Source organism: Demequina maris, from assembly GCF_000971155.1.
Classification (GTDB): Bacteria; Actinomycetota; Actinomycetes; order Actinomycetales; family Demequinaceae; genus Demequina; species Demequina maris.
This window is the reverse complement of sequence record NZ_BBLX01000006.1, coordinates 1-55,865: the sequence shown is the minus strand read 5'-3', so window position 1 is coordinate 55,865 and position 55,865 is coordinate 1. Positions and strand designations below refer to the sequence as shown.

53 protein-coding genes and 2 tRNA genes (1 of these 55 running past the window's edge) are annotated in these 55,865 nt (G+C 71.8%); 21 read left to right on the top strand and 34 right to left on the bottom strand.

All coding sequences use genetic code 11. The features are described from left to right. The 3 genes in view from AOM02_RS08510 to AOM02_RS08500 are tightly spaced (at most 44 nt apart) and all read left to right on the top strand, a layout consistent with a single transcriptional unit that may run on beyond the window. On the top strand, nt 1–37 hold the final stretch of the coding sequence (locus AOM02_RS08510) for an amidohydrolase family protein (RefSeq protein ID WP_062298732.1). It extends 848 nt beyond the left edge of the window; only the last 37 of its 885 coding nucleotides appear in the window; its start codon lies off the left edge, out of view; its stop codon occupies nt 35–37. 28 nt (nt 38–65) lie between these two features. Next, complete coding sequence (locus AOM02_RS08505) at nt 66–521, top strand: MaoC family dehydratase (RefSeq protein WP_062298731.1); 456 nt, start codon at nt 66–68, stop codon at nt 519–521. Nucleotides 522–565: 44 nt separating this feature from the next. Further along, nucleotides 566–2,116 carry an acyl-CoA synthetase gene (locus AOM02_RS08500; protein ID WP_062298730.1) on the top strand — a complete coding sequence of 517 codons (1,551 nt, stop codon included), beginning with the start codon at nt 566–568 and terminating at the stop codon, nt 2,114–2,116. Between the two features lie 40 nt (nt 2,117–2,156). Here AOM02_RS08500 and AOM02_RS08495 read toward each other — a convergent pair whose 3' ends face one another. The 6 genes from AOM02_RS08495 to AOM02_RS08470 are packed head-to-tail and all read right to left on the bottom strand — an operon-like array spanning nt 2,157 to nt 9,227. After that, on the bottom strand, nt 2,157–2,615 hold the full coding sequence (locus tag AOM02_RS08495) for a DUF3237 domain-containing protein (RefSeq protein ID WP_062298729.1): 459 nt from the start codon (nt 2,613–2,615) through the stop codon (nt 2,157–2,159). Nucleotides 2,616–2,617: 2 nt separating this feature from the next. Then, nucleotides 2,618–4,048 carry an amidase gene (locus AOM02_RS08490; RefSeq protein ID WP_062298728.1) on the bottom strand — a complete coding sequence of 477 codons (1,431 nt, stop codon included), beginning with the start codon at nt 4,046–4,048 and terminating at the stop codon, nt 2,618–2,620. Continuing rightward, a complete protein-coding gene (locus AOM02_RS08485) occupies nt 4,045–5,733 on the bottom strand; it encodes an ABC transporter ATP-binding protein (RefSeq protein WP_062298727.1) in 1,689 nt (562 codons plus the stop codon). Before AOM02_RS08485 ends, AOM02_RS08490 begins: the two co-directional genes overlap by 4 nt. Then, nucleotides 5,730–6,593 (bottom strand): ABC transporter permease, encoded by an 864-nt coding sequence (locus tag AOM02_RS08480; protein WP_062298726.1) that lies wholly within the window; start codon nt 6,591–6,593, stop codon nt 5,730–5,732. The genes AOM02_RS08485 and AOM02_RS08480 overlap by 4 nt, the downstream gene beginning before the upstream one ends. After that, a complete protein-coding gene (locus tag AOM02_RS08475; RefSeq protein WP_062298725.1) occupies nt 6,590–7,549 on the bottom strand; it encodes an ABC transporter permease in 960 nt (319 codons plus the stop codon). The genes AOM02_RS08480 and AOM02_RS08475 overlap by 4 nt, the downstream gene beginning before the upstream one ends. Before the next feature lie 31 nt (nt 7,550–7,580). Then, entirely contained in the window at nt 7,581–9,227 is a 1,647-nt protein-coding gene (locus AOM02_RS08470) for an ABC transporter substrate-binding protein (protein ID WP_062298724.1), read from the bottom strand. 131 nt (nt 9,228–9,358) lie between these two features. Between AOM02_RS08470 and AOM02_RS08465 the strand changes: the two genes are divergently transcribed. Further along, nucleotides 9,359–9,931 carry a TetR/AcrR family transcriptional regulator gene (locus AOM02_RS08465; RefSeq protein WP_062298723.1) on the top strand — a complete coding sequence of 191 codons (573 nt, stop codon included), beginning with the start codon at nt 9,359–9,361 and terminating at the stop codon, nt 9,929–9,931. 17 nt (nt 9,932–9,948) lie between these two features. Here the strand turns inward: AOM02_RS08465 and AOM02_RS08460 are convergent, their stop codons facing one another. Together AOM02_RS08460 and AOM02_RS08455 are read right to left on the bottom strand one after the other, a co-directional pair. Next, nucleotides 9,949–10,404: a DUF3237 domain-containing protein gene (locus AOM02_RS08460; protein ID WP_062298722.1), complete on the bottom strand. Its 456-nt coding sequence runs from the start codon at nt 10,402–10,404 to the stop codon at nt 9,949–9,951. Further along, entirely contained in the window at nt 10,401–12,080 is a 1,680-nt protein-coding gene (locus tag AOM02_RS08455) for a CocE/NonD family hydrolase (RefSeq protein ID WP_062298721.1), read from the bottom strand. Before AOM02_RS08455 ends, AOM02_RS08460 begins: the two co-directional genes overlap by 4 nt. A gap of 119 nt (nt 12,081–12,199) precedes the next feature. On the opposite strand from AOM02_RS08455, the gene AOM02_RS08450 reads away from it, so the two are divergent. Next, the gene (locus AOM02_RS08450) at nt 12,200–12,781 is read left to right on the top strand and encodes a TetR family transcriptional regulator (RefSeq protein ID WP_062298720.1); all 582 of its coding nucleotides are present in this window, start codon (nt 12,200–12,202) and stop codon (nt 12,779–12,781) included. Between the two features lie 71 nt (nt 12,782–12,852). On the opposite strand, the gene AOM02_RS08445 is transcribed toward AOM02_RS08450, so the two are convergent. The 3 genes from AOM02_RS08445 to AOM02_RS08435 form a co-directional block, all read right to left on the bottom strand. Beyond that, nucleotides 12,853–13,707 carry an aldo/keto reductase gene (locus AOM02_RS08445; RefSeq protein WP_062298719.1) on the bottom strand — a complete coding sequence of 285 codons (855 nt, stop codon included), beginning with the start codon at nt 13,705–13,707 and terminating at the stop codon, nt 12,853–12,855. A gap of 204 nt (nt 13,708–13,911) precedes the next feature. After that, on the bottom strand, nt 13,912–14,961 hold the full coding sequence (locus AOM02_RS08440; RefSeq protein WP_062298718.1) for an NAD(P)-dependent alcohol dehydrogenase: 1,050 nt from the start codon (nt 14,959–14,961) through the stop codon (nt 13,912–13,914). A 77-nt stretch (nt 14,962–15,038) separates the two neighbouring features. Further along, complete coding sequence (locus AOM02_RS08435) at nt 15,039–16,043, bottom strand: LacI family DNA-binding transcriptional regulator (protein WP_082104984.1); 1,005 nt, start codon at nt 16,041–16,043, stop codon at nt 15,039–15,041. A 138-nt stretch (nt 16,044–16,181) separates the two neighbouring features. On the opposite strand from AOM02_RS08435, the gene AOM02_RS08430 reads away from it, so the two are divergent. From AOM02_RS08430 to AOM02_RS08410, 5 genes are read left to right on the top strand one after another with little or no spacing between them, the layout of a single operon-like run. Continuing rightward, nucleotides 16,182–17,486: an MFS transporter gene (locus tag AOM02_RS08430; RefSeq protein ID WP_062298716.1), complete on the top strand. Its 1,305-nt coding sequence runs from the start codon at nt 16,182–16,184 to the stop codon at nt 17,484–17,486. Nucleotides 17,487–17,490: 4 nt separating this feature from the next. After that, nucleotides 17,491–20,271, top strand: a complete 2,781-nt coding sequence (locus AOM02_RS08425; protein WP_062298715.1) for an alpha-L-rhamnosidase — start codon at nt 17,491–17,493, stop codon at nt 20,269–20,271. Nucleotides 20,272–20,279: 8 nt separating this feature from the next. After that, entirely contained in the window at nt 20,280–21,116 is an 837-nt protein-coding gene (locus AOM02_RS08420; protein ID WP_062298714.1) for an alpha/beta hydrolase, read from the top strand. A gap of 27 nt (nt 21,117–21,143) precedes the next feature. Beyond that, the gene (locus AOM02_RS08415) at nt 21,144–21,638 is read left to right on the top strand and encodes a phenolic acid decarboxylase (RefSeq protein WP_062298713.1); all 495 of its coding nucleotides are present in this window, start codon (nt 21,144–21,146) and stop codon (nt 21,636–21,638) included. 28 nt (nt 21,639–21,666) lie between these two features. Continuing rightward, nucleotides 21,667–22,272 carry a sugar O-acetyltransferase gene (locus AOM02_RS08410; RefSeq protein WP_062298712.1) on the top strand — a complete coding sequence of 202 codons (606 nt, stop codon included), beginning with the start codon at nt 21,667–21,669 and terminating at the stop codon, nt 22,270–22,272. 7 nt (nt 22,273–22,279) lie between these two features. On the opposite strand, the gene AOM02_RS08405 is transcribed toward AOM02_RS08410, so the two are convergent. From AOM02_RS08405 to AOM02_RS08390, 4 genes are all read right to left on the bottom strand, one after another. Continuing rightward, the gene (locus AOM02_RS08405; protein ID WP_062298711.1) at nt 22,280–23,422 is read right to left on the bottom strand and encodes a serine hydrolase domain-containing protein; all 1,143 of its coding nucleotides are present in this window, start codon (nt 23,420–23,422) and stop codon (nt 22,280–22,282) included. Next, nucleotides 23,419–24,648 carry a glycoside hydrolase family 1 protein gene (locus AOM02_RS08400; protein WP_062298872.1) on the bottom strand — a complete coding sequence of 410 codons (1,230 nt, stop codon included), beginning with the start codon at nt 24,646–24,648 and terminating at the stop codon, nt 23,419–23,421. Before AOM02_RS08400 ends, AOM02_RS08405 begins: the two co-directional genes overlap by 4 nt. Continuing rightward, entirely contained in the window at nt 24,645–27,242 is a 2,598-nt protein-coding gene (locus AOM02_RS08395) for an alpha-L-rhamnosidase (protein WP_062298710.1), read from the bottom strand. The genes AOM02_RS08400 and AOM02_RS08395 overlap by 4 nt, the downstream gene beginning before the upstream one ends. Before the next feature lie 87 nt (nt 27,243–27,329). Continuing rightward, entirely contained in the window at nt 27,330–27,905 is a 576-nt protein-coding gene (locus tag AOM02_RS08390; RefSeq protein WP_062298709.1) for a TetR/AcrR family transcriptional regulator, read from the bottom strand. A gap of 82 nt (nt 27,906–27,987) precedes the next feature. Here AOM02_RS08390 and AOM02_RS08385 point away from each other — a divergent pair, with 82 nt between their 5' ends. Beyond that, entirely contained in the window at nt 27,988–30,444 is a 2,457-nt protein-coding gene (locus tag AOM02_RS08385; protein ID WP_062298708.1) for a beta-glucosidase family protein, read from the top strand. Between the two features lie 166 nt (nt 30,445–30,610). On the opposite strand, the gene AOM02_RS08380 is transcribed toward AOM02_RS08385, so the two are convergent. From AOM02_RS08380 to AOM02_RS08365, 4 genes are all read right to left on the bottom strand, one after another. Continuing rightward, nucleotides 30,611–31,468 carry a carbohydrate ABC transporter permease gene (locus tag AOM02_RS08380; protein WP_062298707.1) on the bottom strand — a complete coding sequence of 286 codons (858 nt, stop codon included), beginning with the start codon at nt 31,466–31,468 and terminating at the stop codon, nt 30,611–30,613. Continuing rightward, complete coding sequence (locus tag AOM02_RS08375) at nt 31,465–32,397, bottom strand: carbohydrate ABC transporter permease (protein ID WP_062298706.1); 933 nt, start codon at nt 32,395–32,397, stop codon at nt 31,465–31,467. Before AOM02_RS08375 ends, AOM02_RS08380 begins: the two co-directional genes overlap by 4 nt. 81 nt (nt 32,398–32,478) lie before the next feature. After that, nucleotides 32,479–33,831, bottom strand: a complete 1,353-nt coding sequence (locus AOM02_RS08370; RefSeq protein ID WP_062298705.1) for an ABC transporter substrate-binding protein — start codon at nt 33,829–33,831, stop codon at nt 32,479–32,481. A 206-nt stretch (nt 33,832–34,037) separates the two neighbouring features. Then, the gene (locus tag AOM02_RS08365) at nt 34,038–34,661 is read right to left on the bottom strand and encodes an FMN-dependent NADH-azoreductase (protein WP_062298704.1); all 624 of its coding nucleotides are present in this window, start codon (nt 34,659–34,661) and stop codon (nt 34,038–34,040) included. A gap of 330 nt (nt 34,662–34,991) precedes the next feature. Between AOM02_RS08365 and AOM02_RS08360 the strand changes: the two genes are divergently transcribed. Further along, nucleotides 34,992–35,897 (top strand): aldo/keto reductase, encoded by a 906-nt coding sequence (locus AOM02_RS08360; RefSeq protein ID WP_062298703.1) that lies wholly within the window; start codon nt 34,992–34,994, stop codon nt 35,895–35,897. 56 nt (nt 35,898–35,953) lie between these two features. Here AOM02_RS08360 and AOM02_RS08355 read toward each other — a convergent pair whose 3' ends face one another. From AOM02_RS08355 to AOM02_RS08340, 4 genes are all read right to left on the bottom strand, one after another. Continuing rightward, nucleotides 35,954–36,307, bottom strand: coding sequence for a cyclophilin-like fold protein (locus tag AOM02_RS08355; RefSeq protein WP_062298702.1), 354 nt, complete (start codon nt 36,305–36,307; stop codon nt 35,954–35,956). A 125-nt stretch (nt 36,308–36,432) separates the two neighbouring features. Then, a complete protein-coding gene (locus AOM02_RS08350; RefSeq protein ID WP_062298701.1) occupies nt 36,433–36,807 on the bottom strand; it encodes a DUF2255 family protein in 375 nt (124 codons plus the stop codon). Next, nucleotides 36,807–37,202: a cupin domain-containing protein gene (locus AOM02_RS08345; protein WP_062298700.1), complete on the bottom strand. Its 396-nt coding sequence runs from the start codon at nt 37,200–37,202 to the stop codon at nt 36,807–36,809. The genes AOM02_RS08350 and AOM02_RS08345 overlap by 1 nt, the downstream gene beginning before the upstream one ends. A gap of 1 nt (nt 37,203) precedes the next feature. Continuing rightward, nucleotides 37,204–37,536: a carboxymuconolactone decarboxylase family protein gene (locus AOM02_RS08340; RefSeq protein WP_062298699.1), complete on the bottom strand. Its 333-nt coding sequence runs from the start codon at nt 37,534–37,536 to the stop codon at nt 37,204–37,206. 153 nt (nt 37,537–37,689) lie between these two features. On the opposite strand from AOM02_RS08340, the gene AOM02_RS08335 reads away from it, so the two are divergent. The 3 genes from AOM02_RS08335 to AOM02_RS08325 are packed head-to-tail and all read left to right on the top strand — an operon-like array spanning nt 37,690 to nt 42,743. After that, on the top strand, nt 37,690–38,574 hold the full coding sequence (locus AOM02_RS08335) for a helix-turn-helix transcriptional regulator (protein WP_062298698.1): 885 nt from the start codon (nt 37,690–37,692) through the stop codon (nt 38,572–38,574). A 37-nt stretch (nt 38,575–38,611) separates the two neighbouring features. Then, nucleotides 38,612–40,237, top strand: a complete 1,626-nt coding sequence (locus tag AOM02_RS08330) for an MDR family MFS transporter (protein WP_062298697.1) — start codon at nt 38,612–38,614, stop codon at nt 40,235–40,237. Between the two features lie 43 nt (nt 40,238–40,280). Beyond that, complete coding sequence (locus tag AOM02_RS08325) at nt 40,281–42,743, top strand: lysylphosphatidylglycerol synthase transmembrane domain-containing protein (protein WP_062298696.1); 2,463 nt, start codon at nt 40,281–40,283, stop codon at nt 42,741–42,743. A gap of 6 nt (nt 42,744–42,749) precedes the next feature. Here the strand turns inward: AOM02_RS08325 and AOM02_RS08320 are convergent. Further along, a tRNA-Ile gene (locus AOM02_RS08320) sits at nt 42,750–42,823 on the bottom strand. Nucleotides 42,824–42,999: 176 nt separating this feature from the next. Between AOM02_RS08320 and AOM02_RS08315 the strand changes: the two genes are divergently transcribed. Beyond that, nucleotides 43,000–43,194, top strand: a complete 195-nt coding sequence (locus AOM02_RS08315; protein ID WP_369344588.1) for a CsbD family protein — start codon at nt 43,000–43,002, stop codon at nt 43,192–43,194. Between the two features lie 77 nt (nt 43,195–43,271). Beyond that, nucleotides 43,272–43,347 (top strand) — tRNA-Asn (locus tag AOM02_RS08310). 71 nt (nt 43,348–43,418) lie between these two features. Here the strand turns inward: AOM02_RS08310 and AOM02_RS08305 are convergent. The 7 genes from AOM02_RS08305 to dnaG all read right to left on the bottom strand — a co-directional run bounded on the left by AOM02_RS08305 (nt 43,419) and on the right by dnaG (nt 50,155). Continuing rightward, nucleotides 43,419–43,859: a hypothetical protein gene (locus AOM02_RS08305; protein WP_062298694.1), complete on the bottom strand. Its 441-nt coding sequence runs from the start codon at nt 43,857–43,859 to the stop codon at nt 43,419–43,421. A gap of 72 nt (nt 43,860–43,931) precedes the next feature. Further along, on the bottom strand, nt 43,932–44,357 hold the full coding sequence (locus tag AOM02_RS08300; RefSeq protein ID WP_062298693.1) for a VOC family protein: 426 nt from the start codon (nt 44,355–44,357) through the stop codon (nt 43,932–43,934). 99 nt (nt 44,358–44,456) lie between these two features. Further along, nucleotides 44,457–45,341 carry a phosphonate ABC transporter, permease protein PhnE gene (phnE, locus tag AOM02_RS14305; protein ID WP_062298692.1) on the bottom strand — a complete coding sequence of 295 codons (885 nt, stop codon included), beginning with the start codon at nt 45,339–45,341 and terminating at the stop codon, nt 44,457–44,459. Then, nucleotides 45,338–46,141: a phosphonate ABC transporter, permease protein PhnE gene (gene phnE, locus AOM02_RS14300; RefSeq protein WP_062298691.1), complete on the bottom strand. Its 804-nt coding sequence runs from the start codon at nt 46,139–46,141 to the stop codon at nt 45,338–45,340. Before phnE (AOM02_RS14300) ends, phnE (AOM02_RS14305) begins: the two co-directional genes overlap by 4 nt. Then, complete coding sequence (phnC, locus tag AOM02_RS08285; protein WP_062298690.1) at nt 46,138–46,908, bottom strand: phosphonate ABC transporter ATP-binding protein; 771 nt, start codon at nt 46,906–46,908, stop codon at nt 46,138–46,140. Before phnC ends, phnE (AOM02_RS14300) begins: the two co-directional genes overlap by 4 nt. 83 nt (nt 46,909–46,991) lie before the next feature. Continuing rightward, on the bottom strand, nt 46,992–48,017 hold the full coding sequence (gene phnD / locus AOM02_RS08280; RefSeq protein ID WP_169746615.1) for a phosphate/phosphite/phosphonate ABC transporter substrate-binding protein: 1,026 nt from the start codon (nt 48,015–48,017) through the stop codon (nt 46,992–46,994). Nucleotides 48,018–48,193: 176 nt separating this feature from the next. Continuing rightward, nucleotides 48,194–50,155 carry a DNA primase gene (gene dnaG, locus AOM02_RS08275; protein ID WP_062298689.1) on the bottom strand — a complete coding sequence of 654 codons (1,962 nt, stop codon included), beginning with the start codon at nt 50,153–50,155 and terminating at the stop codon, nt 48,194–48,196. Nucleotides 50,156–50,269: 114 nt separating this feature from the next. On the opposite strand from dnaG, the gene AOM02_RS08270 reads away from it, so the two are divergent. The 4 genes from AOM02_RS08270 to AOM02_RS08255 are packed head-to-tail and all read left to right on the top strand — an operon-like array spanning nt 50,270 to nt 52,555. Beyond that, entirely contained in the window at nt 50,270–50,725 is a 456-nt protein-coding gene (locus AOM02_RS08270) for a DUF6941 family protein (RefSeq protein WP_156156153.1), read from the top strand. Then, on the top strand, nt 50,725–51,147 hold the full coding sequence (locus tag AOM02_RS08265) for a hypothetical protein (RefSeq protein WP_062298687.1): 423 nt from the start codon (nt 50,725–50,727) through the stop codon (nt 51,145–51,147). The genes AOM02_RS08270 and AOM02_RS08265 overlap by 1 nt, the downstream gene beginning before the upstream one ends. Further along, entirely contained in the window at nt 51,144–51,560 is a 417-nt protein-coding gene (locus tag AOM02_RS08260; protein ID WP_062298686.1) for a hypothetical protein, read from the top strand. Before AOM02_RS08265 ends, AOM02_RS08260 begins: the two co-directional genes overlap by 4 nt. Next, a complete protein-coding gene (locus AOM02_RS08255) occupies nt 51,557–52,555 on the top strand; it encodes a DUF368 domain-containing protein (protein ID WP_082104982.1) in 999 nt (332 codons plus the stop codon). Before AOM02_RS08260 ends, AOM02_RS08255 begins: the two co-directional genes overlap by 4 nt. Before the next feature lies 1 nt (nt 52,556). On the opposite strand, the gene AOM02_RS08250 is transcribed toward AOM02_RS08255, so the two are convergent. The 3 genes from AOM02_RS08250 to dusB form a co-directional block, all read right to left on the bottom strand. Beyond that, nucleotides 52,557–53,828 carry a deoxyguanosinetriphosphate triphosphohydrolase gene (locus tag AOM02_RS08250; RefSeq protein ID WP_062298685.1) on the bottom strand — a complete coding sequence of 424 codons (1,272 nt, stop codon included), beginning with the start codon at nt 53,826–53,828 and terminating at the stop codon, nt 52,557–52,559. Between the two features lie 49 nt (nt 53,829–53,877). Beyond that, the gene (locus AOM02_RS08245) at nt 53,878–54,453 is read right to left on the bottom strand and encodes a dihydrofolate reductase family protein (protein ID WP_062298684.1); all 576 of its coding nucleotides are present in this window, start codon (nt 54,451–54,453) and stop codon (nt 53,878–53,880) included. A gap of 125 nt (nt 54,454–54,578) precedes the next feature. Beyond that, a complete protein-coding gene (dusB, locus tag AOM02_RS08240) occupies nt 54,579–55,742 on the bottom strand; it encodes a tRNA dihydrouridine synthase DusB (RefSeq protein ID WP_082104981.1) in 1,164 nt (387 codons plus the stop codon). Nucleotides 55,743–55,865: the final 123 nt, after the last annotated feature.

The window sequence follows — 55,865 nt, the reverse complement described above, 5'->3', positions numbered from 1 at the left end:
GGACAACGCCGTCCGTCTGCTCGGGCTCGGCGCGTGACCCCTCCCCACCACGAAAGGCATCTCCCATGACCACCACCGTCCCCTACGCCGAGGTCCCGTCGCTCGTGGGCCGCGAGCTCGGCTGGTCCGACTGGCTCGAGGTCACGCAGGACCGCGTGAACCTGTTCGCCGACGCGGTCGACGACCACCAGTGGATCCACGTCGAGCCGGAGCGGGCACGTGCGGAGAGCCCGTTCGGAGGACCGATCGCGCACGGCTTCCTGTCGCTGTCGCTCACCACCAGGTTCTGGACCGAGCTGCTCGACGTCGACGGCGTCACCACCAAGGTCAACTATGGATTGGACAAGGTGCGCTTCATCTCCCCCGTGCAGGTGGGTGCGCGGGTCAGGATGAGCGCCGTGATCGCGGAGGTGGCCGAGATCCCCGGCGGCTTCCAGCTCACGGTCGATCAGACCATCGAGATCGAGGGCGGCACCAAGCCCGCGGTCGCGGCGCGGGGGCTCTACCGCTTCTACGCCTGAACGGACCGCACCACCCCACCCCCAAGAGCATCAGCGAGGATGACATGAAGAACCAGGGGCTCGGCGACTGGATCGCCCGGCGGCGCATCAAGTCGGCCGGCGACACCGCGCTCATCTGGCCCGGCGGCACGTACACCTACGACGAGTTCGCGGACCGCGTGGCGCGGCTCACCCGGGTGCTCGCCGACCGGGGGCTCGCCAAGCGCGACCGGCTGGTGTACCTGGGCAACAACCACCCGGACTTCCTCACCACGTTCTTCGCGTGCGGGGCTCTCGGCGCGATCTTCGTGCCCCTCAACACCCGGCTCGCCCCGCGCGAGCTCGAGTACATGATCGAGGATTCCGGCGCCGTGTTCCTCGTCACGCACGACTCCGTGCGCGACCTCGCGCGCGCGGCAGCCTGGTCGAGCGGGATCCGCAAGCGCCTCGTGGTCGACGGCGAGGCGGACCTGCCGGCCGTGGAGAGCCTCGACGAGGCGATCGCATCGACGGAGCCGTCCACGCTCGACGCCGAGGTGTCCCTCGAGGACCCCGCGATGATCCTCTACACGTCGGGCACCACGGGCCGCCCGAAGGGCGCCGTGCTCACCCACGGCAACCTCACCTGGAACGTCCTCAACGCTATCGTCGACTACGACGTCACCCGCGACGAGGTCGCGATGATGATGTCGCCGATGTTCCACGTCGCGGCGCTCAGCATGGGGGCGCTGCCGACGCTGCTCAAGGGCGGCGCCGTGGTCCTGCACGAGCGCTTCGACGGCGGTGACGTCCTGCGCGCGGTCGAGGAGCACGGCGTCACCAGCCTGTCGGGAGTCCCCACCACCTTCCAGTTCCTGTCCGAGCATCCCGCCTGGGAGTCGACGGACCTGTCGAGCATCCGCAAGCTCACCTGCGGAGGATCCGCGATGCCGCTGCGCGTGATCGAGGCCTACGAGGCCCGCGGGCTCGCGTTCTCGAGCGGCTACGGCATGACCGAGGCCTCGCCCGGCGCGACGTCGCTGCCGGTGAGCAAGGCGCGCGACCACGTGGGCACCTCGGGCCTCGCGCACTTCTTCACCGACGTGCGCATCGTGGGCCCCGAGGGCGACGTGCTGCCGCCCGGCGAGGCCGGCGAGATCCAGATCAGCGGGCCGAACGTCATCCGCGAGTACTGGCGCCGTCCCGAGGCGACGGCCGAGGCGCGCGACGGCGACTGGCTGCGCACCGGCGACGTCGGCCTGCTCGACGAGGAGGGCTACCTCACCGTCACCGACAGGCTCAAGGACATGATCATCTCCGGCGGCGAGAACGTGTACCCCGCCGAGATCGAGCAGCTCGTGATGGAGATGCCCGAGGTGCGCTCGGTCGCGGTCATCGGCGTCCCCGACGACCGCTGGGGCGAGGTGCCGCTCGCGATCGTGGCGCTGCACGAGGGCGCCCAGGTCACCCCCGACGACGTCATCGGGCATGTGCGCGGCCGCGTCGCGAAGTACAAGCTGCCGCGCGCGGCGATCCTGGTCGACGACCTCCCGCGCACCGCGAGCGGCAAGGTCCGCAAGATCGAGCTGCGCGAGCGCTTCCCCGCGCTGCCCGCGACGGAGCAGGCGCCCAGCTGAGCGGCTGGGCCGTGTCGCGCCGGGTCCGGCGCGACACGGCTCAGGCCACGCGGTGGACGGCGATCACCACACGGCACGGCTCGGGACGCGCGTACCCCACGAACTGCGCCTCCGTCAGCCACCGGTGCGCCTCGGCGCCGGTCTGGAACACGAACGCGGTCCGGTAGTAGAGCTCGTCCTCCGCGCCGGGCTCCCCCGCGCGCAGCCGCCGCTCGAGATCGGCGTCGGCATGCCAGTAACCGCGGTTGACCACGTCGATCGCCGCGCCGTCGTCGGCCCTGAGCACGTAGCGCGCGTCGAGCTGCGTGGTCGCCCCCCGCGTCACCCACCAGTCGGCGCCGATCGGCAGCACCGTCCCGCGCAGGCGGGGCCCGACGACCGTGCCGCCCAGGATCGGCGTGACGTTGAGGTCCTCCGACGCACTCCGCCCGACCCGGACGGGCTCCCCGACGTCGACGCGCAGGTCGAAGACGTGCTCGAGACTCGGACGCACCGGCATCGTCAGCCCGCCACGACGTCGCGCGCCGCGAGCGGTGCGATGTGGCCGAGCGCGGCCTCGACGGCCCGGCCCGCAGCGAGCGCGACGTGGTCGCCGTCGCGCGGGCCGATCAGCTGCACCCCCGTCGGGAGGCCGTCCTCGTCCAGGCCCGTCGGGAGCGCGACCGACGGCAGGCCCAGGAAGTTGACGGCGACGAGCAGACGATGCGCGCGCCACAGCTCGGTGGTCGCGGCGGGACCCTCGAGATCGAAGCCGATGCGCGGCATCCGGCGCGCGGACACCGGCCCGACGATCACGGGATGGTCCGCCTGGAAGCGTGCCCACGCGGCGGCGATCGCGACACGGCGCGCCCATGCCATCGCGTAGTCGTCCGCACCCGTGAACGGCTCGACCTCCTCGGCGTTGTCGAGGAAGTACGTCGTCGAGCCCGCGCTCAGCGGCGCGGGCAGCCCACCCGGCTGGAACGCGCCCACCATCTCCGCGCTCGACAGGCGCCGCCACAGCACCGCCGCCTCCTCGAGCAGCGGCGGCTCGACGTGCTCGACCTCCCAGCCGGCCGCCGTGAGCGCGGCGGCCGCGCGGTCCACGGCCTCCCCCACCTGCGGGTCGATGCCCCAACCGAGCGGGTCACGGACCACGGCCGCGCGCCGCGGCCCGTCGTAGCCGGCGGGGTGCGGCAGGGTGCTCACGAGCGGGTCACGGCCATCCGCGCCGTGCATGAGGGCGAAGGCGGTGTCGAGGTCGTCCACCGTCCGCGCGATCGGGCCGTTGACGGCGAAGTGCTGCAGCGTCAGCGTCACCGGCTCGTCGCCGGATGCCGTGGGTGCGGGGATCCGGCCCGCGGTGGGGCGGAGCGCGCACACGCCCGCCGCATACGCGGGCAACCGCAGCGAGCCGCCGTAATCGTTCCCGAGACCCAGCGGCGTCATGCCGGTCGCGACAGCGACGGCGTCGCCTCCGCTCGACCCGCCGGGAACTCGAGCGGGGTCCCACGGGTTGAGCGTGCGCCCGAAAAGGTCGTTGTCCGTGTCCCAGCGCAGCCCGAAGTCGGGCATGTTGCCGCGACCGATCGGGATCGCGCCGGCGGCGAGCAGGCGGGCGACCATGGTCGCGTCCTCCGCGGGCACGGCGTTCGCGAGGAATGGCCAGCCGCTCGTGGACGCCGACCAGGTGAGGTCGATGTTCTCCTTGACCGTGAAGGGCACGCCCGCGAGCGGCCCCGGATCGCGACCCGCCGCGAGCGCGCGGTCGACCTCGTCGGCGAGCGCCCGTGCCCGGTCGTGGAAGACGACCGTGAGGGCGTTCACGCGCGGGTTGACCTCATCGATGCGCTCCAGGTGCGCGTCGACGGCTCCGCGCGCGGTCAGCCAGCCCGCACGGATCGCCGCCGCGAGCTCGCGCATGCTCATCTGCCAGGGCTGTCGTGCGGTCATGGATGTCCTCCTGTGGTGACGATGCGCGCAGCCGCCTGGGCGGCGGCCGGCTGGTGGCTGGTGCGTGGGGGGAGGCGCCTGCGGGGCGTCCACCCGGGACGTGGGATCGAGTCGAGAAGGGCGCGGGTGTAGTCCGCCGACGGGGCATCGAGCACCTCGGCGATCGTGCCCTGCTCGAGGATGCGGCCGCTGTGCATGACCGCGACGCGGTCGCACAACCGGCGCACGGTGGTGAGGTCGTGGGAGATCATCAGCAGCGCGACGCCCGTCTCCCGCCGGATCGTGTCGAGGAGCGTGAGGATCTCCACCTGGGTGGTGACGTCGAGCGCCGACACCGCCTCGTCGAGCACCAGGATCTCCGGCTCGGCCGCGAGGGCGCGAGCGATCGCGACCCGTTGCCGCTGCCCCCCGGACAGCGCCCGCGGCCGCGCGTCGGCGAGATCGGCGTCGAGGCGGACCGCGGCGAGCAGCTCGGCGACGCGTCGATCGATCTCCCGGCGCGGGGCGAGGCGGCGATGCACCGCGACCGCCTCGGCGAGGCACGCCCGCACTGTCTGACGCGGGTCGAGCGACTGGTACGGGTCCTGGAACACCATCTGGACGACTCCGGCGCGTGCGCGACGCGCGGGCGCGCCCCGCGCGGGACGGGTCCAGGGCTCGCCCTTGACCGCGACCGTGCCCGCATCGGCGGTCTCGAGACCGCAGATGATGCGCGCGGTGGTCGACTTGCCGGATCCGGACTCGCCGACGATCCCGAGCGCGCCGCCCGCGGCGAGCGAGAAGGACACGTCGTCCACCGCCACGAAGCGCTCACGGCGGCCGCGTGGCGAACGCACCTGGAAGGTCTTCCGCAGCCCCTCGACGACGAGCACCGGGTCCTCGCGCCGGGGCGCCGCCGCATCGTCCCGCTCGGGTGGCAGCGCGGCGGAGAGGAGCCTCCGCGTGTACGGATCCGCGGCGTCCTCGCGCATGGTCGCCGCGGCCAAGGTCTCGACCGTGCGCCCGTCCTTCATCACCGCGACACGGTCGCACACGGCGCCCGCGAGCGCGAGGTCGTGGGTGATGAACAACATGGCGAGATCCCGGTGACGACGCAGGTCGGCGATCACCGCCATGACCTCCTCCTGGGTGGTGACGTCGAGCGCCGTGGTGATCTCGTCGGCGAGCAGGATCGGCGGGTCCATCGACAGGGTGGCGGCGATCATGACGCGCTGCAGGAGGCCGCCCGACAGCTCGCCGGGGCGTTGCCGCATCACGCGCTCGGGGTCGCGGATCCCCACCTCCGCGAGCAGGTCGACGGCGCGCCGATGCGCGGCATCCGGCTTCTCGCCGGCGACCGCCACCAGCGCCTCGGTCATGAAGTCGCCGATGGAGCGCAGCGGGTTGAGGTGGGCGCGGGGTGTCTGGAAGACCATGCCGAGGCGGCGGGCGCGCAGGTCGCGGAGGTCCCGCGCAGGCAGCGACGCGATGTCGTGGCCGTCGATGCGGATCGCGCCGGTCGAGCGGAACCCGGACGGCAGCAGTCCCGCGACCGCGCGGGTCGACAGCGTCTTGCCCGATCCGGACTCGCCGACGAGCCCGAGGGTCTCCCCCGCCCGGACCGCGAGCGTGCAGTCGTGCACGAGCGTCCGGCCGGCGGGGGTGGCGACGGCGAGCTGCTCGAGCTCCAGGACGGTGCGGGTCATCGGTCGGCGCCTTCCGCCCAGGACGTCACGCGCGCCCCGAGGATGTTGACGCTGAGCACCGTCACGACGACGAGCAGCGCGGGGAACATGGACTGCTCGGGCGCTCCGTTCAGGAGCGCGGGCTGGCCGCCGGCGATCATCACGCCCCAGTCCGAGGCGGGCGGCTGCGCGCCGAGGCCGAGGAACGAGATCGCGGCGAGGTCGAGCATGGCGTAGCCGAAGCCGAGCGTCGCCTGCGCGAGGATCGACGGCAGCAGGGCGGGCAGCAGGTGCCGCACGCAGATCGTCGGCGAGCCGACGCCCTGGATGCGCAGGGCCGCGATGTACGGCTTGCCCAGCTCGGTGCGCGCGCCCGCGCGGACGAGCCGCGACACGATCGGCATGTACGCGATCGACAGCGCCACGACGGGAGCGACGAGCCCCTTGCCGAACATCGCGACGGCGAGCACCGCCAGCACCAGTCCGGGGATCGCGAAGATCACCTCGACCAGCCGGGTCGAGACGCCGTCGACCACGCCACCGAACCATGCGGACAGCACGGCCACCGCGGTGCCGACGAGGGTCGACAGCAGCACCACGATGACGGGGCCCACGACGCTCGCGCCGGCGCCGGCGAGGACGCGGGAGAGGACGTCGCGGCCCAGGTCGTCCGTGCCGAACGGGTGATCGAGGCTGACGGGCGCGGAGACCTCGCCGACGTAGAGCTGGTTCGGGTCGTACGGGGCGAGCAGGGGCCCCGCGACGGCGATGACGGCGATGGCGCTCGCGACGACCGCGGCGGCGACGACGAGCGGGTCGCGGCCGGCCGCCCGGCGCGCCGGCGCCGGCACGCGCCCGCGCGTCAGCTGAGCGATGCTCATGCGTTGCTCCTTCTCTTGACGGTGTCGGGGTCGATGATCGCCACCGCGACGTCGACGACGGCGTTGAGCACGACGAAGACCGCGACGAGCAGCAGCGAGAGCACCTGGACCACGGGCAGGTCCTTGCGTGCCGCCGCCTCCGTGAGGAGGGATCCGATCCCGCTGATGCCGAAGGCCTGCTCCGCGACGGCGGAGACGGCGATCAGGCCCGCGATGGTCGCGCCCGAGACCGACAGGATCGGCGGCGACGCGTTGAGGAGGACGTGACGGCGGAACACGTGCGCGCGTGGCAGCCCTCGCACGCGCGCGGTGTCGACGTGCTCCGCGTCCTGCTGCGCCACGATCGCGCCGCGGGTAATGCGGCTCATGTAGGCGATGTAGAGGACCGAGAGCGAGACGGCGGGGAGCGTCAGGTGGTACAGGTGGTCGACGAAGCCGTCGCCTGCGCCGTACACGGGGAACCACCCGAGCACCCGGCCGAACACCCAGATCAGCAGGATCGCGACGACGAACGTGGGCATCGCGACACCGAGCGAGGTGCCCAGCAGGATGGCCTTCTCGGTGCGCCGGCGTCGGACCGCGGCGAGGATGCCGGATCCGATGCCCACGATCGTGATGAGGACGACCGTGTACCCGACGAGCAGCGCGCTGATCCCGACGCGTGGCGCGATGAGCGACGCCACCGACGTCCCGTAGACGTACGAGTCGCCGAGGTCGCCGTGCAGCACCCCGCCGACCCAGCGCAGGTACTGCATCCAGACCGGGTCGTCGAGGTGGTGCTCCGCGCGGATCGCCTCGATCATCTCGGGTGTGGGCCGGACGCCTCCGGCGAGGGCCGTGACCGGGTCGCCGGGGGTGAGCGCCACGGCGAAGAAGATCACGATGCTGGCCAGGAGGAGGGTCAGCAGCAGTCCGCCGAGCTTGCCGGCGAGCTGCCGGATCACATGCGTGGTCATCGTCCCCTCCTCCCGTCCGGCGTCGTGCGGATCACTCGCCGCCCAGGTGAAGCGCCCAGGGGCTCGCGTAGGCCGCGACCGACGTGGTCGCTCCCGTCAGCGCGTCGTTGAGGAACGTGGTGTGGTAAGCCCCGGCGAGCGTCACCTGCAGCATGTCGGGGGCGAAGATCTCCTGCGCGGTCACGTAGGCCTCGGCCGCGGCGGTCGCGTCGGGCGACGTGCGGGCGGCCTGCAGCGCGCCGACGACCTGCTCGTCGGCGTAGCCGCTCCAGTTGAAGATCCCGCCGAGCTCCGCGGGCAGGAGGAACAGCTGCGGGTAGGCGAGCACGCCGGGGGTCTCGGTGTAACCCGTGGTGGCGACGAGGTCGATCGACTCCCGGGGTCCGGGATCGGCGAGGAAGATGGCCGCGAAGTCCGCCGGCTGGCGCTCGTCGATCTCGACGGTGAGCCCGATCTGCTCGGCCGCGCTCTGCACGATCGCGGCCGTCTGCGAGAGCTCCTTGCTGCCCGCGGGGATCGCGATCACGAGCGGCACCGAGGTGTCCTCGCCGGACTCCTCGACGAGCGCGCGGGCGGCGTCAAGGTCGACGGACGGCGCAGCGAGAGCGTCGTAGCCCGCCTGGTAGATGTCCGCGGCCTCCATGCCGGCCCACGAGAACGGCGCGACGAAGGTGCTCTGCGCCGTGCCGAGTCCGTTGAGGACGGTCGCGATGTACTGCTCGCGGTCGATGGCCATGCTGAGGGCCTGCCGGATCTGCGGGTTCGCGCCCGCCCCGGTCGCCTTGGTCGGACCGAACGACAGCGATGCGGTGGAGGGACCGACGACCAGGCGTCCGGTGTCGGACTGCTCGAACGCCTCCCGGCTCGCGGGCGGGACGTTGAACGCGCCGTCGATCTCGCCCTCCAGCAGGGCGTTCGTCAGCGTGGTGCCGTCGGGCACGAACCGGTAGGTGAGCGTCTTCACATGCGGCGCGCCGCCCCAGTAGTCCTCGTTCGCGATCGTGACGATCTCCTTGCCGGGCGTCCACGACTCGAGCTCGTAGGGACCGGCGCACAGCAGTCCCGTGCCGGAGGTGCCGAGCGCATCGCCTGCCTCCTCCCCGAAGGCCTTGCTGAGGACCGCGCCGGCACCGCTGGCGAGCGCGTCTCGGAAGGTGGAGTCCGGGGCGTTGAAGCGCACCGTCACCTGGCGGTTCCCCGTCGCCTCGATCGACGAGACGAGCACGAACGCGCCGTAGTACGCCGACGTCACGTCCTGGCGGTGGCGCTCGAGGCCGTAGATGACGTCGTCGGTCGTGACGGGCGCGCCGTCCCAGAACGTCACGCCGTCGCGCAGGTCGATCACGAACGTGACGGGGTCCGCCCAGTCCGCCGACTCGGCGATGCCGGGCGCGATCGAGAAGTCCGGCTGGACCTGGAGAAGGCTGTCGCACAGGTTCGGGGCGACGAAGTTGTAGTCGGCACCGGGGACGAGCGACCGCGGCTCGCCCTCGACGAGCCCCCAGGTCACGGAGTCGACGTCGGTCGACGCCGCCGGGAGGGACGCGACGAGCTCGAGCGGCGCGGAGGACTCTGCGGGCGACGCGGACGGCGCGGCCGCGTCGCGGGCCGTGCAGCCCGAGGCAAGCACGACGACCGTGCCTGCCGCCACCGCTGCGGTGATGCCGGGGATCTTCATGTCGGGTCCTTTCGGGGTGTCCCATGGGGTCGCGCTCCGGCAGGTCGCCGGGGCGGCTGGTTCCACGTTAATACAACAGTGTTGTACATCAATGTTGCATTTGTGTTACGACGCTGGATACGCTGTGTCGCATGCCTCGCGATGTCGACCCGACCCAGCGCCTGGCCGACATCGCCGCCGCGACCATCCGCGTCGCGCGATCGTCGGGCACGCACGCCGTCACGATCCGTTCCGTGGCCCGCGAGCTCGGCGGCTCGACGACCCTCGTGACGAACTACCTGCCCTCGCGCGCCGCGCTGATCCTCAACGCGCTCGACCAGGGTCGGGACCGCTGGCAGGAGGAGCTGGCCGCGACGCTCGCCGGCCTGGACGCCCGCGACCGCCTCCGTGCGGTCGTCGACTGGGCGCTGACCTCGACCACCGACGACCCCGTCCTGCGGACGCTGATCCTGGAGATCGTCGCGAACGCCGAGATCGAGCCCGTCATGGCGGAGGCCCTGCGGCGCGAGTCGGCCAGCTTCGAGGAGCTCCTCTGCTCCGCGGCCGCAGAGTCCGGCTTCGCGGCACCGGAGGAGGTCGCGGACCTCGCCTACCTCCTGATCCGCGGGGCGTACATCGCGAGCACCGAGGACCCGGAGCGCTGGACGGACGCGCACGTGCGCGAGGTGATCCACGCCACGATCGAGGCGCAGCCTCGGGCCTGAGCCCCGCCCGGTCCAGGTCATCGCACCACGAACACCCTGACGCACACCTGGCCCGCCTCGTCGCGGGCCAAGCCGATGAACTGGTGCTCCGCGAGCCAACGGTGGGCCGGCGCATCGGTCTGGAACACCGGCGCGGTACGGAAGTAGTACTCGGACTCCGGCACGTCCTCGCCGGCGGCGAGCCGCTCCTCGACCTCGGCCGAGGCCCGGTAGTAGCCCCGGTTGAGGATGTCGATGACGGCGCCGTCGTCCGCGCGGAGCAGGTACCGCGCCTCGAGCTGGGCCGTCCCTGAGCGCTCGACGGCCCAGTCTCCCCCGCCGGGCAGCACGACGCCCCGGAGGAGCGGGCCGCTGACCGTGCCGCCCACGACGGGCGTGAACGTGAGCTCCTCATCGGCCCCGCGACCGATGCGCAGGTGCGGGTCGATGTCCACGCGGATCTCGAACGCGGGCTCGAGCACGGGCTCCCTCACGACGGCACCTCCTCGCGGCCGCCTGGCAGCACCGTCAGGGACACGCGTAGCCCCTCGCCCCCACCGACCACGAGGCGCTGGAGGTTGCGCCGGGCGCCGCTCGCACCCCACGGCTCCTCGCCGGTGCCGGGCTGCGGCAGGTACTCGGGGAAGTCGCTGCTCGACACGTGGACGCGCAGCCGATGACCGGCGCGCATGCGGTAGCCGACCTGCCCGAGGTCGATCCGTACGCGCGCACCCTCGTCGGCTCGCGCGACCTGCACCTGACCGCGGGCGATGCGGAACGCAGCCCCGTCGGGCGCGACGTCCAAGAGACGCACGAAGACGTCCATCACCGGCCCGTCGGACGCGATTTCGGCCTCCGCGGTCGCGGGTCCGGCGAGGTCAACGTCGTCGGGCAACGGGGCCGACTCGAACGCCTGCACATCGTCGCGGACCGCGAGCGCGCCCTCGTCGGGGCGCTCGAGCAGGAACGCGAACGGGTTGTCGGCGCTCGACGGCACCAGGTCGCCTGGGTCGTGGACCCACGTGCGCTCCTCGCGCGACGTCGGGACCTCCGTCACCAGCGACCCGTCGGGCGCAGCGTGCCACGTGACCGTCGTGATGCCGGCCGGGGGCCACGTCGCGCACGCGCGCATGCCGGGCGTTCCCGCGAGGCTCCACGCGACGCGTGGGATGTCGGAGGGTGCGCCGTTGCCCCGCACGAACACCTCGAAGAACTCGAGCGCCGGGTCCAGCATGCGCGGCAGCTGCGCGCGCAGCTGGACATCCGTGCGCTCCTCCACGCGGTCCTCGTCGGGGTCGTCCAGGTAGTACGACTCGTGATCCATGGACTCGATGCGCAGGAAGTGGTGCAGCGACCATGCCGGGCGCCGCTCGATCTGCGCGACGTCCTCCCACGACAGGGGCGCGCAGTTGTCCCACCACCCGATCGTGTGGAGCGTCGGGACGGGGCGCCCCTCGAACGGGCCGCCTCGCGGGAAGCGCGGCAGGCGGACCGGACGGGGGTACCACTGGTCGTACGAGGGCGAACGCGATCCGAGCTGCTCGAGCGCCTCCTCGGCCTGAGCGGCGAACGGGCGCCGCGCGGGGTCGAGCTCCCAGTGGAAGACGTCCTGCGAATGGAAGTACGTGAGCGGATACATGTAGGTGATCGACCACTCCACGTCGCGCACCCGCTCACCAGCGGGCGCGGACACGGGCTCGCCGAGCAGCGTGCCGGTGACGCGGGGCGCGATCGCCTTCAGCGCCGGATGCTCGGCGGACGCGGCGGCCCACTGCGTGTAGCCGTAGTAGCTGTCCCCCCACATCGCCACGCGCCCGTTCGACCAGGGCTGCTGCACGATCCAGTCGAGGGTGTCGTAGCCGTCGTCGGCCTCGTTGACGAACAGCAGCGCGTCGCCCTCGGAGCGGAACTTGCCGCGCACGTCCTGGGCGACGACGCGGTAGCCGCGCGCCATCAGGTACTCCGCGACCAGCGGGATGAAGGTGTACCTGCCGCTCTTGTCGTAGGGCAGGCGGATGAGCACGGTATCCCCCGGCACCTCGGCCGCGACGTCGCGCCCTCCCGGGACGTAGACGTCGGTCGCGAGACGCACGCCGTCACGCATGCGCACGCGGTGCTCACGGGCGAGCGGGCTGACGGGAGCGGGCCCCTCACGCACGATCTCCACCACGGGTCCTCCTCGGTCGGTCGATTGGCGGCCACGCTAGATCCGAACACAGTTGTTAGTCAAGGCCGACTAGACAAAGAATTCATGCGAGGTGCGCTATCGTGCCTGCGAGGAGGTACCCCATGGCCCGACCATCGGTCGCCGAGGAACGCACCCGCCAGATCATCGACGCGACGATCCGCACGATCGCCGAGCGCGGCATCACGGGCGCGAGCCTCGACCGCATCGCCGAGACCGCCGGCATGTCGCGCGGCCACGTGCGGCACTTCGCGGGCAACCGCGAGACGCTGCTGCGCGAGAGCGCGCGGCACTTCTACCACGACGGCGCCGAGCGCGACTCGATCCTTCCTGCCGGCACGACGGACGTCGCGGGCGCGCTGGACCACCTGTTCGGACCGGAGTTCGCGAGCCCGGGGCAGGAGAACGCGGTGGTGCTCGGCTTCGTCGAGGCCGCGCGGGCTGACGCCGCGCTCGCGGCGCTCCTCACCGACGCCTACACGAGCACGCACGCGCTCCTCGCGGAGCTGCTCGCGGCGGAGCACCCCGCCGCCACCGCGGAGGATTGCGCCGCCGTGGCGTACGGGGTCGTGGGCATCGCGCTCCACCACGTCTTCCTCAGCGACATCGCATCGGCCGCGACCGGGACCGCGCACGCGCGGGAGGCGGCCGAGCGCCTCGTCGCCACGCTGCCCGCGGTCAGCTAGCGGGACACCGCGCACGCAGGACGGCCCCCCGACGCGCGTCGCGTCGGGGGCCGCCGTGCCTCTCGGGGCGCCTACTTGCCGGAGTACACCGGGAAGAAGCTGACGTCGCCGTAGTCCTTGGCCTCGAGCTCGATGAGGGTCTTCATGTCCTCGTCGGAGATCTCGAAGTCCACCTGGGCATTGGCCTTCATGTGCTCGGGGTTCGCAGTCTTGGGCAGCGCGACGGTGCCGAGCTGGATGACGTACCGGATTGCGAGCTGCGGCACCGAGACGCCGTACTTCTCCGCAAGGGCGCCGATGGTCTCGTTGCCGAGGATCTCGCCGTGGCCCATGGGCGAGTAGCCCTGGATCTGGATGTTCCTCTCGGCGGAGTAGGCGAGGATGTCCTGCGGCGTGTTGCCCGCGTGCACCAGCACCTGGTTGACGTGGGGGACGACGGTGGCGCCGGCCACCAGCGCATCGACGTCCTCGTTCGTGAAGTTGGACACGCCGATCGCGCGGACCTTGCCCGCCGCGAGCGCCTCCTCCATGGCCTTCCACGCGGCACGGTTGCCGTCGGTGTAGTCGCCGCCGCGGAAGTCCGCCCACGGCTGCGGCGCGTGGATGAGGAACAGGTCGATGTAGTCCAGGCCCATCGCCTCGAGAGAGCCGTCGATCGCGGCCACGGCCTCGTCGTAGGTCTTGATCTCGGCGTGCAGCTTGGTCGAGACGAAGATCTCAGAGCGCGGGACGCTCGCGGTGCGCACGCCCTCGCCGACGCCGCGCTCGTTGCCGTAGGCCTGGGCGGTGTCGATGTTGCGGTAGCCGATCTCGACGGCGGCGCGCACGGCCTGGGCCGCGTCGGCGTCGTCGATGAACCAGGTGCCGAGGCCGAGCTTGGGGATCTCGACGCCGTTGGACAGGGTGTAGGTCTCGTTGAGGATCATGAGGCGCTCCTAGTGATGGTCGGCCCGTGGGTGGATCGTCGACGGGGGGCTCCGCGGTGACGTCTCGTCTCGGCTTCGCTCCGTCGTCTCCCCGACGGGGTTGCACATCAACCTTCGCCGCGTCGCGACGGCGCTGGAAGTTGCTGCGGAAGGGGGTTCCGGCAATACCTCCCAGGCCGACTGCGGCGAGGCGGAGAGCGTGGGTCAGGCGGTCGCCAGCGTGGAGATGTCGATGACGTACCGGTAGCGCACGTCGCCCGCGACGACCTTCCCCCAGGCCTCGTTGATCTGGTCGGCCGCGATGACCTCAATCTCGGGCACGACACCGTGCTCGGCGCAGAAGTCGAGCATCTCTTGGGTCTCGCGGATGCCGCCGATGCTCGAGCCCGCGAAGCGTCGCCGGTTGGTGAAGAGCGTGAACAGCGTGACCGAGGCGGGCTCGGGCGGCGCGCCCACGCTCACGAAGGTGCCGTCGAGGGCGAGGAGCTCGAGGTAGTCGTCGAGGACCAGCGGCGCGCTCACGGTGTTGAGGATGAGGTCGAAGCTCCGCGCGAGCGTCGTGAACGTCGCGGCGTCGCTCGTCGCGTAGAAGTGGTCCGCGCCGAAGGCGAGCCCGTCCTCGCGCTTGCGCAGGCTCTGCGAGAGGACCGTCACCTCGGCACCCATCGCGTGCGCGATCTTCACGGCGATGTGGCCGAGGCCGCCCATCCCGACGACCGCCACGCGCATGCCCGGGCCCACGTTCCAGTGGCGCAGCGGCGAGTAGGTGGTGATCCCGGCGCATAGCAGCGGAGCGACCTTGTCGAACGGCAGCGCGGCGGGGATGCGCAGCACGAAGTCCTCGGCGACGACGACGTGGGTCGCGTAGCCGCCCTGCGTGACGCCGCCGTCCACGTCGACGCCCGCGTAGGTGGCGACGAAGCCTCGCTCGCAGTACTGCTCCTGGCCGGCACGGCAGTTGTCGCACTCGCGGCACGAGCCGACCATGCAGCCGACGCCGACGCGATCGCCGACGCGGTGCGACGCGACCTCGGCTCCCACCGCGACCACCACGCCGGCGATCTCGTGCCCGACCGCGAGCGGGTACTCGACCCCACCCCAGTCGCCGCGCACGGTGTGGATGTCGGAGTGGCAGACGCCCGACCACACGATCTCGATGAGGACGTCCCGCGGACCGGGGTCGCGTCGGACGACGGTGCCCACGGTGAGCGGTCCCGTGGGGTCGGTGGCGACGATCGCCTGGACGGCAGGCATGGGGGCTCCTTCGGCTCGGCACGCGGCGCCACCGCGGGATCGGGGCGCCCGCCACACAATACCGGTCAACGACTGGTCTAAGCCACCGACCCGGATCGCGGCGCCCCGCTCGTCCCGCGCACCACGAGGGCCACGTCGCGGCCCTCGCCGATCACCTCGACGTCGCGCGAGCGCGCGTCGCCCGCGAGGGCGGCGGCGATCGCGGTCGCGAGCGCGGGGAGGTCGACACGGACGGTCGTGAGCGTGGGAGACAGCCAGGCGCCGAGCGGCTCGTCATCGACGCCGACGACGGCGAGGTCCCGCGGCACCGACAGCCCGGCGCGCTCGGCGGCCGCGCAGGTGATGGCGGCGAACAGGTCGTTGTAGCAGGCGACGGCGGTCACGGGATCCGGGCCCCGCGTCCATTCGCGCAGCGACTCCGCCAGCACATCCGCCGCCGCCGCACCGGCCTCGCTCATCACCGCCATCGGCGGTGCGGCGAGACCGTGGCGGCGCAGCGCATCCGCCGCGGACGCACGGCGCGCCCGCGCGAAGACCTCGACGCGCGGCTCATCGACGGTCACGACCCCGATACGGCGATGCCCGAGCCCCACGAGGTGGTCGACCTGGGTGGCGCCGACGTGCGACTCGAGGTCCAGGAGCGCGTCGATCGCGGAGAGCACGGGCACGCCCGAGCCGGCGGCCGTCGCGCGGTCCTCGTCGCCGAACGGCATGAGCTCCACGATCAGGCGCGGCGTGAGGTCGCGGAGGACGTCGGCGAGCGCGCTGCCCTCGCGGGCCGCCCAGGTGACGAGCGACTGCCCGTGCGCCGCCACCGCGGCGGTCAGCTCGTCGAGAAGGCGCCCCAGCGCGGTCCCCTGAGGCATGTCCTGCAGCACCGCGAGCACGACGTCCGATCGCCCGCGCCGCAGCGAGCTGGCCGCCGCGTTCGGCGTGTAGTTGAGGCGCGCCGCGGCCTCGAGGACGCGCTCCACGGTCGCCGCTGGGAACCGCACCCGATCGGACCCGTTGAGGACGTAGCTCACGGTCGACCTCGACACCCCTGCCTCGGCCGCCACGTCGGCGGCTGTCACCCTCGTCATCGTTGATCCCTCCATCGCGATCGCGTCGACGTCTCGACTTGACACCAATCATTGACTGGTTTAGCGTCCGTGGCAACGTCACTCACACGTGTGACTGTAGCCTCTATGGAGGCGGTTCAAAGAAGAACGGAGCAAGAGATGTCAGAGTTGACAGGGTCGCGTCGGACCCCCAACGAGTGGTGGGTCGGCATCGTCGCAGGTATGGCCTCGTACATCGACGCCGCGGCCATCGTGGCCAGCGGCATCGCCCTCGCCATCTACATGGGAACGATCGGGCTCGCGCCAGATCACTACGGCTACCTCCAGAGCGCCCTCGGCTTCTCGGTGGCGATCGGCGCCGTGGTCGGCGGGCGACTGGGTGACACGTTCGGTCGCCGCAAGGTGTTCCTCACGACGATGGCGATGATCATCGCCGGCACGGTCCTGGCGATCTTCGGCGCCACCTTCCCGGTGCTGCTCGTCGGCATCGTGCTCATCGGACTGGGCGTGGGCGCGGACCTTCCCGTGTCGCTCGCGACGATCTCCGAGGCGGCCACCGACAAGAACCGCGGCAAGATCATCCTGCTGTCGAACCTCCTGTGGCTCGCCGGCATCATCTCGGTGATCGTCCTCGCCTCGTTCGCCGGCGACCTGGGCCGGATCAGCGGCCAGATCATGTTCGGCCTCGTCGGCGTCATGGCCGTGCTCGTCTTCATCGGACGCGTGACCATCCCCGAGTCGACGACGTGGCTCGCCGCCCGTGAGGAGCGCCGCGCGGGCGTCCAGACCGCCCGTGCGCAGAGCACCAGCGTCAAGGACCTCCTCACCGGCCCCTACGCCAAGCCGTTCATCGTGCTGCTCGCCTTCTACGGCCTCACCAACCTGTACATGAACACGAACGGCCAGTTCAACACGTTCATCGCCACGCAGATCGCCGGGTCGACCGTCGAGGAGTTCAACCGTTGGGCCCTCATCTCGATGGTGGTCGGCGGCCTCATCGGCCTCATCGCCATGCGCGTCATCGACACCAAGTACCGCATGCCGTTCTACATCCTGGGCGGCGTCTTCCTGGTCGCTGCGCCGCTCATCATGGTCGTCGGCGGCCTCACGCTGACCACCCTGGTCGCCTCGCTGTTCGTGTCGACCGTCGGCGGCGCCTTCGCGTTCGAGGGGATCATGAAGGTCTGGACGCAGGAGTCCTTCCCGACCATGCTGCGCTCCACCGCGCAGGGCAGCATCGTCGCCTTCGCCCGCCTCGCCGCCTCGGCGCTCGCGGCCTTCACCCCGGCGCTGCTGCTCAACAGCAGCCAGGCGTTCTACGGCGTGCTCGCCCTGGGCGTCGCCACGGGCCTGATCGTCGCCTACGTGTTCTTCTCGAAGAACACGGTGACCACGTTCGCCAACGAGGGCGAGGTCGCCGTCGACGGCGCTTCCGCCCCTGTTCCGGCCCTCCAGGAGTCCTGATCCGATGACCCGCACGACGCCCTCCCCCGCTCTCACCCACCTCCGGGTGGACCACCTCGGCTCGCCCCTCGCCCTGTCCCGGACCGCACCGGGCTTCGCGTGGAGGATCGAGGCCGGAGCGAGGGAGGGCGTCGCGCAGTCCAGCTACCGCATCGTCCTCACCGACCATGGCGGCGCCGTCGCCGCGGACACCGGCACGGTCGCGTCCGACGCGTGCGTCGCCGTCGAGGTCCCGGGCTTCGAGGGCCGCCGCGGCGCCGCCTACCGCTGGTCGCTCGAGGTGGGCCTCGCCGACGGCACCGTCCTCACCGCCGCGTCGTCCTTCGGCATCGCCCACGAGGGCTGGCAGGCCCCGTGGATCGAGCCCGCGCAGGAGCGCGTGGTCGCCGAGGGCCCCACCAACCCGCGCCCCGACCTCGTGGTCGCGGCCGTCGAGGAGGTCGCGGATGTCCCGCTGACGTCCCGCCTCCACCCCCCGCGGCGCCTGCGCCACGGCTTCGCCCTCCCCCGCGCGCCGCGCCGGGCGGTGCTCCGCATCACCAGCCAGGGCATCCACCAGGCCTCGCTTAACGGCGCACGGGTGGACGACGCGCTGTTCGGCCCGGGCTACGAGAGCTACGAGCTGTCGATGCCCGTGGTCACGCACGACGTCACCGCGCTGCTGCGCGAGGGCGACAACGTCCTGGGCGTCGAGCTGGCCGACGGCTGGTGGGCGGGACGCATCTCGTTCCTCGGCCGGAGCGCCCAGTACGGCGACACGCTCCGCGCGAGCTGGCAGCTCGAGCTCGAGCACGCCGACGGCACCACCGAGACCCTGATCCCCGATGCCGCCGAGGTGACCTCCGCGCGCGGCCCGATCGACTGGTCCGACATCTTCATCGGCGAGCGCCGGGACGCGCGCCTCGACGAGCCCGGCTGGGACGCCCCCGGCTTCTCCCCCGCCGACGTCGAGGCGTGGACGCCCTGCACGGCGGTCGCCTTCGACTCCCCGATCCACCCGTTCCACGGCGAGCCCGTCCGCCGCGTGATGGAGGTGCCCGCCCAGCGCGTCTGGACCGCTCCGAACGGCGACCTGCTGGTCGACTTCGGCCAGGTGCTCGCCGGCCGTGTCCGGTTCCGCGTCGAGGGCGAGCGCGGCACCGCGGTGCGGCTCGAGCACGCGGAGGTGCTCGGCCCCGACGGCAACCTGGTGCTCAACGTCACCGGCTTCGCCAAGGACCAGGCCGACGAGTACGTGCTCGCCGGCGTCCCCGGCGGCGAGTCATGGGAGCCCGACTTCACGTTCCACGGCTTCCGCTACGTGCGGCTCATCGGCTGGCCCGGCACGCCCGCGCCCGCGGACCTCACGGCCGTGGTGATCGCGAGCGACCTCGAGCAGACCGCAGCGCTGGAGACCTCGGACCCCCGACTGGACCAGCTGTTCCGCAACACCGTGTGGTCGCAGCGCTCGAACTTCCTCGCGGTGCCCACCGACTGCCCGCAGCGGGAGCGCGCGGGCTACACGGGCGACCTCCAGATCTTCGCCGAGGCGGCCTCGACGCTCATGGGCGTCGCCGCCTTCCTCGAGCGGTGGCTCGCGGACGTGAGGCGCGATCAAGGCCGCCGCGACGGCGGCATCTCCGCCATCGTCCCCGAGCCCCCGGCGATGGGCGGCGACTTCGGCGCGGGCACCATCTTCGGCGAGATCCGTACCCCCGCCGGCTGGGCCGATGCGATCACGATCGCCCCGTGGGCCCTCTACCGCCACTACGGCGACCCCCGCTTCCTCGCCGACAACCTCGAGGCCATGCGCACGTGGGTCGAGTTCCAGACCGCGCAGGCCGCGTCGATCCAGCCGGCCTGGCTCGCGGACGACGCCCCCACCCCCGAGCGCGAGGCGCGCCACGCGCTGCTGTGGAACGGCTCGCTCCACTTCGGCGACTGGCTTACCCCGTCCACCATGGTGGGCTTCGACGAGCACCCCGGCGACGCGATCCTCCGCGCACCCGTGCAGACCTCGGAGATCGTCGGCCCCGTGTTCCAGGTGTGCTCGCTGCAGCTGCTCGCGCGCGCCGAGGCCGAGCTGGGCAACCACGAGCGCGCAGCCGCGCTCGAGGCGCGTCTCGCCGCGGTGCGTGCGGCCTTCTCCGCGGAGTACATCGGGCCCGACGGCGAGATGATGCCCGACCTCCAGGGCATGTACGTGCTCGCGCTCGCCTTCGACATGGCGCCCGAGGCGCTGCGTCCGCGGTTGGTCGAACGGCTCGTGGCCCTCGTCCACGCGGCCGGCGACCACCTCGACACCGGCTTCCTGTCCGTCCCCTACCTGCTCGACGTGCTGTGGGACCACGGCGAGCGCGACCTCGCGCGCCGCCTGCTCGTCCAGGACACCGTCCCCTCGTGGCTGTACGAGGTGGAGATGGGCGCGACCACCATCTGGGAGGCATGGCGCGCGGTCCACGAGGACGGCACGGTCGAGGAGATGTCCATGAACCACTACGCCTTCGGGTGCGTGGTCGACTGGATCATCCGACGCCAGGCCGGCATCGAGCTGATCGAGCCCGGCTACCGGCGCTCACGCATCGCCCCCGACCTCGACGGCGACCTCACCCGCTCGCGCGCGCACGTCGACACCCCGTACGGCCGCCTCGCGGTGGCCTGGGAGCGGGACGATGCGCGGGCCACCGTCACCGTCGAGGTCCCCGTGGGGGTCACGGCCGAGGTCGAGCTCCCCCCGACGTGGCGCACCGACGCGCCCACCACCCTGCGGCACGGCACGCATGTGCTCACCGCCACCCACGCATAAGGAGAGTCATGAACGTCGACATCCGCGACATCACCGTCCCCGGACCCCACGGCGAGGTGCCGCTGCGCCTGTACGTTCCCGAGACCCCGAACGGCGACGCGCTGCTGTGGATCCACGGCGGCGGCTTCATGATCGGCGACCTCGACATGCCCGAGGCGCACGAGACGAGCCTCGCGCTCGCCGCGACCGGCCTCACCGTCGCATCCGTGGGCTACCGCCTCGCGGTGGACGGCGTCCTCTTCCCCGTGCCCGGCGACGACGTCGACGCCGCCTGGAGGTGGGCCACCGAGGACGATGCGCTGGGCGTCCCCGCGGCGCGCTGGCACATCGGCGGCGCGAGCGCGGGCGGCAACCTCGCCGCGGCGGCGTCGCTCCGCATCCGCGACACCGGGCTGCCCGTCGCGGCGTCCATGCTGCTCATCTACCCCGTGCTCCACGACGAGCTGCCGAAGCCGTCGGCCGAGCTCGCGGCAAGGCTCGCCGAGCTGCCGGAGGAGGCACGCTTCCCCGTCGACCGCTGCGTCGAGCTGAACCTCAACTACGTGGGCGAGCCCGAGCTTCTCCACCACCCGTACGCCTTCCCCGCCCACGGCGAGCTCTCCGGCCTGCCGTCCGCGCTCGTGCTCAACGCCGACGTCGACGACCTCCGCCCGTCCGGCGAGACCTTCGCCGCGGACCTCGCGGCCGCCGGCGTGGACGTCACGGTCGCGCACGAGCCGGGAACGTGGCACGGCTACCTCAACGAGTTCGACCAGCCGGGCGCGGCCCGCACCGTGGACCGCATGTCCGCGTGGATCGCCGCGCACGCGCCGGCCCCCGTCCCCACCAGCCCCGCGGTCGCCTGACCGCCCCCCTCATCCGCCAGGAGAACCATGTCCGCCACAAGCATCGTCGGCCACCGCTTCCTCTACACCTACGACAACGGGTGGACGTACGAGCTGTACGTCAAGAACGCCACCACCATCGACTACCGCATCCACTCCGGCATGGTGGGCGGCCGCTGGGTCAAGGACCAGACGGTCGACCTGGCCGAGATCGCCCCGGGCGTGCACAAGATCTCCTGGACCGAGCCCACCGGCACGTCCGTGGTCGTCACGTTCGTGCCCGAGGCCGGCTCGATCCACGGCACGATCTTCTTCCCGCGCTGGGTCCACGAGCACCCCGAGCGCACCGTGCTCTTTCAGAACGACCACATCGACCGGATGCTCGCGTACCGCGCCGAGGGCCCCATCTACCCCCTGCACGTGGTGGTCGAGGGCGCCACGATCCTGCGCATCGACGAGGTCGGCGCCGACGACGACTCGGTGATCGCGTGCGCGCCGTCCGAGCTCCCCGCGGACTTCCTCGCGGCTCCGGTGCCCGCCTGACGCCGCGCATCCGACCTAGGATCCACGCATGAACGAGGTCCCGCAACACGGCACAGGCCCGACGGTGCGGGACCTCGTCGCGCATCTCGACACCGGCGCGGTGCTCACGGCCGGATCGCCGCTCCACGAGGTCATGCACCACGCGGCGCAGCACGCACTGCGCGTCACCGCCGAGCTCAACTCGGGGTACCGCACGCCGGACGCGGTGCGCGACCTGCTCGCCGACCTGACCGGCGAACCCGTGGAGGCGAGCGTGACGCTCTTCCCGCCCTTCCACTGCGAGTTCGGCCGCAACCTCCACCTCGGCGCGCGGGTGTTCATCAACATGGGCTGCCGCTTCCAGGACGCCGGCGGCATCACCATCGGCGACGACACCCTGATCGGCCACGGCACGACCCTCACGACGCTCAACCACGCCGAGGACCCGGCGCGTCGCGGCGACATGATCCCCGCGCCGGTGACCATCGGCCGCAAGGTCTGGATCGGGGCCTCCGTCACCGTGGTGCCCGGCGTCACCATCGGCGACGGCGCGATCGTGGGCGCCGGTGCCGTGGTCACCCGCGACGTGCCGCCGGACACGATCGTCGCGGGCGTGCCCGCACGGGTGATCCGCGCGACCGGCTACCGCGCGTAGCCGGTCCTCACGCGGACGCGAGCGCGCGCACCTCGCGCGCGATCGCGACCGCGCGCGGGTCCGCTCCCCCGGGGTACTGCATCGGCACCGGGATGTAGCCGAACGCGACGCCGGTCTCGGGATCCGCGAAGGCGAGGGCGCCGCCACCGCCGTCGTGTCCGAACGCCCGGTGGCTGCCGAAGGGCTGACGGGGCTGCGGCACCATGAACACCGTGCCGAACGCGTTGGGCACGCCGAGCGTGCGGTCGATGCCCCACGAGCGCATCTGCCGCATCGCGGCGAAGGTCTCCTGCGAGGCGATGGGCCGCTCCGCTCCGGGCAGCGCATCCGAGTAGAGACGCGCGAGGCCGCGCGCGGAGCCCACGCCGCCGATCCCGGCGGGGCCGGCGCGGCGCACGTCGGGGTTGTTGGTGCTGACCCCCGACTCCGACCACTCGTCCCCCGCCTCGAAGTTGGCGAACATGCGCGTGAGGACGGGATCGCCCTGGGGGCGGCTCGCGAGCTCGGCCGCCTGCTCCTCCGTGGGCCGCATCGGGCGCACGTCGACGTAGCGGTGGTCCTCGGAGGCGGGGAGCCCGATGAAGAAGTCCGCGTCGCGCGGCGCGCGGATCTCCGCCTCGTGCGCGTCGCGCAGCTCGCGCCCCTCGACGCGCCGCACGAGCTCCTCGATCAGGATGCCGATGGTGATGCCGTGGTAGCCGAAGGCCGTCCCCGGGACCCACAGCGGCAGCTGGGCGGCGAGACGCGCCGCCGCCGGTGCCGAGGAGGTCAGCTCCACGAGCGGCACCACGTCGTCGAGGATCGGCAGGCCCGCGCGGTGCGACAGGAGGTCCCCGACGGTCACCCGGTCCTTGCCCGCGTCGGCGAACTCGGGCCAGTGCTCGGCCATCGGGGTGTCGAGCGCCAGCACGCCGGAGTCGAGCAGGCGGGCGATGGTGAGCGCCGCGATGCCCTTGGTGGCGGAGTAGACGCCGGTCACGGAGTCGTGGTCGAGCGACGCGCCGCCGACCAGGTCGATCACGCGCTCGCCGTGGACGTGGACGCACAGCTGGGCGCTGAGCGACGGGTCCTGCGCGAGGAAGCCGTCGAGCATCTCCCGGATCGGGGCGAAGCGTGAGTCGACGTGCCCGTGCAGCGTGGTGTCGCTCATGCCGTGGTCTCCTCATCGGTGTCGCGGAGCGCCGCCAGGCGTCCGGTACGTGCCACCCGAGCGAAGGCGTGGGCGCTCGGCTTGGGGGTGCGGGTGAAGCCATGCGCGCGATCCACCGCGATCAGTCCGAACAGGGGCCGGTAGCCCTCGGACCACTCGAAATTGTCGAAGGCGGACCAGTGCAGGTAGCCGCGCACGTCGAGGCCCTCCCCGATCACCTTGGCGACGGCGCCCAGGTGGGACTCGAGGTAGTCGACCCGCTCCTCGTCGTCCGCCGTGGCGATGCCGTTCTCGGTGACGTACAGCGGCAGCCCCGTCGCGGAGGCCCGGCGCAGCATCGCCGCGAGGCCCTCCGGGTGGACCGCCCAGCCCATCTGGGTGACGGGCGTGCCGGGCGGCGGCGGGGCGAAGTACGTCGGCAGGGCGGGGTCGACCCAGTTCTTGCGGTAGTACTGCACGCCGAGCCAGTCCCCGCCGTCCCCGGGGCGGAGGCCGTCGAGGTACAGGTCCACGATCTCCGCGGTCATCTCGTCGCAGAACGCGCGTGTCACCGCATCGTCCCGCGCGGGCGCGAGCAGGGGCAGCTGGACCACAAGCCCGGCGGGCGCGTCCGACGCCGCATGGACCTCGGCCACCGCGCGATGGTGCGCCTCGAGCAGGGTGCGGCCCACGCGTTTCCACAGGGTGGGGTTCGTGACGCCCGGCGGGTGGTACCCCTCGAGGTAGCCGTGGAGCGCCACCATCTGGGGCTCGTTGACCGTGCACACCATGTCCGCCACGTCCCCGAGCGCCCGCATCACCACGGCGCAGTAGCGCGCGAAGACGTCGAGCGCGTCGGGTGCGGTCCAGCCGCCGCGGTCGGCGAACCACCGCGGCAGCGTGAAGTGGTGGAGGGTGACGAACGAGGTCAGCCCGCGCTCGCGCAGCGCGAGCAGCACCTGACGGTAGTGCGCGAGCTCGATCTGCGAGAACTCCCCCGGCGCCGGCTCGATCCGCGCCCACTCGACCGACAGCCGGTGGGCGTTGTGCCCCAGCGACGCGAGCAGGTCGAAGTCCTCGCGGAACCGGCGGCGGTGGTCGATCCCGTCGCCCGAGCTCTCGCGCGCCGCGGTGAACGCGGCGTGCTCGAAGGCCCACCAGTCGGAGTTGACGTTCTGGCCCTCGACCTGGTGCGCCGCGGTGGCGGCGCCCCAGAGGAAGCCGTCGGGGAAGTCGCGGGCGCTCATCCGGCCGGGGGCCACGCGACCGAGGCGCGGTGCGTGCCGTGCCCGAGCTCCCGCTCGCCGTCGCCCAGGTCGAGCACCGCCATCGCGCCGACCGGCACCGTGACGTCCACCGCGAGCGTGCCGTCGGACAGCTCCCACGCGATCGACGCCGCGCCGTAGGGCGTGAGGTGGCGTGCCGCCGCGTGCGTGAGCGATCCGCCGGGACGCGGCGCGAACCGGATCCGGTGCCACCCGGGCTCGACCGCCTCGATGCCGGCGACCACGCGGTGCATCCAGTCCGCGATCGCGCCGAGCGCGTAGTGGTTGAACGAGGTCATGTCGCCGGCGTTGACGGTGCCGTCCGGCCGGAGGCTGTCCCAGCGCTCCCAGATGGTGGTGCCGCCGTTGAGCACGGCGTACAGCCACGAGGGGGCCTCCTGACACTCGAGCATCCGGTACGCGGCCTCGAGGTGCCCCGAGCCGGACAGGGCGTCGGTGACGAGCGGCGTGCCCGCGAAGCCGGTCGACACCCGACCGTCGGCCGCGTCGACCAGCCCGGCCATGCGCGCCGTCCCGCGCTCACGCGTGGCCTCGTCGGGCCACAGCCCGAAGGCCTCGGTGAGCGCGTAGGCCGTCTGGCTGTCGTCCTGGACGCGGCCGTCGGGTGTGATGTACCGCGCCGCGTACGCCTCGGCCACCTCGTCCGCGAGCGCGTCGTAGCGCGCCGCATCGTCCGGGCGGTCCAGGTGCTCGGCCGTGCGCGCGAGGCGCCGCGCGGACCACGCGAAGTAGGCGGTCGCGACCAGGTAGCGGTCGGTCATCGCGCGCGTCGGGTCCTCCGGCGGCGCATTGGGGTCGAGCCAGTCGCCCAGTTGCTCGGTGCCGGCGCAGATCCGGTCGGGGCCCGCCCCCGCCTCGACCGAGTCGAGCCAGGCCTGCGCGCTCGCGTACTGGCGCTCGAGCAGGCCGCGGTCGCCGGTGCGCTCGAACAGCACCAGGGGCGTGAGCAGCGCGACGTCTCCCCACACGGCCATCGGGTCGCGGGGCAGCTTGTCGAACGGCGGGATCTCGAGGTACGGCACGTACGGCGGCACCCAGTCGTACTCGATCTGCTCCGCCGCGAGGTCCTGGAGCCACGAGCCGAGCAGCCCGGTCACGTCGTAGAGGAACGATGCCGTGGGCGCGAAGGCCTGGATGTCGCCGGTCCACCCCAGGCGCTCGTCGCGCTGCGGACAGTCCGTCGGGATGTCCACGAAGTTGCCGCGCAGGCTCCACACCACGTTCTCGTGCAGGCGGTCCACCAGCGGGTTCGAGGACTCGAACCAGCCGAGACGCTCCATGTCCGAGTGGATCACCTCGGACACGACGTCGCCCGGCGCGAGCTCGCCCGGCCAGCCGGACACCTCGGCGTACCGGTAGCCGTGGATCGTGAACCGCGGCGTCCACGCGGTGGAACCGCCCGCGAGGGTGAGCTCGTCGGTGACCTCCGCCGTGCGCAGCGGCTCGGTGCACAGCTCACCGTCGACGAGCACCTCGGCGTGGCGCAGCCGGATCAGCGTACCTTCGGGGCCGCTCGCCTTGAGACGGAGACGGCCGGAGTGGTTCTGGCCGAAGTCGAGGATGTAGCGGCCCTCGCGCTTCGCCTCCACCGCGACCGGCTCGAGCGTCTCCACCACGCGCAGCGGCGGGCCCGTCGGCGCGACCGGCGCGGCGCCCCCGTCGTCGCGGATGGTGACGGGCGCCCAGCCCTCCGCGGCGTAGCCCGGCTGGGACCAGCCCTCGCCCGCCTCGCGGGCGTCGTAGCGCTCGCCATCGTAGAGGTCGCTCATGAGGATCGGGCCCGGCCCCGCCGTCCACCTGTCGTCGGTGACGATGCGGAGAAGGCCGTCGTCCTCCGTCTCGACCTCGAGCTGCACGATGGCGGCGAGCCGGTGGCCGTACACGTCGTGCAGGCCGCCTCCGAATCCGAGGCGGCCGCGCCACCATCCGTCGCCGAGCCATGCGCCGATGGCGTTGTCGCCCGCGCGCAGCAGGTCGGTGACGTCGAAGGTCGCGTAACGCAGGCGGTGGCGGTACGAGGTCCAGCCGGGGGTGAGGATCTCGTCGCCCACCCGCTGCCCGTTGATCTCGAGCTCGATGACGCCGTGCGCGGTCACGTAGGCGCGGGCCCGGCGGATCCCGGCCGGCAGGGCGAACTCGCGTCGAAGGCGCTCGGGTCGCCGATGCGGCCCGGCGCCAGGATCGCCGGCCGCACCCACGGGTCGGGCGGCCCAGTCGTCGGCGTGCAGCAGGCCCACCTCGGCGGCGGTCGCGTCGCTCCACGCGCTCCACTCCCCCGCGTCGCGGACGCGCACGGCGACCTCGAACGCCTCCCGCGAGCGCAGGTCCTCGCCGGGCCACGGGACCAGGACCTGATCGGGCCCCTCGAGCGCCATCACGCCGGTGACGGGCGACTCTCCCGGCATCGTCCGGGACAGGCGCACCTCCGCCTCGCGCTGAACGAAGCCGGGCTCCGCGCCCGCGATCTGCCAGGACAGGCGCGGCCGTGCCTCGCCGATACCGATCCTCCCGGGCGCGTGGTGCTCGATGCGGACGCGCGTCACCTCAAGGGCCATGACTCTCCTTCGAATCCGGACTCATGGAGTCCCGTTCATTGAACGGTATTGCATGGCGCGCGCGAGGGCAAACGCCCTCGCGGGATGTCAGGACTCGAAGGTGGCGACGAGCGCGCGCATGCGCTCGGTCATGTCGACGCCCTCGGGATCCAGGAGCCACTGGATCTGGAGACCGTCGGCCGCGGCCACCAGGAGCGAGGCGATCTCGCGGGCGGTGAGGCGGCTGATCATCTGCCCCTCGCGCTGCATGCGCTCGACATCGGCGGCGATGTCATCGAGCACCCACGCGTAGCGGCCGCGGAAGAACTCGCGCGCCAGGCCCTCGGTATGCGCGCTCTCGGCCGACATCACGACGTACAGCCCGACGAGCCCCGCCTGCGAGCTGTTCCGCTCGACCGCGTCGATCAGGCCGTGCACCGAGTGCACACCGCGCTCCTCGTTGCCCGACACGGACTGCTCGTCGCGACGCCGCAGCACCTCGAGGAAGAGCGACTCCTTGTTCGGGAAGTGGTGGAGCAGCCCCGCCTGGCTCAGCCCGACGGCCCTCGCGATCTCGCGCACGGACGTGCGGTCGTAGCCCTTGTCGACGAAGCACTCCAGCGCGGCGTCGAGGATCTCCTCGCGCTTCGCGAGCCCCTTTGCGTACGAACCCCTCGGCTGCATAAGCGCATCGTACAGACGACACGCCCAATCATTGATTGGTTTTACGTTACGATCGGGTCATCTGCCGAACAAGGAGGTTCACATGGCCACGGCGCACGAGCCGTTTGTCGAGGCGGCGCTCTCCCGCCTCTCCCTTGAGGAGAAGGTCCTGCTCCTCACCGGCCGCGACAGCTGGTCGCTGCACGGCATCGAGTCCATCGGGTTGCGACCCATGGTGATGTCGGACGGGCCGGCGGGCGTCCGCGGCGACACGTGGGATGAGCGCAGCCCCTCCGTGAACTTCCCCTCGCCGACGGCCGTCGCCGCGTCGTGGGACCCCGAGCTCGTCCGCGAGGTCGGCAACGGCCTGGGCGCCGAGGCCCGCCGCAAGAACGTCGACGTGGTGCTCGCCCCCACGATCAACATCCAGCGCTCGCCCTACGGCGGCCGCCACTTCGAGGCCTTCAGCGAGGACCCGCTGCTCACCTCGACGATCGCCACCGCCTACGTGGCCGGCATCCAGGACCACGGGGTCGGCGCGACGGTCAAGCACTACGTCGCCAACGACGCCGAGACCGAGCGCTTCACCGCATCGTCCGACGTCGACGAGCGCACGCTTCGAGAGGTCTACCTCGCCGCGTTCGAGGGACCGGTCACCGAGGGCGACGCCTGGCTCGTCATGAGCGCCTACAACGCGATCAACGGCACGACGGCGAGCGAGCATGAGCTGCTGCGCACGCCCCTCAAGGACGAGTGGGGCTTCGACGGCGTCGTGGTCTCCGACTGGACCGCCGTGCGGTCGCTCGACAGCGCGCGCGCCGCACAGGACCTCGCCATGCCCGGACCCGCGTCACCCTGGGGAGACGCGCTCGTCGCCGCGGTGCGCCGCGGCGACATCGCCGAGGAGATCGTCGACGACAAGGTGAGGCGCATCCTGCGCCTGGCCGCGCGCGTCGGCGCCCTCGAGGGCGCGCCGGAGCCCGCGCGGATCGCCGCGCCCGCGGCGGAGGCGACGGTGGCGACCGCCCGCGAGGCGTCCGAGGCCGGCATGGTCCTGCTGAGCAACGACGGCATCCTGCCGCTCGACACGCCGCGGTCCATCGCCGTGATCGGCGAGGGAGCGCGCGACGCCCGCACCCAGGGCGGAGGGAGCGCGACGGTGATCCCCGCGACCGTGTCGAGCCCGCTCGACGGGATCGCCGCGCGATGGCCGGAGGCCGCAGTGTCATGGTCGCGGGGCGCGGTCGTGCAGTCGGGCCTCGCGGACATCCCCGTCGACCGCCTCCGCACGCCGTCCGGCGAGCCGGGCATGCGCGTCCGCTACCTCGACGGGGACGGCGGCGTGCTCGACGAGGAGACGCGCACGGCCTCCCGCGTCGTGTCGTTCGACGCGGAGTCGAAGGCGCTGCGCGCGGCGACCGTCGAGCTCGCCTTCACCTACTCGCCCGAGGCTCCCGGCGACAAGGTGCCGTTCGGCGTCGCGGGGCTCTCGGACTACCGGGTGCTTGTGAACGGCGCCGAGGCGGCGCGAGGCTCGCTCCGCACCCGCCCGGGGGACGACCCCGCGACGGCGGTCCTCAACCCCCCGTTCGAGGAGATCGAGCTGCCCGCGAACGGCGGGCCCCTCGAGATCGTGGTCGAGATCTCGCCGGTGGAGGGCGGCATCCCGGACTCGATCGCGCTCGGCGTCGGGCTGCCCCCCGTGCGCGCCGCGGCACGCGAGCTCATCGCGGAGGCCGCCCGCGCGGCGGCCGCCGCCGACGTCGCGGTCGTCGTGGTGTCGACGTCGAACGAGGTCGAGTCCGAGGGCTTCGACCGCACGTCGCTCGCCCTGCCGGGCGCACAGGACGCGCTCGTCGCCGCGGTGACCGCCGCGAACCCGCGGACGGTGGTCGTGGTCAACTCGGGCTCTCCGGTCCTGCTCCCCTGGCGCGGCTCCGCCGCCGCGGCCATCGCGGCCTGGTTCCCGGGTCAGGAGTTCGGCACCGCGCTGGCGGCGGTGCTCGGCGGGGACGCGGAGCCGGGAGGCCGCCTCCCGGTGACCTGGCCCGCGGACGAGGCCTCGGTGCCGGTCGCGCAGGTCGCGCCCGTCGACGGCCACCTCGCGTACACCGAGGGCGTGCACGTGGGCCACCGCGCGTGGCTCCGGTCCGGGGCACGCCCCGCGTTCCCCTTCGGCCACGGCCTCGGCTACACCTCCTGGGAGGTCGACGAGGTGACCGTCGCAGGCGACGCCCTCGCGGGCGACGCCACCGCACGCGTGCGCGTGCGCAACACGGGCGACCGGCGCGGCAAGGTGGTGGTGCAGCTCTACCTCGAGGCGCCCGCCGACGCCGACGACATGCCCATGCGCTGGCACGCCGGCTTCGCGGTCGCGCGCCTCGACGGAGGCGCGGAGGCGCTGCTGTCCGTGCCGCTCCCGGCCCGCCGGTTCCAGCGCTGGCAGGACGGCTGGTGCGCGGTGCCGGGCACCTTCCGGCTGCACGCCGGGCTCAGCGCGGAGGACCTGCGGGCGGGCGCGGACATCGCCGTGCCGGTCGACGTCGTCGAGACCGTCTAGCGCTCGGCCGGGGGCCGGTCCCACCGTGGTGGGACCGGCCCCCTTCCGCGTGCGGCCGCGCGGCCGGAGGGCGCCTCCGCCACGCATCGTGCACGCGCACGGCGAGGGCCCCGCGCCCGCGGGATCACCGCGGGCGCGGGGCCCTCACCTGTCCGAGCGGTCCTGCTCAGCCCTTGACCGCGCCGGAGGTCATGCCGGCCACGATCTGCCGGTTGAAGAAGATGTACATCACAAGCATGGGCACCGTGATGAGCAGGATGTCCATGAACAGCAGGTTCCAGGCCGTCGAGTACTGCCCCTGGAAGTTGTACAGGGTGACCTGCACGGTCTCGTTTCCCGAGCCGGGGAAGAAGTACAGCGGCGCCTGGAAGTCGTTGAAGACGAAGACGGCCTGCACGACGATGACGGTCACGATGACGGACCGCAACAGCGGGAAGATCACCTGGAAGAACAGGCGGATCGGACCCGCTCCGTCCATGATCGCGGCCTCGTCGAGCTCGCGCGGGATGGTGGCGACGAACGTACGGAACATCAGCACGCAGAACGCCATGCCGAACGCGACCATGATGAACACCAGGCCGTGCATCGTCTTGAACAGCCCGAGGCGCTGCATGACCCAGATCGTCGGCACCACCGCGGGCGGCACGATGAGGCCGGCGAGCACCAGGAAGTTGATGAGCCCGTTCCAGCGGCTCGAGCGCCGCTGCAGCACGTAGCCGACCATCGCCGAGAACACCACCATCAACGTCACGGACGCGACCGTGAGGATCGTCGAGTTGATGAACGCGGTCACGAGCACGTAGTCGCGCGCCTGGATCACCTCGACGAGGTTCTCGACGAACGCCCATTCGGTCGGCCACGAGAACTCCAGGCTCGCCGCCTCGACGCGGGTCTTCGACGCCGTGAGGAAGATGAAGATGAACGGCACGATGAAGATCACGGCCGTGACGACGATGCCGAGCAGCCCGGCGGTCCACGAGTACGTGCGGTTGAGCCTGGACTTGGGCTCCGCCTGCGTGGTCATCGGTCGACCTCCTTGCGGTTGAGGAACCAGAACAGGGGTACGACGATGAGCGCCACGAGGACGAACAGCACGACGTTGCCCGCCGTCGAGAGGCCGTAGAAGCCCGCCTGGTACTGCTTGTAGACCACGGATGCGAGGACGTCCGAGCTGAAGCCGGGACCGCCCCCCGTCATGGTCCAGATGAGGTCGAACGACCGCAGGCCGCCGATGAGGGACAGGATGATCACCGTGGTGGTCGCGGGACGCATCAGCGGCAGCGTGACGTGCCAGAACCGCTTGAAGGCGCTGGCGCCGTCGACCTTGGCGGCCTCGAAGTACTCCTGCGGGATCGCGACGATGCCAGCGATGTAGATCAGCACCGCCAGGCCGACGCCGCGCCACACGTCGACGAGCGCGACGGAGAACAGCGCGAGGTTCGGGTCGGTCAGCCAGCCCGGGCCCTCGACCCCGACCGCGGCGAGGGTGCGGTTCACCAGCCCCTCGAACGGGTCGAGCAGGACCGCGAACGTCGCGCCGATGCCGACGGCCGAGATGAGCACCGGGAAGAAGACCACCGAGCGCAGCCAGCCGCGAGCGACGATCTGGCTCGTGAGGAATACGGCGATGAGGAGGCCGAGGACGACCTTCGCGCCGGAGGTGATCACCGCGAAGATCAGCGTGTTGATGAGGCTCTCGAACAGGAAGGGCTCGGAGAAGAAGGTGCGGAAGTTGTCGAGACCGATGAACTCGGACTCGAAGATGGTCCATCGCGTGAGCGCGAAGTAGAACGACGCGAAGGTCGGGACGATGAAGAGGACGCCGTAGATGATGCCGGCGGGAGCGTAGAACCACATCGGGTAGGGGCTCTTGGTGCGTCGACGGTGACGCGGCTGCTCGGGCTCGGGGGTGGTGGGGGTGGCGGCGCGCCCGCGCGCCATGGTGTCGGTCATGAGGGGCTCCTGAGCGGGCCGTCGGTGCCCGACCCGAGAGGTCGGGCCCCGACGGCGGTGGTCAACTGAGGACGGGTGGGGTCACCAACCCTCGAGGCCCAGCTGCTGGGCCTGCTTCTTGACATCCTCGTCGTAGAGCGCGGCGCCGTCCTCGGCGGAACGGATGCCGGAGCCGACCTCGACGAGGATCTGCTCGAGCGAGGGGCCCTTGATCGGGGACAGGAACTCGAGCGCCGGAGCGGTGTCGCCCGAGTCGAAGTAGGGCAGCATGTCCTTGATCGCCTGCGGCACGTCGTCCGGGAGCTCGCAGCCCTCGACCACGAACGGCCCGCCGGCCGCGATGCCCGCATCCAGGCGCGCCTGGCACGCCTCGGGGCTGGCGACGTAGGCCATGAACTTCTTCACCGCGTCCGGGTTCTCCGTGGTCGCCGGCGCGTAGATGGCCGGCGGCATCCACACCGTCAGGCCGTTCGCCGCGGCGTCGTCGCCGGGGATCGCGAAGTAGCCGATGTTGTCGGCGGACTCCGGGTAGAGGCTCATCATCGTGTCGATCGCAAACATGAGCATCGGGTACTGCGCGCCCTCGCCCGACGCCATGCGCTCGAGCGCCTTGTCGAAGGTCAGCGACGCGTAGTCCTTGTTGAGGAGGCCGTCGTCGTAGATCTCCTGCATCTTCTCGAAGGACCGCAGGGCGACCGGGGTGTCGCTGTAATGCGCCTCGTTGGCCGTGTACTTCGCCGCCCAGTCCGGGTCCTCGTTGTAGATGTTGTAGTAGTCGGCCAGCATGATGATCTGCGACGTCCAGGTGTCGCCGAACGACTGGATGAGCGCGTTGTCGTAGCCCGCGTCCTTGATCGCCTGGGTGTTGGACACGAACTCATCCCACGTGGTGGGCACCTCGAGACCGAGCTCCTCGTAGATCGGGATCGAGTAGAAGATGCCGCCGCCTCCCGCGACGTCGATCGGGACGCCGTAGACGCCGTTGTCGGTCGACACCGTCGGGATGAAGCTGTCCATCACGTTGTCCATGAAGGGCGCGTCCGCGATGTTGAGCAGCTGCGCGTCCGGGTTCAGCGCCTGGAGCAGCGAACCCGAGTTGTACCAGAACATGTCGGGCGCATCGCCGGTGGCGAGTCGCGTCTTGAGCAGGTTGTCGCCCTCGGAGCCGGACGGCACCGAGGCGTCGACCGTCACCTGGACGTCGGGGTTCGCCTCGTTGAACCCGGCGACCACGGCCTCCGCGATCGCGACGTTGAGCTCGACGGTGCCGGTCAGCAGCGTCAGCTCGGTGACCTCGCCGGGCTCGGCACCGTCGTCCGCGCTGGACGTTCCCTCGGACGTGGACCCGCCGCTCGAGCAGCTGGCGAGGATGACCGCACCTGCGAGCGCGCCGGCGGCGACCCCCGCCCGGCGGTGTAGGCGTGCGACAGACATTCTTACCTCCTTGTAAGTGCCGTATGGCACCGGATCACTGAAACGAATCAATGACCGGCTTTCGCCAAAGTACCCGCAGCGCGCGGGTCGGTCAATCACTGTCACCGAACTGTTATCAGCGGCGCTCGGCCACCGGGCGCGCCGACCGTACGCGCCTCGGGCGTGCGGTGGTCGACCCGCCGCACGCCCGCGTGCGCACCGGAGGGTCAGAAGGCGGTAGCCGCCGCCCGCACCCGTGCGACCGCCGCCTCCATGATGTCGTCGGCGTGCGCCGGGTCGTGATCCATCCCCTCGGCCGCGATCGAGGCCACGTCCTCGACCCCGATGAAGTTCAGCATCATCTGCACGTACTGGCTCGCCGGGTCCTGCGAGCCGTAGAAGCCGCCCGCGGTCTGGAGGTGGAGCGCCTTCTTGCCGCGCACGAGCCCGACCGCCTCCCCCTGCTCGTTGTACTTGAAGGTCTTGCCGGCGACGCAGATGCAGTCGATCCACGCCTTCAGCCGCGTGGGCACCTGGAGGTTCCACAGCGGGTTCGCGATCACGATCTTGTCCATGTTGAGGAACTGTGTGGTGTACCCCTCGAACAGGGTGCTCTTGGTCTGCTCCGCCTCGTGCAGCCGCACGAACGGGACACCGTCGCCCAGCTTCTTCCACGCGCCGAACAGGTCGAGGTCGATCTCCGGGATGGCGATGTTGTACAGGTTCTGGTCGATGACGTCGTCGTCGGGGTGAGCCTGGGTGTACGCCGCGAGGAACTCGTCGGCGAGGCGCATCGACCGCGAGGCGTCGGCGGCGAGCGGGTGCGCGCGGATGACGAGGAGCTTGGCCATGAGAAGTCCGTTTCTGTGCTGGGAGGTGCGGCGTCGTCGCCGTGCCGACGATGCTCGCCGTGGTCCCGGCAACGATCGCGGGACGTAGGGCCCCGGAGCGGGATATCGACGCCGCTGAGAGGGTCCCTGATAGAGGCTCCCTCGCGCGTCGATGCGCCCCTAGCGTCGGTGCGCCGCATGCTCGGGGTCGCACGCCTCGGGGGTGCTCGCGGAACCCCTTCCGGCGCCATCTGGTCGCGGCCGCAAGGGGTCGCGATGATGGCCGCACGATGCGGATATGCGCCCGTCTACCCGCTCGCCCGACGCGGGCGACAGAGGAAAGGAGACCCCATGGTCCTCGACCAGACCTACACGCTGAGCAACGGCGTCGAGATCCCGCAGCTGGGACTCGGCACCTGGTTCATCAACAACAAGGACGTCGTCGGCGCGGTGAGGTCGGCGATCGACGCCGGTTACCGCCACATCGACACCGCGCAGGCCTACCGCAACGAGCAGGGCGTGGGCGAGGGCGTGCGCTCCAGCGGCGTCGCGCGTGACCAGGTGTTCGTCACCTCGAAGATCGACGCGGGTGCGAAGTCGTACGTGAAGGCCGCCAGGTCGATCGACGGATCGCTCAAGAAGCTCGGTCTCGACCACATCGACATGATGATCATCCACAGCCCGCAGCCGTGGACCGCCTTCCGCGGCGAGAAGCGCTACTTCGACGAGAACCGCGAGGTGTGGCGCGCGCTCGAGGATGCCTACGCCGCCGGCAAGGTCCGCGCGATCGGCCTCTCGAACTTCGAGCAGGACGACCTCGACAACGTCCTCGGCTCGGCCACCGTCAAGCCGATGGTCAACCAGGTCCTCGCGCACATAGGCAACACGCCGTTCGACCTCATCGCGCACTCCCACGCGCGGGACGTCCTCGTCGAGGCCTACTCCCCCGTCGCCCATGGCGCGCTGCTGGGAAACGCCGAGGTCGAGGCCATCGCCGCCCGCTACGGCGTGTCCGTGCCGCAGCTGTCGATCCGCTACTGCCTCGACCTCGGGCTGCTGCCGCTGCCCAATACGGCGAACCCCGCGCACATGGCGAGCAACGCCGCGCTCGACTTCCAGATCGGCGCCGAGGACATGGAGGCCCTCAGGAACGTGGCGCCCGTGACCGACTACGGCTCGGCGAACATGATGCCCGTGTACGGCGGCAGGCTGAACCTCGGCACGATGCTCAAGATGGTGGTCGGCTCGCGCGGCTGACGCGGACCCCACGAAGGCCGGCCCCCGCATCGGGGCCGGCCTTCGTCGTCTCCGGCTCAGGCGACCAGGGTCACCGTGACGGTCGCACCGTCGGCGATGCCCTCGAGCACCGCGGCCTCGCCGTCGACGGTGCCGAGGCTCACGAGCCCCGCGGCGTAGCCGAGGTCCCGGTAGAAGAACGCGAGGTTGCCCCACGGGGCGCAGTAGGTGAGGTCGCCCGCATTCGCGTCCGTCCGCGGAGGCTCGCCGGCGATGTCGAGGCGCACAGGAAGGTCGGCGACCTTCTCGATGCCGTGGAAGTCGCGCATCGTGAGCGTGAGCGGGAGCTGCGCGACCAGGTCGAGCGCGGCCGGGCCGTCACCGAGCGTCACGGTGAGGCTCGCATCGTCGAGCGTGAACTGGATCTGCATGGACGCCTCCTGGCGCGTGAGGTGGGTGCGGGGACGGCGAAGGCCCCCTCCAGGATCGCCGGAGGGGGCCCGATGCGGGTGCGACGCTTCTCAGCGTGCGCGGCCGCCGCCACGGCAGGCGGGGGTCAGCCTGCGGGATCGATCCGGACGGTCGCCGCCTGCGGCCCCGCGCTCACCATGGGCGGCAGGTAGCGGCTGTCCGCATACTTGGCGCGGTAGGCGGCGTCGATCGCGTCGGTGAGCGACGCATCGGCCGGCGTGAAGGTGACGTCCAGGGTGTGGCCGCCGGCGGAGATGCGGCCGGCGCGCTGCGACATGGCGGACCGGTGCCAGCGCGAGCGGACACCGTTCCGCGCGCGCACGTACAGCGCGCCGTCCACGACCACGGACCAGATCCACGTGGGGGTGCCGTAGGTGACACCGTCCGCGCGGAACGGCGAGATGTGCAGGTCGTCCGAGCCGGCGATCGCGGCGAGGACGGGCGCGGGCCACGCCGCCATCAGCGGCCGAGCTCCTCATCCGTGACGTGCTCGCCCCAGACGGTGCTGGTGGCGGGGTCGGTGCCCTCGAGCAGCGCGAGGTGCTCCATGAACGAGTCCGGCGCGGCGGCGTGCCAGTGCTCCTCGTTCGGCGGGGTGTAGACCGTCTGGCCGGCCTTCGCCTCGATGATGGTGCCGTCACGGCTGCCGAACAGCGCGGTGCCGTCGGTCACGTGGCAGTACTGGCCATGCGCGTGCGAGTGCCACGCGGTACGGGCGCCGGGCGCGAACCGCACCTTGGCGAGGACGGCGCGCTGCTCCGGGCCGTGCGGGATCGCGATCAGGTCGACCCACACGTCGCCGGCGAACTGCTCCGGCGGGTTCTTCATGGTGGGGATCGTGGGCTCGATGTTCATGTCAGGCCTCCTTGGAGAACAGCTTCTGGGCGAGGGTGAGGGCCGAGACGGCGGGCGGCCAGCCGGCGTAGAACGCGACGTGGGTGATCGCCTCCTTGATCTCGTCCTCGGTGAGGCCGTTGGCGAGGCCCATCGGGATGTGCGCGTTGAGCTGCTCGATGTTGCCGGCGGTGACGAGGCTCGTGATGGTGACGAGGCTCCGGTCGCGCGGCGACAGCGCATCGGTGCGCGCCCACACCTTGCCGAACAGCACCTCGTCGGTGAGCTCGACGAACGTGGGTGCGAAGTCGCCCATCATCCGCTGCATCGGGGTCTGCTCCTGGGGTTCCGACATGAGGTCTTCCTTTCCGGTCTCTGGACGCCATGCGCCGCGGCACGGCGGGCGATGCCTCCAGTACAGCCGGGGCGCTGCCGTCGTGACAGTTCCTGTCAGAGGTACCTCTGCGAGTACCTGTCACCGCGCGGGCCGCAGGCTTACGGTGGCGATATGAGCACGACGAACGAGGTCCGCGACTTCCTGATGACGCGCCGCGCGAAGGTCACGCCGGCGATGGTGGGTCTGCCCGACGTGGGCAGCCGCCGCGTCCCCGGCCTGCGACGCGGCGAGGTCGCGATCCTGGCCGGCGTGAGCGTCGAGTACTACACCAAGCTCGAGCGGGGCGACCTCCGCGGCGTCTCGGACGAGGTGCTCGAGGCGATCGCGTCGGCGCTGCGGCTCGACGAGGCCGAGCGCGCCCACCTCTTCGACCTGGCACGCACCGCCAACGCCTCGACCCGCGCCCGGCGCAAGCCGGGCGGCCCCGCTGGCGTGCGCCCCAGCCTGCTGCACCTCGTCGAGTCCATCACCACCGGCGCCGCGGTCCTCGGCAACCTGCGCGGCGACATCGTCGCGACCAACGAGCTCGGGCGCGCGCTGTACGACCCCGTCTACCGCTCGCAGCCCGAACGGCCCGGGTACCCGCGGTTCATCTTCCTCGATCCCGCCTCGCGCGACTTCTACCCGGACTGGGACACGATCGCCGACAGCTCGGTCGCGAGCCTGCGGACCGTCGCCGGCCGCAACCCCTTCGACAAGTCGATCACGGACCTCGTCGGCGAGCTCTCGACGCGATCCGAGGAGTTCCGCACGCGTTGGGCGCGGCACGACGTGCGCCTCCACATCGAGGGCCTCAAGCGCATGCGCCACCCGGTCGTCGGGCTGGTCGAGCTCGAGTACAACGTGCTCGGGCTGCCGGCCGACGAGGGGCTCGGCCTGACGGTCTACACCGCGACGCCAGGCTCGGAGTCCGCCGACAAGCTCGCGCTGCTGGCGAGCTGGTGGGCGTCAGAGCAGCCCTCCCGCGCGGACGCGGAGCCTGTCAGCGGCAACTGACGCGCGCTTCCGCGCCGAAACCCGCAGGATGGCAGGTATGACGCCCGCACACGGTGAGGCCCGCGCGGCCGGTCGCAGGGAGATCCTGCTCGTCATGGTCGGCCTGATGACCGCCATGCTCCTCTCGGCTCTCGACCAGACGATCTTCTCCACCGCCCTGCCGACGATCGTCGGCGAGCTCGACGGCGTGGACCACATGCTGTGGGTGACGACCGCGTACATCCTCGCGGCGACGATCATGATGCCGGTGTACGGCAAGCTGGGCGACCTCATCGGCCGCAAGTCGCTGTTCATCGGGGCGATCGCGGTGTTCATCGTCGGATCGGTCGTGGGCGCGCTGGCGACCGCGATGCCCGAGCTCATCCTGGGTCGCGCGATCCAGGGCCTCGGCGGCGGCGGGCTCATGATCCTGTCGCAGGCGGTGATCGCGGACATCGTGCCCGCGCGTGAGCGCGCCAAGTACATGGGGCTCATGGGCGCGGCGTTCGCGGTGTCCTCGGTGATCGGGCCGCTGCTGGGCGGATGGTTCACCGACGGGCCGGGCTGGCAGTGGTGCCTGTGGATCAACGTGCCGCTCGGGGCGGTCGCGATCGTCTCCGTGATGTTCTTCCTGCACCCCAACCCCCAGGACCGCGGGCGCCCCACCCTGGACGTCGCGGGCATGGTGCTGCTGGCGATCGCCGCATCGTCCCTGGTGCTGTTCACCTCGTGGGGAGGCGGCCACTACGAGTGGACCGATCCCCTGATCATCGGCCTGATCGTCCTCACGGTGGTCGCGGGCGTCGTGTTCGTGCTGGTCGAGCGGCGCGCGAAGGAGCCGGTGATGCCGCTCCTGCTGTTCGGGCGACGCAACTTCAACCTCACCACCGCCGCAGGCCTCATGATCGGCGTGGCGATGTTCGGCACGCTCGCGTACATGCCCACCTACCTCCAGATGGTCGGCCAGGTGGGCGCCACCGAGGCAGGGCTGCTGATGATCCCGATGATGGGCGCGATGCTGCCCACCTCGATCATCGTGGGCAACACCGTGTCGCGGACCGGGCGGTACAAGATCTACCCGATCGTCGGCGCCGCGATCGTGACCGTGGGGCTGGTCCTGCTGTCGACGATGACGCCCGACCACGGGCTGTGGCTGACCTGCCTGTACGTCGCGGTGTTCGGCCTGGGGCTCGGCATGATGATGCAGACGCTCGTGCTGATCGTGCAGAACACGTTCCCCATCACGATGGTCGGCACCGCCACCGCGGCGAACAACTTCTTCCGGCAGATCGGCGCGTCGCTCGGCGCCGCCGTGGTGGGCTCGATCTTCACCAACAACCTCATCGACCTGCTCACCGAGCGGATCCCGCCGGACGTCGCGGCGGGCGGCATCGAGGGCGCCAACAGCATCACGCCCGAGATCGTGGGCACGCTCCCCCAGGCCGCGCAGGACATCATCATCGGCTCGTACAACGACGCGCTCACGCCGGTGTTCCTGTCGATCGTGCCGCTCACGCTCGTCGCGCTGGTGCTGCTGCTCTTCGTCAAGGAGGTGCCGCTGCGCACCTCGGTCAGCGAGGACGCGGTCCCCGAGTCGTACGAGGTCGACGGCGCCTCGGCCGCCTACCTGGAGCGGCATGAGGACGATGCGGTGGAGGAGGGCGAGGAGCCCGCGCGGACGTAGCCGCACCCGGTCACCGCGACGACCGCCGCCATAGACTCGCCCCATGGTGGCGGATGCGTCCCCGACGCACGAGGAACCGTCGCGGGTACGCATCGTCGACGAGCCCGAGACGCGGGTGCGGCGCCTCACCGACATCATCCGGCTGCTGCTGACGGTGCTCGGCATCATCGCGGTGCTGCTCATCGCCGAGTTCGCGATCGGCACCACGAGGGGGATCACGCAGGACATCGCGTCGATCTCGCCCACGCTGCGGCGGCTGCTCATCGCGCCCGTCAACCTCTTCACCGCGATCCTCGCGGTGATCATCCCCGCCGTCGTCCTCACCGACATGCTCGTGCGCCGCGAGCCGCGCCGCATCCTCGAGGCCCTCGGCGCCGCGATCCTCGGCGTGATCGTCACGCTGATCGGCGCGTTCCTCCTGCTGGAACTCGGCACCGACGAGCTCCTGGCGAGCCTCACCCCACGCGGCGCGCAGACCCTCCAGCTGCCGGCCTACGTCGCGGCGATCTCCGCGCTGCTCACCGCGGCCGGACGGCGGCCCACCCGCCGCACCCTGTCGCTGTCGTGGAACGTGCTGTGGCTCGGCCTCGCGATCGCGGCGGCCTTCGGCGCGATCACCATCCCGTCGATCCTGCTGACCGTGCTGTTCGGGCGTGCCGCCGGGCTCGGGCTGCGCTACTGGGTGGGGTCGACGGCCGACCGCGCGTACGGGGACACCCTGGTCGAGGGGATCCGTCGGGCGGGCTTCGAGCCGATCTCGCTCGTGCGCGCCGACCTCGAGAGCGACGACGAGGACCCGGAGCTCGACGAGGCGACCGCCGCGCTGTCACGCACCCGCCAAGGACGGGTCTACGCGATGACCACCGCGGGTCAGCATCGGCTGCTCGTGGTCGCGCGCGACGGCGACCAGCAGGCCGCGGGCTCCGTCTCCAAGCTGTGGGCCTCGCTGCGGCTGCGCGGCATCCACGCTCGGCCCGAGGTATCGCTGCGCCAGAGCTCCGAGGCGACCGCGCTCGTCTCACATGCGGCGCGCGTCGGCGGCGTGCGCACCGGACGCGTGCTCGGCATGAGCCAGATCCGCGACACGATGCTGCTCGTCTACCAGCGCCCGCCCGCGGCGCGGCCGTTCGGCGACGTCCCGGCCGAGGAGGTCGACGATGCGCTGCTCGACGCCATCTGGGCCGAGGTCGCGACGATGCACCGTGCCGGCATCTCCCACCGCCTGATCTGCGGCGACACTGTGCTGGTGGGCGTCGACGGCGAGCCCGACGCGCCCCCGGTGTGGCTGACCTCCTGGGAGCTGGGCGAGGTCGCCACCAGCACGTTCGCGCAGCGGGCCGACGTCGCCCAGGCGCTCGCGATGATCGCCGTGCGGGTCGGGCCCCAACGTGCGGTCGACTCGGCGTTCCGCGCGCTGGGCGCGCGGCCCGTCGAGCAGGCCGCGCCGCTGCTGCAGGGCATCGTGCTGCCGCCGGCCACGCGGGCGGCGCTCAAGGCGCGCAGGGAGGCGAAGGTGCTGGAGTCGGTGCGCGCGGCGATCCTCGCCCGCTCGCCCGACGCCGAGGTCGCGCGAGAGGACGTGACGCGCTTCGGGTGGCGGACGGTCATCACGATCGTGCTCGGCCTCGTCGCCGCCACCGTGATCCTCGCGGGCTTCAACACCCAGGACTTCATCGACGCGGTCGGGCAGGCGAACCCGTGGTGGATGGCCGCCGCGTTCGTGTTCTCGATGCTCACCTACGTGGGCGCCGCTCTCGCCCTCTTCGCGTTCAGCCCCGTCCGGATCCCGTTCATCCGGATCCTCACCGCGCAGTTCGCGACGGCGTACATCTCCCTCGCCGTGCCGGCGGGCGTGGGGCCGGTGGCGCTCAACGTGCGCCTCCTCACCAAGCGCAAGGTGGCCCCACCGCTCGCGGTGGCCACCGGCGCCCTCATGCAGGTGAGCGCGGGCGTCGTCACCGTGCTCGGGCTCATCGTCCTCACCGTCGCGTCGGGATCGCGCGGTGCGCTCGTCGCGCTGCCGTCGACCGCGGTCCTCATCGCCATCGGCGTGGTCGTGCTCGTCGTCGCGGCGCTGCTCCTCATCCCGTGGGTCCGCGCGTGGGCGCATCGGCGCATCGTGCCCACGGTGCGCCAGACGTGGCCCCGCCTCAGGCAGATCGTCGGGCAGCCGTGGCGACTCGCGCTGGGCCTGTCCGGGAGCCTGCTGCTCGCGGTCGCCTACATCGGCGCGTTCCGGTCGGCGCTGGCCGCGTTCGGTCAGGACATGGCGCTCATCGACGCGGCCGTCCTGTACTTCGTCGCGAGCGCCGTCGGCTCCGCCGTTCCTACGCCCGGCGGCCTCGGCGCCGTCGAGTTCGCGCTCACCTCGGGCCTCGCAGGCGCGGGCGTGCCGTGGGGCATCGCGGTGTCCGTGACGCTCGTGTACCGCCTCGTCACGTACTGGCTGCCGATCCCGATCGGGTACGTCGCCATGAGGTACCTGGAGCGCAGAGGCGAGCTCTAGGTGCGGTGGGCCAGGCGGGGCTCGAACCCGCGACCGATGGATTATGAGTCCACTGCTCTAACCGGCTGAGCTACTGGCCCGTGGCCCCCGAGGAGGCCGCCCGACAGTCTAGCGAGGCGCACGGTGGGCGAGCGCGCGTCACCCTTCCGAGCCCGGCGCCGGAGCGCGCCGGGGAATGCCTCGCCAACTGTTCACCTTGTATCAAGGGTGACCGCGACCGCGGTCAGTGACGATTCGAAGTGGAGGAGTCATGAGCATGAGCGACCGTGCGAGCAACGCCGCCGAGGACCTCAAGGGCAAGGCCAAGGAGGGCGCCGGCAAGGCGACCGGCGACGAGCAGCTCGAGGCCGAGGGCAAGATCGACCAGCTCAAGGCCGGCGCCAAGGACAAGGTCGAGGACGCGAAGGACGCCGTCGCCTCGAAGTTCAACGACGCCACCGACGACGACTGACGACCACCGCCGCGGGGGTTCGCGCCTCGAAGTGGTCACCGGACCCCTCCGGGATCCGGTACAGTATTCGAGCGCGATCCTCCGTAGCTCAATTGGCAGAGCAGCCGACTGTTAATCGGCAGGTTACTGGTTCGAGTCCAGTCGGGGGAGCCACCGGCCCGGTCCTCATCGAGGACCGGGCCTTCTGCTTTCCCGGCCCCGGCGGGCGCCTCGCACCCTCTCCCCTACGTGCTCAGCCCGTACGATCCGGGTCCCTGCTCGCGCCTCGCCCGCTCGTCGGCGCGCGCGTCGAGCGCGTTCGCGACCGCGTTGCGGTAGATCCGCAGCAGGCGCGTGAGCTCGCGCCGCTCCGCACGGTTGACCCGCGGCTCGGCCGCCAGCCCCCAGGCCAGCAGCACCCCGCCGATGAACAGCACCATCGCGTCCGCGAACACAGCCGCGTAGGCGAGGGTGAGCGGCACGACGAGCACGAGCAGCGGCGACCGCTCCCACCACGGCCGCAGCAGGCCGGCCTCGCGCATCACGCGGCGGACGACGCGGCGGCCGCGCCGCACGAGCACCTGCACCTCGAAGTCGCGCAGGTCCCTCACCGAGGGCACGTCGACGTTGTCGAGCGCGGCGACCCTGCGTCGCGCCCGCTCCTCCACCGCGCGGTCCGCGTCCACCCTTCGGACGCTACCAGCGGTACGCGCAGGCGCAACAGATCGGGTTCGCGCGCGGACGATGCGCGGGCGGCGTCAGCCGCCGAGCACCACCGAGCCGTCCGCCCCCGGCGGCGAGAAGGGGTTCATCGCGAGCTCCCACACGTGGCCGTCGGGATCCGCGACGTAGCCGCTGTAGCCGCCCCAGAACACCTTCTCGGGCGTCTTGAGCGGGGTCGCACCGGCCTTGAGCGCGGCCTCGAAGACCGCGTCGACCTCGGCCTCGGTCGGATAGTTCTGCGCGAGCGTCATCCCGCCCACGCCGAGGTCCGCGTCCGGCCTCCCCTGGTCCGCCGCGAGCGCGGCGAGCCCGAAGAGCGCCACCACGACCCCGTTGGCCTGGTAGAAGACGATCCCCTCGTCGACCTGCGCCGGGCTCCAGCCCCACGACTCGTAGAACGCGCGCGAACGCTCGAGGTCCGTGACGCCCAGCGTCACGTACGACACCCGCGGACCACCCATCACGGCCTCCCCTGCTCTCCCACCGACACGGTACGCGCGGCCGCGGACAACGGCGCGGCGGGCCGCGCATCGTCCCACCGCAGGCGCACGCGCCCAGACCTACAGCGTCGCGCCGTCCTGCTCCACCTTGGCCTCGGAGACGCCCGAGCCCGCGATGATGCGGTGGCGCACCGCGCCGGAGACGGCGTCGACGAGCACGGTCACCACGATGATGACGCACAGCAGGATCCCGATGAAGTCCCATTCGCGGTAGCGGAAGGCCTGCGACAGGACCGAGCCGATGCCGCCGGCGCCGATGATGCCCAAGATCGCCGACGCGCGGATGTTGATCTCGAAGCGGTACAGCCAGAATGCGAGCACCTCGGGCAGCACCTGCGACCAGTAGGTCCAGCGCAGGATCGCGCTGCCCGGCGCGCCGGCCGCGCGAGCGGCCTCGACGGGTCCCGGGTCGATGCCCTCGAGCGCCTCGGCGGTCAGCTTGCCGAGCGTGCCGACCGCGCCGACGCCGAGCGCCAGCGCGCCCGCGTTGGGCCCGAAGCCGAAGATCGGCAGCAGCAGGATGATCGCGAAGACCAGCTCGGGCAGCGTGCGGATCGCGTTGAGGATCACGCGGGTGACCTGGACCACGACCGGATGCGACACGTTGCGCGCCGCGAGGAAGCCCATGGGGATGGACAGCACCGCGCCGATCATGGTGCCGATCCACGCCATCGAGATCGACTCGAGCATGCCGCCCAGCGCGGTGGTCCAATACTCGCTGTAGGGCTCGGAGAACGGGTTCTGCACGACGCCCTTGAGCATGAGGACGAAGTACTTCCCGCCCTCGGTGAACATGTCGGGCAGCTTGCCCCAGTCGGCGTTCGACAGGTAGCCGCCCGCGAGCACGAGGGCCACCAGGACGATGGCGCCGATGGTCGCGCGGGCCTTGCCGGGCTCCTCGGGGCGGACGGTGCGCGTCTCGGACGCGGTGGACGCGGCGCTCACACGAGCCTCCTGCGCAGGTGCTGGGAGAGCTGGTCGATGAGCAGCACCACCACGAACATGCTGATGACGATCGCCGACACGTTCTCGAAGTTGAAGCGGGCGAACTGGACCTGGATGAGCTGCCCGATGCCGCCGCCGCCCGCGTACCCGATGACCACCGACGAGCGGATGTTGAGCTCGAAGATGTACAGCGCGTAGGACAGGAAGTTGGGCAGGATCTGCGGCTGCACCGCCCACCGGGCGCGCGCGAACGTGCCCGCACCGGACGCGTCGGCGGCCTCCAGCGGGCCCTGATCGACGGCGTCGATGGTCTCGGCCGTCAGCTTCGCCGCGATGCCGATGTTGAAGATGAACAGCGCGAGGATGCCGGCGAGGGAGCCCACGCCCACGAGCGCCACGAAGATCAGCACGTACGCGACGTCGGGCAACGAGCGCAGCACCGCGAGGAACCACTTGGTGGCCCGGTACAGCGGCGTGGACCGGTTGGTCACCCGCGAGGCCATGTACGCGAAGACGAGGCCGACGGCGACGCCGAAGAAGCTCGCGACGATCGCGATCGAGATGGTCTCGAGCCACGCCGTCCAGGCGTTGCCCAGGTACGACCAGTTGGGGTGCAGGAACTGCTCGACCACCACCCAGCCGTTGGAGAAGTTCTCGAACAGCGGGCCCAGCGTGAAGTCGATCTCCCAGCCGGCCCACACGGTGATGGCCGCCACCGCGGCCAGCCCCAGGATGAGGACGCGGCTGGGGCGGGGCTTGCGGGGGCGCGCGGGCGCCGCCGGGGTCGCGGCGACCGTCATGCCTGTCCCGGCAGCACGTCGTCCGCGGTGAGGGAACGGCCGTAGATGTCCTCGAACACCGCATCGTCCGCCTGCGCGCCGGTGCCGTCGAAGACCATCTTGCCGCCGCGCATGCCGATGACCCGGTCGCCGAACTGGCGCGCGAGGTCGAGGAAGTGCAGGTTCACGATGGTGGTGATGCCGAGCTCGCGGTTGATGCGCTGGAGGTCCTTCATCACCATCTGCGCGGTGGGCGGGTCGAGAGACGCGACAGGCTCGTCGGCGAGCATGACCTTGGGGTCCTGCGCGAGCGCGCGGGCGATCGCGACGCGCTGCTGCTGGCCGCCCGACAGCTGCGACGCGCGGGTCCACGCCTTCTCGACGATGCCGACGCGCTCGAGCGACTGGAACGCCCGCTCCTTCTCGTCGGCGGTCCAGGCGCCGACGAGGGACCGGTACGCGGGGATCGCGTGCATCTGGCCCATCATCACGTTGTTCATCACGGACGTGCGCTTCACCAGGTTGAACGATTGGAAGATCATGCCGATGCCGGAGCGCACGTCGCGCATCGTGCGCTGGGACGCCCCGGCCATCTCGACGCCGTCGACCGTGAGGCTGCCCTCGGTGATGGGCACGAGGCCGTTGATGGTGCGGATCAGCGTCGACTTGCCCGCCCCGGAGAGCCCCACGACGACGACGAACTCGCCGTCGGGGATGGTGAGGGAGACGTCGTCGAGGCCGACCACTCCGTTGGGGTACCGGACCGTGACGCCGTTGAGCTCGATCATGAGAGATGCCTATCAAAGGGAGGCGCCGGCGGCCAGCCACGAGGCCGGCCGCCGGCGCGATGTTCCGTACGAGACCTACGCGCTCACTCGCCGCCGAAGGTGTCGTAGGTCGGGCCCACGAAGTCCTCGAACGCGGCGAGGTCGGCGGGCTCGAGACCCTCGATGTCGTACACCGCGTCGAGGGCGGCGAGGCCCTCCTCGGTGCCGGCGAGGTCGAGCAGCGCCTGGGTCAGCGTCTCCTGGATCGAGGCGTCGAGGTCGCCCGAGAGCACCACGCCGTCGTTCGGGATGTTCTTCGTGTACGCGAACACGACGACCTTCTCGCCCACGTCGGAGAACTCCTCCGCGAGGTTCGAGCGCGCGTCGTTGTACGACAGGCCGATGGTGGCCTCGCCGTCGTAGACCGCCTGGACCGTCTGCGAGTGGCCGCCGGCGAAGAAGCCGTTCGGGAACGCCGACGCGGCGTCGTCGATGCCGAGGATCTCCGCGAGCTGGATGGCCGGGAAGTAGTAGCCGGAGGCTGAGGTCGCGTCGGTCCACGCGATCGAGGCGTCCTCGGGGACGAGCGCGAGCGCGTCCTCGCCCTGCGGGCCCTCGTAGCCGGTGGCGCCGTTGCAGTACGAGTAGTTGATGCCCTCGTCGTCCGCCTCGGTGGTGACGTCGTCGAGGCAGTACGTGCCGGGGTCGTTGGTGAACCACTGGCCCACGTAGTCGCTCGCGCCGTAGCGGACCGCCTGCAGGACGATCTCCGCGCCCGCCTCCTGCTGCGCCTGCCACATGGCGATCGGGCCGAGGAAGCCGATGTCCGCCTGACCCGTCTGGAGCGCCACGACGACCGCGTTGTAGCTGTCCGGCACGAACACCTCGACGTCGATGCCGAGCTCGTCCGACAGCGCCGCGGCGAGGGCCTCGCCGTCCGTCGTGATCTGCTCGACGTCGTCCGAGGGGACGAGCGCGAGGGTCAGCGACTCGGGCAGCTCCGCGGCGGCCGCCGCGGTGTCGGTGGCGTCGGGCGACGACTCCGAGCCGGTCCCGTCGCTGGAGCAGCCCGCGAGCGCGAACGCGAGGCCTGCCGCGGCAGCGGCGGGGGCGAACAGACGATTCCTCACTGTGACACCTTCCGTGGTGATGGGGACGCCGCGGATGGTCGCGGCCCGGCCGCGTGGACGCGGCCTCGCTCCACGCTAACCATGCGCGCACAGCAATCATGCACGTGTCGACAAGAGTTTTCGGCCTGGTAACTCTCAGTTCACACGGGCTTTGCCGTCCCGTGACCTCGGAGGGGCTACTCCACCTCGCGCAGCTGGCGGCGGCGTCCCTCGAGCCGGATGATCTCCGCGAAGGCCTCCTGCGCGGCGTCCGTGCCCGCGCCGGCGCGCTGCATGCGACCGCGAAGGTCGGCCGTGCGGCGGGTGATCGCGAGGTCGAGCAGGCGCGCGAGCACCGAGCGCGCGTAGTGGCCCAGCTCGGCCGGCTTGTCGTGCGGCAGCGGGCTGACCGCGAGCTGCGACACGAGCGGCGCGAGGTCGGGACCCGCCTGCTCCTCGACGGCACCGACCCAGTCGGCGACCGCCGCACTCGGCCCGCCCGCGGCGACGATCGCGTCGAAGATCTGCCCGTACTGCGGCGCCGTGAACGAGTCGCGCGCGAGCTCCGCGACGATCCCGAGCGCCATCGCGTCCTGCGCGATCTCCGCCTTGCCCTGCAGCAGCACGCCGAGCGACAGCGCCTCCGCCCGCACCACCGGGTCGCGGGGGTTGGGGCGCGTCGCGGTCACGGTCATGATCTGGCCGGTCTCGGGGTCCATGGGCGGCGGGCCGTCGTCGGGACGATGCGCGGGCTGGGCCGCCGCGGGGCGTCCGGCGGGCGCGCCCGCCTGGCCCTGCGCGGGCGGGGTCCGCTCCCCCGCCCGGGACACCGTGCGGAGCACGTCGGCGGGCTCCATGCCCAGCCAGCCGGCGAGGCGGCGCGCGTACTCGGGGCGCAGGGCGCGGTCGCGGATCTGGCCGACGATGGGCGCGGCCGTCCGCAGCGCGGCGACGCGGCCCTCGGGGGTCTCGAGGTCGTGCGCCGCGAGCGAGGCCTTGATGACGAACTCGAACAGCGGCACCCGGCGCTCCATGAGGCGGCGCACCGCGTCGTCCCCGTCGCGCTGACGGATGTCGCACGGGTCCATGCCCTCGGGGTCCACCGCGACGAACGTCTGCGCGAGGAACTGCTGGTCGAGCGCGAAGGACTTGAGCGCGGCGTTCTGGCCCGCCTCGTCGCCGTCGAACGTGAAGACGACCTTCGCGCCGGTGGAGCCGACCTTGAGCTGGGTCTGCCCGGTGTCGCCCATGAGGCGGCGCACCACCTTGACGTGGTCCTCGCCGAAGGCCGTGCCGCAGGTCGCGACGGCGTTGGTGATGCCCGCGAGGTGGCAGGCCATGACGTCGGTGTAGCCCTCGACGACCACGGTCGTGCGCTCGGACCGGATCGCGCCCTTGGCGAGGTCGAGGCCGTACAGGACGTGGCTCTTCTTGTAGATCTGCGTCTCGGGGGTGTTGAGGTACTTGGGGCCCTGGTCGTCCTCGTGCAGGCGGCGCGCTCCGAAGCCGATCACGTCGCCCGTCACCTCGCGGATGGGCCACACGAGCCGGCCGCGGAAGCGGTCGTAGACGCCGCGCTGGCCCTCGGAGACCAGCCCCGACGCCTTGAGCTCGGGCTCGGTGAAGCCCTTCTTGCGCAGGTGGTCCGTGAGGTGCGACCAGCCCTGCGGCGCGTAGCCGCAGCCGAAGTGCTCGGCCGCCGCACGGTCGAAGCCGCGCTCGCGCAGGAAGTCACGGGCGATGCGCGCCTCGGGGCTGTCGAGCTGCTCGACGAAGAACTCGGCGGCCACCCGGTGGGCCTCGAGCAGGCGGCGGCGCATGCTCGCCCCGGACTCGGTGCCGCGGCGCCCGCCGGCCTCGTAGCGGAGCGTCACGCCCGCGCGCTCGGCGAGGTACTCGACCGCCTCGGCGAACGGCAGGCCGTCCATGCGCATGACGAACTCGATGACGTCGCCGCCCTCGCCGCAGCCGAAGCAGTGCCAGCGGCCGGCGGCCGGACGCACATGGAACGAGGGGGAACGCTCGTCGTGGAAGGGGCACAGGCCCTTGAGCGAGCCGACGCCCGCGGACTTCAGCGAGACGTGCTGGCCGATGATCTCCTCGATGGGCGCGCGCTCGCGGACCGCCGCGATGTCGTCCCTGTTGATCGTGCCCGCCACGGGCACAGAGTACTCGGGACCGGCCCGCTCCCCGCGCATCGTCCCCGCTCGCGCCCTGGCGCGGCACCGAGTGGCGCTAGGCTTGAGCCGCACCCCATGAAAGGACTGGCTGCTGTGAGAGTGGACGCATTCCTCGCCGACTCGGCTGAGGTCGTGCAGAACAAGATCTACGCGCTGGGCGCGGGGTGGAACATCATCTTCGTGCGCGGCTTCCCGGCCGTGCACCGCCGCCTCTCCGTGGGCGCCATCGTGCACGTCCCCTTCACCGAGACGAACCGCACGCACAACTTCGAGCTCAAGCTCCTCACCGAGGACGGCGTGGAGTACCCGATCGGCATCCGCCCGGACGCCGACGGCAAGCCCACCCCCATCCGCGCGATGGGCGGCGAGTTCACCGTGGGCCGCCCGCCGCACCTCGTGGACGGGGACGAGCAGGTCGCGAGCTTCGCGTTCACCATCGACGGGCTGCGCTTCGACAAGCCGCGCCTGTTCTCGTGGGTGATCAGCGTCGACGGTGAGGAGATGACCCGTCTCCCCATGCGCGTCCAGCAGGCGGCGCAGCAGGCCTAGTGGAGCTGTACACGGGGGTGATCCACCCCCTCGTGCTCGTCGTGTCCGCGCTGCTCGCGCTCGCCGGAATCGCCACGCTCGTGTGGGCGCCCGCGCATCGTGCGCTCCGGGTGCTCGTGCCCGTGACGTACGTGATCGTCGCCGCGCACACGGTGACGGTCGCGTTCCTGCTGTTCACCGGCACGGACGTGGACCTGATCCTCACGCTCGGCTACGTGATCGCCTCGGTGGCGCTGCTCGCGCTGCTCGGCATCGGGCGGCTCGGCACCCCGGAGGCAGCCGCGGCGGACCCGGACCCGCACCGGCCGGTGCTCACCGCGGTGCAGGTGACGCGCGTCGACGCCGCCGCGGCGGTGATCGTGGCGGTGGCCCTCGCGGTCGTGGCGTGGCGCGTCCTCGTGATCCTGCAGGGCGCGGCATGAACCCCGTCGCGCGCATCGCGCTGATCGTCGCGTACGCGGTGCTCGCGCTCGCCGCGCTCGGCCGGTCGAGCTACCAGATCGCGACCAAGCTGTCCGAGGCACCCGTGCCGTACCTGGTGTCCGGCGTGTCCGCGGTGCTCTACCTCGTCATCGCGATCGCGCTGTGGCGGCACTGGGCGGGCGTCGCGCTCGTCGGCACGGCGATCGAGCTCGCCGGCGTCCTGACCGTGGGCACGCTGGGCTACGTCGAGGCGTCGTGGTGGCCGGACGAGACCGTGTGGACCGGCTACGGCTCGGCATACGGCTGGGTCCCGCTGCTGCTGCCGGCCATCGCGCTCGCGCTGCTCCTGAGGGAGCGCCGCGCGCGGGCGAACGATGCGGGGCCCGCCCCCGCGCAGGAGGGAACCTCATGACCACCCCCGAGATCTCGCCGGTCGAGGCGGGCGCCCCGCAGAAGCGCCGCACCCCCCTGCTGGTCGCGCTCGACGTGGTGCGCGGTGCCATGATCGGCACCGCGGAGACCGTTCCCGGCGTGAGCGGCGGCACCGTCGCGCTCATGACGGGCGTCTACGAGACCCTGCTGACCTCCGCCGGCCACCTCATCGCCGGGATCCGCCACGCCGTCACGGACGGCCTGCGCGGGCGCGGCCTCGCCGAGGCGCGGGCCCAGCTCGGCCGCGTCGCGTGGGGCGTCGTGCTCCCGATCGGCGTCGGCATGGTGGTCGCGCTGCTCACCATGGCGCACGTGATGGAGGGCCTGCTCGAGGACCACCCGGAGACGATGCGCGGCCTGTTCCTGGGCCTCGTCCTCGCGTCGCTGGCGGTCCCGTTCCGCCACTCCCACCGCGCCGAGCCCCGCTCCCCCGCGGTCCCGTGGACGATGCGCGAGTGGCTGCTCGCGGCGGTCGCCGCGGTCGCGGTGGGCATCGTGGTGTCGCTGCCCGCGGGCAACCTGTCCCCCGAGTGGTACGTGCTCATCCCCGCCGGCGCGCTCGCCGTGTCCGCGCTGGTGCTGCCCGGCCTGTCGGGCTCGTTCCTGCTGCTCACGCTGGGCCTGTACGAGCCCACCATCGCCGCGCTCAACGACCGCGACCTCGGCTACCTCGCGACGTTCGCGATCGGCCTCGCGATCGGCCTCGTCACCATCGTCAAGCTGCTGCAGTGGCTGCTCGAGCACCGCCGCCGCGTCACGCTCGTGGTGCTCACCGGCATCATGGCGGGCTCGCTCGTCGCGCTGTGGCCGTGGCAGGACGCGGACGGCATGCGGATCGCGCCCACGGAGCCCATCGTCGCGCCGCTGCTCGCCGCGCTCGCCGGCGCCGCCGTCGTGATCGCGATCCTCGTGGCCGAGCACCGCATGCTCGCCCGCCGCGAGGCCGTGGTGGCCGTGGAGCCCGTCGAGGGCTGAGTCAGCCGTTCCGCCGCCGCGCCACGTAGCGGTGGTGCCAGTCGTACGCCGACTTGTCGGTGAGCGACGCCACCTGGTCGATCACCACCCGCTTGCGCGCCGCATCGTCCGCCGCCTCGCGGTGCATCACCGCGAAGTGCGGCTCCAGCGCCTCGTCCCCCAGCTCGACGAGCGCGCCCACCAGGGAGGCGATGCGCTCGCGCTGCTGCCGGTACGCGGCCTTCTTCTCGCGGGGCGCCATGAGGAAGTGCACCGCGATGCCCTTGAGCATGAGGATCTCGTCGGAGAGCTCCGCCGGGATCACGAGCCGCGCGTGGTGGCGGGTGAGCGGGCCGTCGCCGTACTCGGCGCGCGTGGCCTCCGCGACCGTCCCCACGATGCGGCCGATCAGCTGGCTGGTCATGTCCTTGAGCGTCGCGAGCGCGCGGTGGGAGCCGTCGTACTCGTCCATCCACCACGGCTCGGCGCGCAGCCGGTCGAGCGCGGCCATGAGCGCGTCGGGCTCGCCGCGGCCGTACCAGACGCGCGCGTGATCGGCGATCTCGCGGGCGCGGGCCGGGTCGCGCAGCACCCCGAGCGAGACCGTGTGGTGGACCACCGAGTCCTCGACGTCGTGCACCGAGTACGCGATGTCGTCGGCGAGGTCCATCACCTGCGCCTCGAAGCTCTGGGCCCGGTCGGGGGCGCCCTCGCGCAGCCACCGGAACACCGGGAGGTCGTCGTCGTAGACGCCGAACTTGCGCGTGGGCGTGCCGTCGGGACGCGTGGGCGTCGCGTCCTCGGTCCAGGGGTACTTGACGCTCGCGTCCAGCACCGCGCGCGTGAGGTTGAGGCCCACGCTCTGACCCGTCTCGGGGTCGTACGTCTTCGTCTCGAGCCGCGCGAGGATGCGCAGGGTCTGCGCGTTGCCCTCGAAGCCGCCGATGTCCCGCGACACCTCGTCGAGCGCGCGCTCGCCGTTGTGGCCGAACGGCGGGTGGCCCAGGTCGTGCGCGAGGCAGGCCGCGTCCACGACGTCGGGGTCGCAGCCGAGCACCTTGCCCAGGCTGCGGCCCACCTGCGCCACCTCGAGCGTGTGGGTGAGGCGCGTACGGACGAAGTCGCCGGTGCCGGCGCCGAGGATCTGCGTCTTGGCGCCCAGGCGGCGCAGGGCGCTTGAGTGCACGATGCGCGCGCGGTCGCGCTCGAACGGGGTGCGCTGGGCCTGCTTGGGCGGCTCCTGGACGTAGCGCTGGACGTCCGCTGCGCCGTAGCCCTCGGGTGGGACGCTCACATTCCGACTCTACCGGGCACGATGCGGTGGTCCGGGAGGGTCCGCGCCCTCAGCGCGCCTCGGTGGGGCACGCGAGGTGGATCTGCACGAAGCCGTCGCCGAAGCGGACCACGTGCTCCGCGGTGAGCTCGGCGGGACGGGGCAGGCCGCCGAACAGCGACACGCCCTTGCCGAGGACGGTGGGCACGACGGTGACGACGAGCTCGTCGAGCACGCGCGCCTCCAGGGCGTCGCGCACGAGCGTGGCGCCGTCGACGTACACGTCCTTGCGTCCCGCGAGGCCCTTCGCCTTCTCGATCACCGTGGCGATGTCGCCGCGGGCGGGCCGGACGGTCTTGTGCTCGGTCTCGAGGGGGCGGTGCGTCGGCACCAGCATGGGCAGGTCGCGGTAGGGCCAGTCCGGGAAGCGCGTCGCGATGTCGAACGTGCGCCGGCCCATCACGATGCAGCCGATCCGGTCGAGGAAGTCGCCGAAGTGCAGCGCATCGTCGTCCGAGTCCCGCCAGGGCTCGTCGGCGATCGGAGGCGCGCCCTCCGCGCGCGGCTCGAGCCAGTCCAGGTCGTCTCGGGGACCCGCGACGAAGCCGTCGAGCGACATCGCGAGGTAGGCACGCACCCTGCTCATGTCGCCACGTTAATGCAGGTATGGGGGTTTTGCCGGGTGCGATTTGTCACACCGTGCGGGGTTCGGGCGGTGGTGCCGGCCGGGACGGGCGCGTGCGCTGACGGGGCCCGCACATCGTCCCCGGGTCAGCCGCCGGAGACGCTGAGCTCGGCCTCCCGCAGGCGCTTCTCGAGGTCGGGGGTGATGTCCTGCGTGTCGAGCCAGCCCTCGGGGCACGACGGCACGCGCGGCGAGCCCTGGCGGCCGCGGGGGCCCTCGGCCTCCTCGCCGGGGTAGCCGGCCTCGAGGTCGAGCGTGTCGAGGATCTGGCGGAGCTCCGCAAGGGTCGAGATGAGGCCGAGCGAGCGGCGCACCTCGCCGCCCACCGGGTAGCCCTTGAGGTACCAGGACATGTGCTTGCGCAGCTCGCGCATGCCCTTGTCCTCGTCGTCGTCGAAGTGCGCGACCATGAGCTCGCCGTGACGGTAGATGGTGTCCGCGACCATGCGCAGGCCCGGGCGGACGCGGTCCTCGCGCCCCTCGAAGGCCGCCTGCAGGTCGGCGAACAGCCACGGCCGGCCCATGCAGCCGCGGCCGACCACGACGCCGTCGCAGCCGGTCTGCTCGACCATGCGCAGCGCGTCCTCGGCCTGCCAGATGTCGCCGTTGCCGAGCACCGGGACGCTCTTCACGGTCTCCTTGAGTCGGGCGATCGCCTCCCAGTCGGCGTTGCCCGAGTAGTACTCGGCGGCGGTCCGGGCGTGGAGCGCGACGGCCGCGGCGCCCTCCTTCTCGGCGGTGCGGCCCGCGTCGAGGTACGTGAGGTGGTCGTCGTCGACGCCCTTGCGCATCTTCACCGTGACGGGGATGTCGAACTTCGAGGCCTCGCGGACGGCGGCGCGCACGATCTCCTTGAACAGGTCGCGCTTCCACGGCAGCACCGCTCCCCCGCCGCGGCGGGTGACCTTGGGCACGGGGCAGCCGAAGTTCATGTCGATGTGGTCGGCGCGGTCCTCCTCGGCGATAATCCTCACCGCGGCGGCGATGGTCGCGGGGTCGACGCCGTAGACCTGGACCGAGCGGGGCTTCTCGTCGGGGTCGTGCGCGATGATGCGCAGCGACTCGGGGGTGCGCTCGACGAGCGCGCGCGACGTCACCATCTCGGCCACGTAGAGCCCGCCGCCGTGCTCGCGGCACAGGCGGCGGAAGGCGGCGTTCGTGACGCCCGCCATGGGCGCGAGCACCACCGGGGTGTCGACCTCGAGGGGGCCGATGCGCAGCGGCGGGAGGAGGCGGGTGGTCGTGGTCATGGGCTCCATTGTCTCAGGCGTGGTGGGGGCGGTCTGCGGGTCTCTCCGCTTCGTCGCGCCCCTCGCCGCGCCCCGCCCCTCGCCGCGCCCCGCACCGCGCTGACACATGGGGACACGCAGATC

Coding starts and splice junctions, on each gene's coding strand:
- AOM02_RS08435 (WP_082104984.1), bottom strand. CDS start 16,043: ATGACGAGGGTGACAGCCGCCGACGTGGCGGCCGAGGCAGGGGTGTCG.
- AOM02_RS08480 (WP_062298726.1), bottom strand. CDS start 6,593: ATGAGCATCGCTCAGCTGACGCGCGGGCGCGTGCCGGCGCCGGCGCGC.
- AOM02_RS08380 (WP_062298707.1), bottom strand. CDS start 31,468: ATGACCACGCAGGCGGAGCCCAAGTCCAGGCTCAACCGCACGTACTCG.
- AOM02_RS08445 (WP_062298719.1), bottom strand. CDS start 13,707: ATGATCCTCAACGAGACCTACACCCTGTCCAACGGCGTCGAGATCCCC.
- dusB (WP_082104981.1), bottom strand. CDS start 55,742: ATGACCACGACCACCCGCCTCCTCCCGCCGCTGCGCATCGGCCCCCTC.
- AOM02_RS08255 (WP_082104982.1), top strand. CDS start 51,557: ATGACCACCCCCGAGATCTCGCCGGTCGAGGCGGGCGCCCCGCAGAAG.
- AOM02_RS08325 (WP_062298696.1), top strand. CDS start 40,281: ATGGTGGCGGATGCGTCCCCGACGCACGAGGAACCGTCGCGGGTACGC.
- AOM02_RS08500 (WP_062298730.1), top strand. CDS start 566: ATGAAGAACCAGGGGCTCGGCGACTGGATCGCCCGGCGGCGCATCAAG.
- AOM02_RS08420 (WP_062298714.1), top strand. CDS start 20,280: ATGAACGTCGACATCCGCGACATCACCGTCCCCGGACCCCACGGCGAG.
- AOM02_RS08260 (WP_062298686.1), top strand. CDS start 51,144: ATGAACCCCGTCGCGCGCATCGCGCTGATCGTCGCGTACGCGGTGCTC.
- AOM02_RS08475 (WP_062298725.1), bottom strand. CDS start 7,549: ATGACCACGCATGTGATCCGGCAGCTCGCCGGCAAGCTCGGCGGACTG.
- AOM02_RS08300 (WP_062298693.1), bottom strand. CDS start 44,357: ATGGGTGGTCCGCGGGTGTCGTACGTGACGCTGGGCGTCACGGACCTC.
- AOM02_RS08385 (WP_062298708.1), top strand. CDS start 27,988: ATGGCCACGGCGCACGAGCCGTTTGTCGAGGCGGCGCTCTCCCGCCTC.
- AOM02_RS08450 (WP_062298720.1), top strand. CDS start 12,200: ATGGCCCGACCATCGGTCGCCGAGGAACGCACCCGCCAGATCATCGAC.
- AOM02_RS08375 (WP_062298706.1), bottom strand. CDS start 32,397: ATGACCGACACCATGGCGCGCGGGCGCGCCGCCACCCCCACCACCCCC.
- AOM02_RS08490 (WP_062298728.1), bottom strand. CDS start 4,048: ATGACCGCACGACAGCCCTGGCAGATGAGCATGCGCGAGCTCGCGGCG.
- AOM02_RS08505 (WP_062298731.1), top strand. CDS start 66: ATGACCACCACCGTCCCCTACGCCGAGGTCCCGTCGCTCGTGGGCCGC.
- phnE (WP_062298691.1), bottom strand. CDS start 46,141: ATGACGGTCGCCGCGACCCCGGCGGCGCCCGCGCGCCCCCGCAAGCCC.
- AOM02_RS08395 (WP_062298710.1), bottom strand. CDS start 27,242: ATGGCCCTTGAGGTGACGCGCGTCCGCATCGAGCACCACGCGCCCGGG.
- AOM02_RS08400 (WP_062298872.1), bottom strand. CDS start 24,648: ATGAGCGCCCGCGACTTCCCCGACGGCTTCCTCTGGGGCGCCGCCACC.
- AOM02_RS08410 (WP_062298712.1), top strand. CDS start 21,667: ATGAACGAGGTCCCGCAACACGGCACAGGCCCGACGGTGCGGGACCTC.
- AOM02_RS08370 (WP_062298705.1), bottom strand. CDS start 33,831: ATGTCTGTCGCACGCCTACACCGCCGGGCGGGGGTCGCCGCCGGCGCG.
- AOM02_RS08315 (WP_369344588.1), top strand. CDS start 43,000: ATGAGCGACCGTGCGAGCAACGCCGCCGAGGACCTCAAGGGCAAGGCC.
- AOM02_RS08425 (WP_062298715.1), top strand. CDS start 17,491: ATGACCCGCACGACGCCCTCCCCCGCTCTCACCCACCTCCGGGTGGAC.
- AOM02_RS08355 (WP_062298702.1), bottom strand. CDS start 36,307: ATGCAGATCCAGTTCACGCTCGACGATGCGAGCCTCACCGTGACGCTC.
- AOM02_RS08245 (WP_062298684.1), bottom strand. CDS start 54,453: ATGAGCAGGGTGCGTGCCTACCTCGCGATGTCGCTCGACGGCTTCGTC.
- AOM02_RS08430 (WP_062298716.1), top strand. CDS start 16,182: ATGTCAGAGTTGACAGGGTCGCGTCGGACCCCCAACGAGTGGTGGGTC.
- AOM02_RS08340 (WP_062298699.1), bottom strand. CDS start 37,536: ATGTCGGAACCCCAGGAGCAGACCCCGATGCAGCGGATGATGGGCGAC.
- AOM02_RS08465 (WP_062298723.1), top strand. CDS start 9,359: ATGCCTCGCGATGTCGACCCGACCCAGCGCCTGGCCGACATCGCCGCC.
- AOM02_RS08485 (WP_062298727.1), bottom strand. CDS start 5,733: ATGACCCGCACCGTCCTGGAGCTCGAGCAGCTCGCCGTCGCCACCCCC.
- phnC (WP_062298690.1), bottom strand. CDS start 46,908: ATGATCGAGCTCAACGGCGTCACGGTCCGGTACCCCAACGGAGTGGTC.
- AOM02_RS08415 (WP_062298713.1), top strand. CDS start 21,144: ATGTCCGCCACAAGCATCGTCGGCCACCGCTTCCTCTACACCTACGAC.
- AOM02_RS08440 (WP_062298718.1), bottom strand. CDS start 14,961: ATGCCTGCCGTCCAGGCGATCGTCGCCACCGACCCCACGGGACCGCTC.
- AOM02_RS08350 (WP_062298701.1), bottom strand. CDS start 36,807: ATGGCGGCGTGGCCCGCGCCCGTCCTCGCCGCGATCGCCGGCTCGGAC.
- AOM02_RS08390 (WP_062298709.1), bottom strand. CDS start 27,905: ATGCAGCCGAGGGGTTCGTACGCAAAGGGGCTCGCGAAGCGCGAGGAG.
- AOM02_RS08470 (WP_062298724.1), bottom strand. CDS start 9,227: ATGAAGATCCCCGGCATCACCGCAGCGGTGGCGGCAGGCACGGTCGTC.
- AOM02_RS08405 (WP_062298711.1), bottom strand. CDS start 23,422: ATGAGCGACACCACGCTGCACGGGCACGTCGACTCACGCTTCGCCCCG.
- AOM02_RS08365 (WP_062298704.1), bottom strand. CDS start 34,661: ATGGCCAAGCTCCTCGTCATCCGCGCGCACCCGCTCGCCGCCGACGCC.
- AOM02_RS08335 (WP_062298698.1), top strand. CDS start 37,690: ATGAGCACGACGAACGAGGTCCGCGACTTCCTGATGACGCGCCGCGCG.
- AOM02_RS08360 (WP_062298703.1), top strand. CDS start 34,992: ATGGTCCTCGACCAGACCTACACGCTGAGCAACGGCGTCGAGATCCCG.
- AOM02_RS08330 (WP_062298697.1), top strand. CDS start 38,612: ATGACGCCCGCACACGGTGAGGCCCGCGCGGCCGGTCGCAGGGAGATC.
- AOM02_RS08345 (WP_062298700.1), bottom strand. CDS start 37,202: ATGAACATCGAGCCCACGATCCCCACCATGAAGAACCCGCCGGAGCAG.
- AOM02_RS08495 (WP_062298729.1), bottom strand. CDS start 2,615: ATGCCGGTGCGTCCGAGTCTCGAGCACGTCTTCGACCTGCGCGTCGAC.